The sequence below is a fragment of the Streptomyces sp. NPDC007971 genome (assembly GCF_042958635.1).
In the GTDB taxonomy this organism is placed as follows: domain Bacteria; phylum Actinomycetota; class Actinomycetes; order Streptomycetales; family Streptomycetaceae; genus Streptomyces.
Genome location: NZ_JBIBJK010000001.1, coordinates 364633 through 422303, shown reverse-complemented (window position 1 = coordinate 422303; position 57671 = coordinate 364633). Strand labels below are relative to the sequence as shown.

The window sequence follows — 57671 nt, the reverse complement described above, 5'->3', positions numbered from 1 at the left end:
TGCGGCCGCCGAAGTAGCCGCCGATCAGGCCGACCACGACCCCCGTGACCATGACCAGGACGGTGATGCCGAGTGCCATGTACAGCGAGGTCCGCATGCCGTACAGCAGCATGGCGTACAGGTCGCGGCCGTACTGCGGCTCGACGCCGAACCAGTGGTCGCCCGAGACTCCGCCCAAGTAGCCGAGCGGCAGGCCGAATTGGTCCAGGACGGGCTTGTCGGCGTAGGTGGGATCCTGCCCGTACAGCGTGTACGGATTCGTACCCGGCAGCTTGACCAGCAGCGGTGCGAGCAGGGCGACGACGAAGTAGCCGATGACCACGACGGCGCAGATGACGCCGGTACGGTCACGTTTGAAGCGGATCCACATCAGCTGGCCGGGGGACCGGCCCTGGAGCCTCCTGGCCTCGGGTTGCGTCTCCGGCCCTGGTTCGCCGTCGACGACGACCGAAGTCCCGCCGCCCTCGATGTCGATAGGACTTGTCACGGTTCGTCCGTTTCACAGATATGGGTGTGAGAGGTGTCCGGGTACTCCGAGGACGCGCGTGGCCGCAGCCGGACGCGCGTAGTCCTAAAGCCGAATCACACCGCTGGAAGTGACGAACTGACCCATCTGGCGCTTGTGACACCGCGCATGGGGGTTCCTCCTCATGACTTCACGCGTTCACCGACAGGAGAGGGCTTCCGTCTTCCCTCCGACACCCCTGACGGAGGGTCAGACACCCCCTGGTGCTCGTGAGTCGGCGCTGTCCCCACAGCGCGAGACCCATTGACCCGAGCGCTACGCGGCTAACTATCTGCCATGAGCCAGGTGGCGACCACCGTCTTTAAATCTCAATTCAGTCACAGCTGGAGCGAACAACTTCCAAAAACTGGACAAACTGTTCGCCGGGAGAAGGCCGCGAAACGGACGTGTTACATGGGTATCGGTCCGGGATCTCCGCATTACGGACACATCCCGCCGAAAAATGGGTTGCACAAAGCCCGGGTGCCCCCCAGCAGGGGGCACCCGGGCTCAAGTGAAGTGCTATAGGGCCTCGTCCGGCCGTGTTATGGGGCCGGACCCGGCCCTCGATCAGCCGTGCTTGGCGCGGCTCGCGGCGCGGGCGCGCTCACGGGCGTCCAGGTTCACCTTGCGGATGCGAACCGCCTCCGGGGTCACCTCGACGCACTCGTCGTCGCGGCAGAACTCCAGCGACTGCTCCAGCGAGAGCTTGCGCGGCGGCACGATCGCCTCGAACGAGTCGGCCGAGGACGACCGCATGTTCGTGAGCTTCTTCTCCTTGGTGATGTTGACGTCCATGTCGTCGGAGCGCGAGTTCTCGCCGACGATCATGCCCTCGTACACCTCGGTGCCCGGCTCGGTGAAGAGCACACCGCGCTCCTGGAGGTTCGTCATCGCGAAGGCGGTGACGGCACCGGAGCGGTCGGCGACCAGCGAGCCGTTGTTACGCGTCTGCAGGGGGCCGAACCAGGGCTCGAAGCCCTCGTGGATCGAGTGGCCGATGCCGGTGCCGCGGGTCTGGGTCAGGAACTCGGTCCGGAAGCCGATCAGACCGCGGGACGGCACGACGAACTCCATGCGGACCCAGCCGGAGCCGTGGTTCGACATGTTGTCCATCCGGCCCTTGCGGACACCCATGAGCTGCGTGACCGCGCCCATGTGCTCCTCGGGCACGTCGACCGTCATGCGCTCGACGGGCTCGTACGTCTTGCCGTCGACGACCTTGGTGACCACCTGGGGCTTGCCGATGGTCAGCTCGAAGCCCTCGCGGCGCATCTGCTCGACCAGGATGGCCAGCGCCAGCTCACCGCGGCCCTGCACCTCCCAGGCGTCGGGGCGCTCGGTGTCCATGACCCGGAGGCTGACGTTACCGATCAGCTCGCGGTCGAGGCGGTCCTTGACCTGGCGGGCGGTGACCTTGCGGTCCTTGACGGCCGCCTTGTTGTCGGCGCCCTTGCCGGTGCCGCCACGGCCGACCAGCGGCGAGGTGTTGGTGCCGATGGTCATGGAGATCGCGGGCTCGTCGACCGTGATCAGCGGCAGCGCGACCGGGTTCTCGGTGTCGGCGAGGGTCTCGCCGATCATGATGTCCGCGATACCGGCGACGGCGCAGATGTCACCCGGGCCGGCCTTCTCGGCGGGCTTGCGGGTCAGCGCCTCGGTCATCATCAGCTCGGAGATGCGCACGTTGCTGATGGACCCGTCGCGCTTGATCCAGGCCACCGTCTGGCCCTTGCGCAGCTCGCCCTGCTCGACACGGAGCAGCGCGATACGGCCGAGGAAGTTGTCGGCGTCGAGGTTGGTGACGTGCGCCTGGAGCGGGGCCTCCTCGTCGTAGGTCGGGGCCGGGATGTGCTCCAGGATCGTGGAGAAGAACGGCTCCAGGCTGGTGGAGTCGGCCGGGACCGTGCCGTTGTCCGGCTTGGTCAGCGAGGCGATGCCGTCACGGCCGCAGGCGTAGACGATCGGGAACTCGATCTGCTCCTCGTCCGCGTCCAGGTCCAGGAAGAGGTCGTAGGTCTCGTTGACGACCTCGTCGATCCGGGAGTCCGGGCGGTCCGTCTTGTTGATGCACAGGATGACGGGCAGGCGCTGCTGGAGGGCCTTGCGCAGCACGAAGCGGGTCTGCGGCAGCGGGCCCTCGGAGGCGTCGACGAGGAGCACCACACCGTCCACCATCGACAGACCACGCTCGACCTCGCCGCCGAAGTCGGCGTGGCCGGGGGTGTCGATGATGTTGATGGTGATCGGGTCCCCGCCGTCCTTCGGGTGGTACTTGACCGCCGTGTTCTTGGCGAGGATCGTGATGCCCTTCTCACGCTCCAGGTCGTTCGAGTCCATCATGCGGTCGTCGACGCCTTCGAGCTGGTGGGCGGCAAAGGCACCGGCCTGCTTCAGCATGCCGTCGACGATGGTGGTCTTGCCGTGGTCGACGTGGGCGACGATGGCGACGTTGCGGATGTCGTGGCGCGTGGCCATAGTGCGGCGAACTCCCAGAGTGGTGAGAAGGCCCTGGTGCGTACGTCCGTGTGACGCGGGCCTGCCGGGCTTGACACGCCACGGCCTCACCCCATGGTACGGGGCCGCTGAGGATGCGGCTCGCCGGGATAGGTCTGCGCAGGTCAGGCAGCTCATCATCGGCCGGACGGGCAGCCGGCCGGCACGAGGGGAGCGCCCCTGCAGCGTCCCCTACCCCTTGCTCGGGCTCGGCGAGATCTTCGCCCCCTTCTTCAGGAAGCCCATGTCCTCGTAGACCGGTGTCTGGAACCCGAACGCCCCGGCGTTGACGAGATCCTTGCGCACGCCCACCAGCTGGGGCCGCTGGTAGAGCGGGATCGATCCCGCCTCCGCCCAGATCCGCGAGTCCGCCTTGCGGATCAGGTCGTGCTCCTCGCCCTCGTCCAGCTCCCCGGCGGCCTGGTCGAAGAGCTGGTCGACCTGATCGGTACCGACCCGCGTGTAGTTCTGCTCGACGCTCACCGACCCGTCCGCCGCCGGCACCGGCTTGGCGTAGATCGGGCGCGCGTCGGTCGCGGGGAAGGCGGTGGAGGGCCAGGAGTACAGGGCGAGGTCGTAGTCGCCGGCGGCGATGTGGTCCTTGAAGTAGCTCTCGTCGGAGACCTTGGTGATCGTCGTGCGGATCCCGACCTTCTCCAGCATCCCGGAGATCTGCTCGGCCACCGTGTTCAGCGTCTCGGCCCCGGGTCCCGACGGCAGGACGAAGCGCAGCGCGAGCGCCTTGCCGTCCTTGGCGAGCTGCCCGTTGACGGCGCCGGCCGGGGCCGCCGTGCCCTGCGGCGCGTACGCGCCCGGCGCGCTGCCGCGCTTGAGGTCCTGCCGGCCGTCCTGCGCGAGGTGCTTGCCGCCCTCGTCGCTCTTCTCCCGCTTCTCCTCGGCCGACTCGTGGTGTTTGCCCTTGCTGTCGTCCTCGCCGACGATGTACTCGCCGTCCTGGCCGCCCTCGGACTCCTCCTCCTTGTCCTTGTCCCGCTTGCCGCTCTGCGGGCCGGCCGCCTTCTCGCCCTTCTTCTTCTCCTCCTTCACCGGTCCCCCGGCCACCCAGCCGGCGTCCGCGAGCAGCGAGGCCGCCTCCTGGGTGTCCTGGCCGCCCAGCGCTCCGCTGCCGTCGCCGTAGGCGGCCTGCCCGGACAGGGCCAGGTGGCTGCCGACCGGGGCTGCGGGCAGGCCCAGCGGGGTCAGCACGATCCTGGCCAGCTCCTCGCGGTTCAGGGCGCGGGCGACGGCCCGGCGGACCCGGTCGTCGGCGAGGGGGCCGGCGGCGCCGTTGAGGGCCAGCTGGGTGTAGGCGGGCTCCAGCGACTTGCGGACGTCGAAGGCACGCAGCTCCTGCTGCTGCTCCAGGTACCGGGTGATGGCCTTGCGCAGCTTCTTCTTGCTCGCATGCACCGCGTCGGAGTCGAAGCCGTGCGCGAGGGCCCAGCTGCGCAGCCTCTTGGCGGAGGTCTTCCCGGCGCCCTGCAGCGGGCTGCCGGCGCCCTTCTGGCTGGTGGCCAGGGTGATCCGCTCGGCGTCGGAGGCGTCCACCTCGGCCAGGTCCAGGCTCCCGTCGGCGAGCGCCGCCACCCGGTCCTCGCGGGGTACGGCATGCAGCACGATCTGGTCGAGCTTGGCGGGCCTGCCCCACCAGCGCGGGTTGCGGGCGAGGACGACGTCCTTCGCGGCGGTGTCGACCTTCTGGAGGTTGAAGGGGCCCGCGGTGACCTTCAGCTTGCGGCGGGCGCCGTCGTTGAAGGCGTCCGGGGTGCCCATGACGTCCTTGGGGTACAGCGGCGAGAACAGCGACTTCCAGTCGGCGTAGGGGCGGGAGAAGGTGACCCGGACCTGGAGGTCGTTCGCGCCGCGCTCGATCTTCTCGATGCGGTCGTAGCCGGCGTTGCGGGCGGTCCAGTAGGCGCTGTCCCGGCCGGACAGGGCGCGCCACTGGGCGACGAAGTCGGCGGCACCGATCTCCCGGCCGTCGCTCCAGACGGCCTGCTGGTTCAGCTTGTACTGCACCACCTGGCGCGGTTCGGTCTCGATGACCTCGGCGGACTCCAGGTAGGCGGGGTTGGCCACCGGGCGTCCCGAGGCGTCCTCGCGGAACATCGACGGCAGTACGGCCTGGGCGACGCGGGTGGTGCCCGCGTCGGCGTCCGCCTGGAAGGTGTTCAGGGTCTCCGGTACGGCGTCCACGGCCCACTTCAGGGTGCCGCCCGCGGCGACCTGGTCGCGGGCGACGGGGGCGATGTCCTGCTTGGCCAGGGGCTGTCCCGCTGCGTCGTCGTCGGAGCCGCACCCCGCGAGGAGGGGCACCACGAGGGCCCCCGCGGTCAGGAAGGCGACCGAGCGCATCACCGCGCGCAGTCCGACGCCGTCGTGGGACATCTCTGCTACCTCCGGGAAGCCTCGGGCGTTATGATCACTTTTGGCGGTATATGGAGCTGATCAGATCTATGCGCCCACTGAAGAGGAAAGGATCCGGCGAGAGCGGGAGACACGGCGACGACGGACGGCAAGCCACCCGTGCGGCGCAATACACACCAATGTGCATCCGTACGCCTCGGCCAATCGGTGCACATCTCTTCACAGCAGCAGGTGTGAGGCGCAACACTCCAAGGCGCATGAACGTTGCCGCCCAGGGCCCGCAAGACCCGTGGAAGTGAGGGCAAGTCATGTCCGTGCACGACGAACTGACATCGGTCCAGCGTTGTCTCGACGACCTCCACCGGTCGCTGGGGCGCCTGGAGAGCCAGCTGGGCAGCGGCACCCTGGAGATGCGCCGGGTCCGGACGGACTCCGACCATCTGCGCGAGAGCGTGGCGCTGCTGCGTCAGGCGGCTGCCACCGGGGCCGCCCCGAGCCGGCCCGACCTCGTCACCATCTCCGACACGCCCTACGACATCAGCCTGTGGACGGACTCGGACGACGAGGGACTGGGCGCCCGCGACCGGCACGCCCCCTGAAGGGCGCGTGCGACCGGCACGCCCCGAACCCTGAACCGACCGGAGTGCTCCCTTGGCGACTGGTACGGAACATCAACAGAACAGCGGCGGCGTACACAGCCGTAGGCGCGCCGCGATCGCCGCCCCGCATCTGCGGACCGACCGCTGGTGGCTGGCGCCCGCCGTCACCGCGGCCGGTCTGTTCGCCTTCGTCGTCTACTCGACCTGGCGGGCCTTCGCGAACACGCACTACTACGCGGCGCCGTACGTCTCCCCGTTCTACTCGCCGTGCCTGGCCCAGAACTGCCGGACCATGCACGGCGGGCCGAACGCCGACCTCTTCGGCAGCTGGTGGGGCATCTCCCCCGCGATCATCATCCTGATCTTCCCGCTCGGCTTCCGTCTGACCTGCTACTACTACCGCAAGGCGTACTACCGCAGCTTCTGGGCCTCCCCGCCGGCCTGCGCGGTCGCCGAGCCGCACAGCACCTACACCGGCGAGACCCGCTTCCCGCTGATCCTCCAGAACGTCCACCGGTACTTCTTCTACGCCGCCCTGCTGGTCGCCGGCGTGCTGACCTACGACACCGTGCTGTCCTTCCGCGACACGCACTACCGCTGGGGCCACATGGGCCTCGGCACGGTCGTCTTCCTCGTCAACATCACCCTGATCTGGGCGTACACGATCTCCTGCCACTCCTGCCGGCACATCGTCGGCGGCAAGATCAAACACTTCTCGAAGCACCCCGTGCGCTACCGGGCGTGGCAGTACGTGGGGCGGCTGAACGCCCGCCACATGCAGCTGGCCTGGGCGTCCCTGCTGAGCGTGGCGCTCGCGGACTTCTACGTCTATCTCGTCGCGTCCGGGGTCTTCGACGATCCGCGCTTCTTCTAGTGAGGAACTGATTGATGTCCGTGGTGGACCGGCAGGAGTGGGACGTCGTCGTGGTCGGTGCGGGCGGCGCCGGACTGCGGGCCGCGATCGAGGCACGGGAGCGGGGCGCCCGTACGGCGGTGATCTGCAAGTCGCTGTTCGGCAAGGCGCACACCGTGATGGCCGAGGGCGGCATCGCCGCGGCCATGGCCAACGCCAACGAGCACGACAACTGGCAGGTCCACTTCCGCGACACCCTGCGTGGCGGCAAGTTCCTCAACCAGTGGCGGATGGCCGAACTGCACGCCCAGGAGGCCCCCGACCGGGTGTGGGAACTGGAGACCTGGGGCGCGCTGTTCGACCGGACCAAGGACGGCCGGATCTCGCAGCGCAACTTCGGCGGCCACGAGTACCCCCGGCTGGCCCATGTCGGCGACCGCACCGGCCTGGAGCTGATCCGCACCCTCCAGCAGAAGATCGTGGCCCTCCAGCAGGAGGACAAGCGGGAGACCGGGGACTACGAGTCCCGGCTGAAGGTGTTCCAGGAGTGCACGGTCACCCGGATCCTGAAGACCGGTCCCGACGGCGGCGCGGCCGGGGGCGACCGCGTCTCGGGCGTCTTCGCCTACGACCGCGAGTCCGGCCGCTTCTTCGTCCTCGAAGCCCCCGCGGTGGTCCTCGCGACCGGCGGGATCGGCAAGTCCTTCAAGGTCACCTCGAACTCCTGGGAGTACACCGGCGACGGGCACGCCCTCGCGCTGCTGGCGGGGGCACCCCTGCTGAACATGGAGTTCGTGCAGTTCCATCCGACGGGCATGGTCTGGCCGCCGTCGGTCAAGGGCATCCTCGTCACGGAGTCGGTCCGCGGGGACGGCGGGGTGCTCAGGAACTCCGAGGGCAAGCGGTTCATGTTCGACTACGTCCCGGACGTCTTCAAGGAGAAGTACGCCGAGTCGGAGGAGGAGGGGGACCGCTGGTACGAGGACCCGGACCACAACCGGCGGCCCCCCGAACTGCTCCCCCGCGACGAGGTGGCCCGGGCGATCAACTCCGAGGTCAAGGCGGGCCGCGGCTCGCCGCACGGCGGGGTCTTCCTGGACGTGTCGACCCGCATGCCCGCGGAGGTCATCCGGCGCCGGCTGCCCTCGATGTACCACCAGTTCAAGGAGCTGGCGGACGTCGACATCACGGCGGAGGCGATGGAGGTCGGGCCGACCTGTCACTACGTGATGGGCGGCATCGCGGTCGACTCCGACACGGCGGCGGCGCGCGGGGTGCCGGGGCTGTTCGCGGCCGGTGAGGTCGCGGGCGGCATGCACGGCTCCAACCGGCTCGGCGGCAACTCGCTCTCCGACCTGCTGGTGTTCGGGCGCCGCGCGGGCTGGCACGCGGCCGAGTACGCGGCGGGCGCGGGCGAGCGCCCCCCGGTCGCCGACGCCCAGGTCGACGCCGCCGCCGCGGAGGCCCTGCGGCCCTTCTCCGCCGGGACGCAGGACGAGGCGGGCCCGCCGGAGAACCCGTACACCCTCCACCAGGAACTCCAGCAGACCATGAACGACCTGGTCGGCATCATCCGCCGCGAGGGCGAGATGGAGCAGGCCCTGCAGAAGCTGGCCGAGCTGCGGGTACGCGCCCACCGGGCCGGCATCGAGGGGCACCGCCAGTTCAACCCGGGCTGGCACCTGGCCCTGGATCTGAGGAACATGCTGCTGGTCAGCGAGTGCGTGGCCCGTGCGGCCCTGGAACGCACGGAGTCGCGCGGCGGGCACACCCGCGAGGACCACCCGACGATGGACCGCACCTGGCGCAACGTGAACCTGCTGTGCGCGCCGGCCGACCCCACCGGGGGCCTCGCGGCGACCGACCCGGCCCGCGGCCGGATCCGCCTCACCCGCGAGACAACCGATCCCATCCGCCCGGACCTGCTCGCTCTCTTCGAGAAGGAGGAGCTGGTCAAGTACCTCGCCGAAGAGGAGCTCTACGAGTGAGCAGCTACGAGGCCCGCTTCAAGGTGTGGCGGGGTGACGTCGAGGGCGGCGGCCTGGAGGACTTCTCGGTCGAGGTGAACGACGGCGAGGTGGTGCTGGACATCATCCACCGCCTCCAGGCCACCCAGGCACCCGACCTGGCGGTCCGCTGGAACTGCAAGGCGGGCAAGTGCGGTTCGTGCTCGGCGGAGATCAACGGCCGCCCGCGGCTGATGTGCATGACCCGTATGTCGGTGTTCACGCGCGAGGAGACCATCACGGTCACTCCCCTGCGCACCTTCCCGGTGATCCGCGACCTGGTGACGGACGTCGGCTTCAACTACCAGAAGGCCAGGGAGGTCCCGGCCTTCGTCCCGCCCGACGGGCTCGGTCCCGGCGAGTACCGCATGTTCCAGGAGGACGTGGACCGCTCGCAGGAGTTCCGCAAGTGCATCGAGTGCTTCCTGTGCCAGAACACCTGTCATGTGGTGCGCGACCACGAGGAGAACAAGAAGGCGTTCGCGGGCCCGCGCTTCCTCATGCGGGTGGCCGAGCTGGACATGCACCCGCTGGACGCGGCCGCCGAGAACGGCCTGGACCGCAAGAGCACGGCCCAGGACGAACACGGCCTCGGCTACTGCAACATCACCAAGTGCTGCACGGAGGTCTGTCCGGAGGACATCAAGATCACGGACAACGCGCTGATCCCTCTGAAGGAGCGCGCGGTCGACCGCAAGTACGACCCGCTGGTGTGGCTGGGTTCGAAGATCAGGAGGAGGTCTTCGTAGGGTTCCGGCCGGGGCTCTGGGACAGGACCTGGAGGATCACCCCGGCCAGGAAGACCACCCACCACGCGAAGAACCCGAACCCGCCGAACCGGGCGACGTCCAACGGCCCCGTGAGCAGCTCCAGGGCCAGCCCGAGCGTCATCAGGAGGGTGCCGTAGCCCCACAGCCGCGGCCGCATCACCCGGTGGCGCAGCCACCGCGGTACCCAGTCCGCCCGGATGCCCGCGATGCCGCCCGCCGCGAAGACCGCCGCGGCCAGCCAGGCCCCCACCACCATGAACAGGCGCATGACGGGGATGGTGCCATCGGCGCCGGAATCGCGCCAGGCGCTCACCCAGTCCTCCTGGTACGCACGCCAGTCCGCCTCCGTGGCCGCGAAGTCGACGTACAGGGCGACACCGAAGCGGGACCGGCCGGCGTCCGTGCGGGACAGTCCCAGGCGGACACCGCGCACGGCGGCCGGCACGGTCTCGGCGCGGGCCCAGTGGTCGAAGTTGTTCTCTTGGTAGAAGGGCAGGCCCATCAGGAGGTCGGTGGTGTCCGGGGTGACCTCCAGGGCGAGGCTCGTCTGCTGGGCCACATACCCGCCGTACAGGCTCTCCAGCGGCTGCATCGTGTCGTACGACATGACGGCGATCTGGTCCACGCGGCGGGCCACCTGCCCGAAGTACGCCTGGGACCACCACTTGGGGTGGCCGGTCGTTGCGCCCCAGAAGGAGTGGAACGCCGGGAGCGGGTCGATCTGGTGGGCGGCCACGGAGAGCAGGGCGTGGTGGGAGCGGGTCAGGGTGCGCAGGTCGTCCAGGAGCGAGAGGTAGTCGCGGTCGCCGGAGTGGAGCGGTTCCAGGTCGAAGTGGGTGCCCTGGAAGCCGGTGGCGAGAATGTGGCGGGCCGAGGTGACGATCGCGGCGCGGGTGGCGGCACGCTCCAGGTGCAGGCCGTCGGGGCCCTCACTGGCCAGCTTGTCGCCGAGCCAGGCCTGGACGCGGACGCGGGGCGCCGCATCGTGCAGGGCGGTAATGAGCCAACGCGCTTCGGGGTAGGACGACTTGGGCAGGGTGCCGTCGTCTTCCAGGGGGCCGGCGTGGATGTACAGGTCGCGGACACCGGTGTCGTTCAGGCGGTGGGCGAGCGCCCGGACGTCCTCGGCCGACTTACGGCCGTCCACCCAGGCGTGGCCCAGCCAGAGGGCGTCCTTGTGGCGGGTGAGGGTGCCGGGTTTCGGGGTGCCGGTGTAGTTCAGTCGCAGGGCTGCTTCGGCGGTGAGGAGGGGGAGCAGCAGCAGGAGGACCAGGGCGGTCGCGAGGAGCGTGCGGCGGCGGGGGCGTGGGCGCTTCGCCTCGGCTTCGCCATCGGCCCTCGTGCTCCCACCCGCACCACCCGTGGGGCTCTCGTGGTCACCTGCGGGTGGCCCCTGTGCGGCGTCCTCGCCGCCGGCGGCTGCGGGTCGGCAGCTCGCTGACCTGCCACTCTCCCCCTCGGACCGTGCGGGCAGGCCGTGCGAGGGCTCGTCGGCCCCGGAGGGTGCGGGACGGTCGTGCGCGGGCTCGTCGGTCGCGGGCGGCGCAGGGCGCTCGTCCCGGGACTCTTCGGTCCCGGGCGGCGGCACAGGGCGGTCGTGCGGGGACTCCTCGGTCCCCGGCGACGCAGGACGGTCGTGCGCGGGCTCCTCGGTCGCGGGCGGCGCAGGGCGCTCGTCCCGGGACTCTCCGGTCCCGGGCGGCGGCACAGGGCGGTCGTGCGGGGACTCCTCGGTCCCCGGCGGCACAGGGCGGTCGTGCGGGGACTCCTCGGTCCCCGGCGACGCAGGACGGTCGTGCGCGGGCTCGTCGGTCGCGGGCGGCGCAGGGCGGTCGTGCGCGGGCTCCTCGGTTCCGGGGGGTGCGGGACGGTCGTGGTCGGGCTCTTCGGTGTCGGGGGGTGTGGGATCCGGTTGCAGCTGGTTGGTCTTCTCGTCCATTTCTGTCCCCCTGTACGTCTCTTCCCCCACCCGCATCCACCCCGCTCGCGAAGGCGCCTACCTGCCCATACGCTCCAAAATGTGACGTCCTCCCTGATTCGGGGCCGCCCGCGGCGCGCCACGGCCCGCATACGGGTGCGGATCGCGCGTGCCGTGCTGGGTGGCCTCGTGGGAGCCGGGTGGCTGGTGTTTCCGGTGATGACGGTCGGTGACCGGGGTCCGGTTCCCGTCGACCCGGCCGGGCCGGTCGCCAGTGCCGCCGCGGCCCCGCACGACGGGACGTCCACCACCGACCTCGTCATGCCGCTCGTCGCGCTCGGCGCGGCCGGGGCACTGGCCGGATACGGGTACGTGCGACGCACCCGGCGGGCCCGGACCCGGACGACACCGGGCATGGTGTCGGCGGCGCCGCCCGTGCCCACGTCGCAGGAGACCGAGCGGCAGGCCCGTGCCGCGCTGGTGCTGGCCGACGACTGTGTGCGCGGCAGCGAGGAGGAACTCGGCTTCGTCGAGGAGCTGTTCGGGCAGGAGGCGGTCGCACCGTTCGCGCATGCGCTGCAGGCCGCCAGGACCGAGCTCTCGGCCGCGTTCGCCATCTGGCGGCGGTACGAGGAGGGGGTTCCGGGGGACGAGGGGGCACGGCGGCAGGCGCTGGTGGGGGTGATCGGGCGGTGCGCGGAGGCGGGGCGGCGGCTGGACGCCGAGGCGGCGGCACTGGACCGGCTGCGGGGGCTGGAGCAGGACGCGGGTGCGGCGCTGGAGATCGCCGAGGGGCGGTTCCGGGGGCTGACCGCGCGGACCGCGGCCGCACAGACCACGGCGGAGGAACTGCACCGGCGGTACGCGCCCGCCGCCGGGGCCCCCGTCACCGGGTATGTCGAACAGGCGAAGGACCGGCTGGTGTTCGCCACGTCACGGCTCAACGAGGCACGCCAGGCCGCCGATTCGGGAGACGGGGCAGCGGCGGCCCGGCAGCTGCGCGCGGCCGAGGGCGCCGTCGCCCAGGCCGGTGTGCTCGTCGGCGGGGTCGAGCGGCTCTCGGCACGGCTGCGGGAGGCGGCCGCACTGGTGCCGGCCGCGCTGACCGGCGGGGAGGCGGAGATCGCCGAGGCCCGCAAGGGAGGCGGGCGGACCGCTCTGACCGCCGGGGAACTGAACGCCCGGCTCGCCCGCGCCGACGGTGTGCTCGCCGCCGTACGCAGCGAGCTGACCGGAGGGCCGTACGACCCGCTGGACGCGCTGCGGCGCATCGCCGGGGCCGTGGAGCGGCTGGAGGCGGGGCGGTCCGGAGTGGTGCAGGCGGGCGCGCTGCTCGTCGCACGCAGCGCGGTGGGCGGGGCGGAGGACTTCGTCGCCGTGCACCGGGGGGCGGTGGGTGCGCAGGCACGGGCACGGCTGGCGCAGGCGGGCCGGGCGCTCGGTTCGGGCGCCGACGACGAGGCGGACGCACTGGCCCGCCAGGCCCGTGAGCTGGCCGAACAGGACGTACGGGCGCACGGGAACCCCTACGCCTCGGCGGGCGGCTTCACCGCCGGCCTCGCGGGCGCCGTCCTGGGCGGCATCCTGCTGACCGAGGAGCCCGACGGAGGCCCCCCGACAAGCTTCGGCGGCCCGTCGACCCGCGCCCGCCACCACCTCCCCTGACAGCACCCCGACACCGGCACAAGGCACACGGGCACACGGGCGCAGGGGCACAACGGCACACGGGCACGGGCACGGGCACGGGCACACGAGCAGGCGCAGCCCACCCCAACGGCACCGTCGCAGCGGACCGAGTCGGGTGGGCGGGTGGGCGGGTGGGCGGAAGAACGAAATCCACCCGCACCCGCCCCACGCCGGCAGCCACGGCCCACCCCGGACGACACCCTCACAACCGACCGGGTCGTGCGGGCGGGTGGGCAAAATGCGCGGCCGGCTCAGAAGAGGCTCAGCAACGCCTCCGCCGGATCCGCCAGCCCGCTCTCCCCGCCGGGCAGCGGCAGTTCGAACCACACCGTCTTGCCCCGCGGAGTACGCCGCGAGCCCCACGCCGCGCTGAGCAGCCCGACCAGCTGCAGCCCCCGGCCCCCCTCGTCCGTGTCCCGGGCCCGCCGCCGCCGGGGCTGCACCAGACCGGAGTCCCACACCTCGCACACCAGCGTGCGGTCCAGCAGCAGCCGGAGCCTGATCTCGCCCTCGCCGTACCGCAGCGCGTTGGTCACCAGCTCACTGACGAGCAGCTCCGTCGTGTCGACGAGCGGCTCCATGTCCCAGCTGACCAGCTGCGCCCGCGCGTACTCCCGCGCCCGCCCCACGCTGCGGGGCTCGCGCGGCAGCGTCCAGTCGCCGACGGAGTTCGCGGGCAGCCCCTGCACACGGGCCATCAGCAGGGCGATGTCGTCCTCGCCGTGATGGGTGTCGAGGGTGTTGAGGACGTGGTCGCAGACGTCCTCCAGCGGTCGGGAGGGATCCGTCAGCGCGCCCACGAAGGCCTGCAGTCCCTCGTCCAGGGGGTGGTCGCGGGATTCGACCAGGCCGTCGGTGTAGAGGGCGAGGAGCGCACCCTCCGGGAGTTCGACCTCCACCTCCTCGAAGGGCTCTCCGCCGACGCCCAGCGGCATCCCCGGCGGCACGTCGAGCATCAGGGCCGCCTCGCCGGGTTCCACCAGCACCGGGGGCAGGTGGCCGGCGTTGGCGAACGTACAGCGTCTGGTGACGGAGTCGTAGACCGCGTACACACAGGTCGCGAGGTAGACCTCGGAGAGGTCGGCGTCGCGCGGCTGGCGGGCCGCGCGGGTGGCCTGCTGGACACCGCCGGGGGTACCGAGCCCGCGGGCGATCTCGTCCAGCGCGGAGAGGACCTCGGCCGGTTCGAGGTCCAGCAGCGCGAGCGTGCGCACGGCCGTGCGGAGTTCGCCCATCGCCACGGCGGCCCGCAGTCCTCGGCCCATGACGTCGCCCACCACCAGGGCCGTGCGGTGGCCGGGGAGTTCGATGACGTCGAACCAGTCGCCGCCGACCTCGGTGGCCGCGTTGCCCGGCAGGTAGCGGCAGGCGATGTCCAGACCGGAGGCCTCGGGGTCGCCGGGCGGGAGCAGGGAGCGCTGCAGGATGAGCGCGCGCTCGTGCTCGCGCCGGTACAGGCGGGCGTTGTCGATGCAGACGGCGGCGCGTGCGGCCAGTTCGACCGCGAGGTCCCGGTCGCGGTCGCCGAAGGGCTCGCTGCCCTTGGTACGGGCGAACCGGGCGAGGCCCACGACGGTGTCGTGGGCGACCATCGGCACGGCCAGTGTGGACTGCACGAGCCCGCCGTCCTCGGCGGGTACGCGCTGCGGGCGGGCGGTGCGCAGGGCGTCCGCGCAGGGCGAGTTGAACGGGAAGTGGTGGACCGCGCCGACCGCGACGGGCTCGCCGGAACCTCCGAAGGGCACGTCGGAGACGGCGCTGGCGAAGGCGACGCGGCGCAGTTCCGCACTGCCGTCCGCGAGGCCGGGCGGGGTCTCGTCACCGACGAGCAGGCCCTGGTAGAGGTCGACGGTCGCCAGGTCGCAGAAGCCGGGGACGACGACGTCCAGCAGTTCGCGGGCGGTGGTCTCCAGGTCGAGGGAGTTCCCTATGCGGGCGCCGGCCTCGTTGAGCAGGGCGAGGTTGCGGCGGGCGGCGGCCGCCTCGCGGGCGGCGGCGCGGCGTGCGGTGATGTCGGTGCCGAGCCAGGCGATGCCGATGGGCCGGCCGGTGCCGCCGTGCACGCGGTAGAGGTTGACGGACCAGTGGCGTCGTTCCTCGGAGCCGGGGACGAAGCCCGTCACATGCATGTCGGTGATGGAGTCACCGCTCTCCAAGACCCGGCGCAGGGTGGCCGAAATCCGCTCGGCCTCGCCCCGGGCCAGATAGTCGTGAACTCCCTTGCCGCGGTGGTCGTCCGGGGTTCCGCCGAAGATGGAGGCGAATCGCATGTTGGCTCGGCGGACCCGCAGATCAGGGTCGATCAGCAGGAAGCCGAACGGCGATTGGCCGAAAATTGCCTGCGAGGCAGCGAGGTCGGTCTCGATGCTGCGCAGGGTGCGGACGTCCACGACGATGCAGACGGCGGCCTTGTCGCCCTCCGCGGTCCGGGTGGGCATGACGTAGACCTCGGCGATCCCCTCCTCCCCGCGGGTCCCGTCCGGCCTGTCCGGCATCCGGAAGGGGACCGCCCCCGTCCACTCCCGCCCGTCGAGGATTTCGGCCATCTTGCGCTGGCCGCGCTCGCGCAGGTCGGGATCGATGAAGGCCTCTATGGGGTCCATGCCGACGGCGCGTTCGGCGGGGATGCCGAAGAGCTGCTCGGCGCGCAGGCTCCACTGGTCGACCAGTCCGCCGGGGTTGATGGAGAAGGACGCGACCTTGATGTAGTCGTAGATCGAGCCGGGCGGACTGCTCTGCCACATGGCGTCACCGGGCGCGTCTGCGGCCGGTACTGCCTGGTCCCTCGCGCCGTCCGACGGGTCCTCGGACTCCGTGGCCTTCGCTGGTATCTCGCTCACGCGAACCGTCCCCTCCAGCTCACCGCGCCCGGCACCGGTCACCGGGGGCGGCTGCCCGCAGTATCCAGCACTACGGCGCCGCACGACACGGTGTTCACGATCACAGCTCGGTCCAGGCGTTTTTCGGACCGGCCGTGAGAACACATCCAGTCTTCTAACCAGGGAACACGCCCGCGAATCACACACCCTCGCCCCGGTCGGCGGCCGGGGGCGCACGCTGGACGCCGCAGGGCCGGATGTACAGCGCGCTCAGCCGGGTACGGCGAGTTCGAACCAGACGGTCTTTCCGTTGCTCCCGGGCCGGGTGCCCCAGCGGCGCGAGGAGTCGGCGACCAGTTGCAGGCCACGGCCGCTCTCGTCCTCGGGGTGCGCGACGCGTTCGTGCGGCGGGTCGGGCAGCGGGTCCGACACCTCGACCAGCAGAACGTCGTCGAGTCCTGCGGGGCGTACCAGCCGCAGGCCGATGGGACCGGTGGCGTGCCGCAGGGAGTTGGTCACCAACTCGCTGACCAGCAAGGCCGCGAGATCGCAGAGAGAGTCGAGGTCCCAGCCGCGCAACTGCTCCCGGACCGCGGTGCGGGCCGTGCGCACGGCGTCGGGTTCCGCTGGAAAAGTCCACTCGGCACAGTCGCCCTCTGTGTCGATCACGCCGATCACTTCCCGGGTCAGCGAGCCCACCCATGTCCGGTTTCATGGGGTTAATGGGGACATACCCGGTATCGGGGGTGCATTACCGTAAACGACGGCGCACTGTGGCACGAACGGCGTACGGACGTTTCGATACGCTCCATCTCCGCACCGATGAGCCCGCTCAGTGCGCCCCGGCCGCCAGGCGCGCGGCGAGTTCGCGAACCGCCGGGACGTCCTGGTCGAGCCAGGGCACCTCCCAGAGCCGGTCGGGGGTGAGCCAGCGCAGGTCGTCATGGTCCTGAAGAGGGCGGGGAGCGGCGGAACCGGGGCGCAGGCGGGCGGTCCACACCTGCAGGACGTACGGGGACCTCAGGGGCCACTCCCCCGGGACGCGCTCGACCGCCTCGGCGTCGACGCCGAGCTCCTCGTGCAGTTCACGCACCAGGGCATCCTCGGGCCGCTCTCCGGTCTCCACCTTGCCGCCGGGCAGCTCCCAGCGTCCGGCCAGTTCGGGGGGCGCGCTGCGACGGGCGGCGAGCAGCCGGCCGGCGTCGAGCAGGGCGGCTCCCACCACCACGATCCGTTCGGTCATGGAGCGGAGCCTACGGGAGCGCACGAGGGGTCAGTTCCGGGCGCTGCCGTCCCCGTTTGGGTCTGCTGCGGGTCGACTCCGGTTCAGTTCTGGGAGCCGTCCCCGTTCTGGCCGATGCGTTCGACCCAGTAGAGCTGCTTGTGGCCGCGGTCGTCGAGGCTGTCGGCGATCTTCTGCGCCTCGGCCCGGGTCGCGTACCGCCCCACACGGTAGCGATTGCCGTTGTCGTCCTGCCGTATCACGATCCAGGGCAGGGAGACCGTGCCCTCACTCATCGCCCCCACCGTTCCTTCTTGCACTGCCCCGCCCTCCCCCACTCCCGGTCGCTCCCCCGCGCTCGACTGCTCCCGCACTCCCGGTAGCTCCTCCGCGCTCGACTGCTCCCCCACGCTCGACCGCTCGCGCGCGGGAGACATCCCCACCGCGGGAGGGAATCCCGCCGCAGGGGGACCTCCGTCCCGTCCCGGGCCCCGGCCGTGCCCCGCCTAAGGAAACCGCAATCCGCATATGCCCGAGCGTACGCCCTACCTTCACGGAGCGAATACGCCTTTTCACAAAGAGGTACGCAACCAGCCAGAACACAGGGGGCGCACGATGACGAACGCGCCGTCCACCAGGCCGGTGCCGTGCACGGGGGCATAACGGACGGACCCGCGATCACCTGCGAAAACGGCCGGATTGCCGCGGACGGCCGGGAGCCGGGACAGGCGCGACACCGCGCGAGCACCCCCCGAGGAGCGTGCCGGGATGTGCGCTACTTCACGGGGAGGTGGTACGCGACCCGGTAGCGGTCGGCCGGGATCACTACGTCAGCGGTCTCCACGGGGCGCCCCGAGGCGAAGTAGGTGCGCTGGACGACCACGACCACATGGCCGGGGACGCCGCCCAGGACGTGCAACTCCTCCGCGAGGCCGGGGCGGGCGCCGACCTCCTCGGTGACGTTGTCCACGATGACGTCGATGGCCCGCATGCGCTCGACGACCCCCATGCCGCCGAGCGGGCCTTCCTCGGGCAGCATCACCGGAGTGCGCCCGGTGACGGCGAGGGGCTCCCAAGAGGTGGAGAGCATCATCGGCTCCCCCGCCTCCCGGAACAGGTACTTGGTGCGCATGACCCGGTCGCCGAGCTCGATCTCGAGCCGCTCGGCGATGGTGGCACCGGCCTCGGCCTGCTCACTGCTCGACTCCCAGGTGCCGCGCACCGAGGCGTCGGCCTGCTCCTGCCGGAAGGGCGTGGCGCCCGCGGGCGGGCGGAACCCGGAACGGGACACGCGCCGGGGCACCGGCCGCTCGCGCACGTACGTCCCCGAACCGGAGCGGCCCTCGACCAGGCCTTCGGCCATCAGCACCTTGCGGGCCTCCAGCGCGACCGTGTCCGAGACGCCGTACTCCTCGCGGATACGGGCCTGGGAGGGGAGCCGGGTGTGCGGAGGCAGTGAACCGTCGACGATCTTCTTGCGGAGATCACCCGCGACGCGCAGGTACGCCGGCTGCTCACCGAAAGTCACTGGCCGCTCCCATCAGGTTGTACAGACAGCAACAGCCTGGCAACCGTGGGTTGTGCCATGCAAGCAGAGGCCAGGGAATCACTCGATGTGATGACAAGTGCCGGGGGAGGGCTTTACCAGGCGCTTTCTCCCCGCTATAGCCGCGATCACACCTCCCGACGGTCGCCGCCGCTGCCGCCCCCGGCTCCGCCGTCACCACCGTCCCCGCCGTCACTGCCGTCGCGCGAGGGCGGGGTGGTCTCCAGACCCAGCGCCTTGCGCACGGGCACCGCCTGCTTCGGGTCCAGCAGCCGCAGACCCGCGCCGTAGGACAGGTAGAAGTCGTCGGCGCCCTTCGCCTTCGCGGCCTTCGCCCACGGGGCCCGCGCCCGGTCCAGATCGGCCTCCAGCACGGCGACCGGCCCGCGGACGCCGGCCGGCCACTGCCGCCCGCGCAGCATCCGGGCCTGCTCGGCCAGCGCGGCCGACACCCGGCCCGCCCACGCCTTGTGCCCGGGCAGGTCGTCCTCGACGTCCTGCCCGTCGGGGGCGGACTCCAGGGCCGCGTTGAGGACGTGCGCGGCCTTCAGATAGGCGACCTGGTCGGCGTCCAGGACGGTTTCGTCGTTGCGCAGCGAACCGGTCAGGTTCCCGCCCTCGGACACACTGCCGAACACACAGGTGACCTCCCGGTCGCCCGCCGCCCAACTGCCCTCGGTGGGCGTGAGGTAGTACACGTCGACGTCGTCGGGGACGGCCCAGCCGTCCATGGCGTAGTCGTCCCGGAGGCCGTAACAGCGCTCGTCCGCGGCGGCGGTCACCGGGCCGTGGCCGGGGTAGGCCCCGCCCCCGAGCCGGAACGAGGCGAACACCTCGCCGTCGTGCTCACCGGAACAGGGCACCTTGTCGATGCCGTACGTCGTGCCGCTCAGCGAACCGCCGGGTGTGTCGAAGCACTCCCCCTTGGCCGGTGAGATGCTCGCGCCGTCGTGCGCGCCCTCCTTGACCCCCTGCCAGAAGTCGGACACGCCGCCCGTGGCGAGCAGCAGCGCCCACAGCGCGAGCCCGATCCCGGACAGCACCGAGCCGCCGACCGCGAGCCCCGTCCCGCGCTCGCCCCGCCGGCGGATCCGGTGCAGCGCCACCAGCCCGAGCACCAGCCCCACGCCCGGCACGCAGCACAGGACGCCCAGCACGAGGGAGGCGATGGCGAGACCGTTGACCGGTGCCGGCCGGTTGTAGGGGCTGTAGCCCTGCGCCCAGGGCTGGTACGCGGGCGGCCCGTAAGGGTTCTGTCCGCCCTGCGGGTGGCCCGGCGGCACGAAAGGCCCCTGCGGATACGGCACCCGAGGTGGCCGATACGGGTCTTCTGGCTGGTGGGGGCCGGGGGGCGGGGGTATGGACACCGGTACCGTGCTCCTGGGTAGGGCGGCGGCAGCACAGGACGGGCGAGGGCCCGGCGGCCGACTGACGTACGACTGGCCGCATGGTAAGCGGGGCACGAGTGGGGGCGGAATGAGGGTGGAACACCGGGCCGGAAGCGGGGTGGACGGCGCCACCGTACGCGTGGTGAACGGACTCACGGCGCGATGGGCGGCCCACGCGGCCGATGAGGGCACGGCCTTCTCGGCCACCGGGGTCTGGCCCCTGCTGGCCTTCCTCGCCGACGGCGCGACGGGGGCCGCGCGGGCGGAGCTGGCCGGGGCGCTCGGCGTGCCCGCGGAACATGCGGCCGCCGCCGCGCGGCACCTGCTGTCCGCGCTGGACGCGGTCGTGGGCCTGGACTCGGCCCTCGGCCTGTGGACGCACCACACGCTGCAGTTGCGGGAGGAATGGCGGGCCGGGCTGCCGGCCCGGACGCACGGGGTGTTCGGCGACGACCTCGTCACCGCACAGGAGCGGATGGACTCCTGGGCGGCCGAGCGGACCGGCGGGCTCGTGGAGCGCATGCCGGTGACGCTGAGCCGGGACACGCGCATGGTGCTGGCCGGCGCCCTCGCCCTGCGCACGGACTGGCGGCAGCCGTTCACCGAGACGGTGCTGCGCCCGGAATCCGGTCCCTGGCAGGGCCGTTCGCTGCTCGGGCTGCACCGCAGGAGCATACGGCCGGACCGGGTCGGCGTGGCGGGCACGCCGGACGGCTTCGTCACCGCGCTGACGGTGCCCGGCGACAGCGGCGTGGACGTCCATCTGGTCCTGGGCGAGGAGCGGATGACGCCCGGTCAGGTGCTCGGCGCCGGGGTCGGGGTCGTGGAGCGCGCGCTCGCCGTCACCGCGGGCGGCCTGCTGCCGCTCGGGCACGTCGGCCCCGGGGTGCACGTGGAACAGCAGCCCGCCACCGCGCCGGAGCCGATCGCGCTGGACGTGCGGACGGTGGCGTACGAGGTGCGGGCCGACCACGACCTGCTGGCGCTGCCCGGCCTCTTCGGGCTCGGCGCGGCCCAGGACCTGAGGCAGGCCCACTTCCCCGGCGTCAGCAGCTTCCCGCTGGGCCTCGGCACGGCCCGCCAGTCCGTCCTCGCCCGGTTCGGCGCGCTCGGCTTCAAGGCGGCGGCGGTGACGGCGTTCGAGCCGTACGGGGCCGGCGCCGCGCCGCAGTACCGCTACGAGACGACGGTCGTCCGCGTGGCCTTCGACCGCCCCTTCGGCTTCCTCGCGGTCGACCGCGAGTCACGGCTGGTGCTGATGGCGGGCTGGGTGACGGACCCTGCGCCGTATCCCGCCATGGGCCTGGGCAGAGCCTGAACCCTCTCGCGAGGAACATGACCGGCCGGCGAGGGGCCCGGGGATCTGCCCCGAGGTAGGCGCCCGGCCGGTCAGGGGCCCGAAGGGTCCGTCCCGGGGTACGCGACCGGTCCGTCAGGGGAACGGGGAATCTGTCCCGGCGTACGTGACCGGTGGGTCAGGGAACGGGGGATCCGCCCCGACCTACGCGACCGGTCCGTCAGGGGCCCGAGGGGCGTTGTTCCTCCAGCACGTCGACGCAGCGGGCGAGCAGGCCGGTCAGGGCGTCCCGCTCCTCGTCGGTGAACGCGGCGGCCAGTGCCCGCTCGACGCGTACGGCACGGGCGTCGGCGTCGGCGAGGACCGCGCGCCCCTCCTCCGTGAGGCGGGTCTCCAGGACGTTCCTGTGCCACTCGTGCGGGGTGCGGGCGATGTAGTCGTGGTCCTGGAGGTTCTTCAGGACCGTGTTCATCGTGGGCGGGGTGACCCCGCACAGCCGGGCCAGGGCGGCGGCCGAGATGCCGGGGTTGCCGGCGAGGTGGAGCAGGGCTCCGTACTGCGCGACCGTCACGCCCGCCGGTTTCAGGACCGCGGTCTTGGTCGCGTTGAGGGCCTGCTCGGCCCGCTTGAGGTGGGAGCCGAGGCGCTCGGGGACGGGCATGGAGGTCACCCGGGACAGATTAATCCGTTGCCGATGATTAGAGGTCTAACTTAGATTCGTACTCGTCATACAGTGAGCACCCGAACCGAGAGGCACATCCGTGTCCCGTTCGATCCACCGCCGCACCTTCCTGACCGGCACGGCCGCCCTGGCCGTCGCCACCGTCGCCGCCACCGCCCCCACGGCCGTCGCGGCCACCGCGCCCCGCATCTCCACGGCCTTCACCCTCCCCGGCGACCGGGCCTACCCGGAGGGCATCGCCCTCGACGCGCGCACCGGGGACGTGTACGTCGGCTCGTACACCACCGGCGCCGTCTACCGCGCAGCCGCCGGACACCGCAGGGCAGAGGTCTTCCTCCCGGCGGGCACCGACGGCCGTACGACGGCCAACGGGCTGAAGGCCGACCGGGCGGGCCGCCTGTGGGTCATCGACTCGACCGCCGGGATCGACGTCTACGACCTGCGCGACCGCTCGCTCCTCGCCCGCTTCGAGGTCCCGGCCGGCGACGCACGCTTCGTGAACGACCTCGTGATCACCGCGGACGGCACGGCCTACGCCACCGACAGTGCGCGGCCGGTGATCTACCGCGTCACCCCGGACGAGGTGACCCGCGCCCGCGGCGGCCGCGCACCGCTCACCACGCACTACGACCTGAGCGGCGCCCTGCCCCCGCACCCGTCCGGCACCTACGCCCTCAACGGCATCGCCGCCGACCCCACCGGACGGCTGCTGTTCGCCGTCGACATGACGGGCGGCGGACTCTACCGCGTGCACACCGCCACCGGTGCGGTGCGTCAAGTCACCCTAGATGGAGGTGACTTGGTCAACGGCGACGGCCTGGACCTGCACCACCGCACGCTGTGGGCCGCACACAACGCCACCAACACCCTCACCCGCTGGGAGCTGTCCCCGGACGGCACCACGGCCCGCCTGCGCCGCCGCCTGACCGACCCCGCGCTCCAGATCCCGACCACCCTGGCCCACACCCGCCAGGGCCTGCTGGTCGTCCGCTCCCAGTTCGACAAGGGCGGCCCGATGGGCCCGGGGGTGCCTCGAACGCCGTTCACGGTGGCACGGGTGACGGGGCTCTGACGGAGGCCCGCACCCTGAAGAGAGGAACCCTGAAGAGCGTCGCTCCGGCGGACGGGCGGAGGGCAGCGCCCCCGCCGGGAGCCGCGGTTGGCCGCCCGTCGGCGCCACGGGGCGGACGGAGCGCGTCACTGACGCGAACCGGCACGAGTGGCGAGTTCCGCCAGCTTCTCCAGTAGGAGGCCGGCATGGAGGTCCGGCTCGGGAACCGGGTGGATCAGGGACCGCACACAGCCGGTGCGGTCGAGGACGACGGCCGCTCGGGCGAACAGGGTCCGCCCCTCGGCCTGCACCTCGGGGACACCGAGCTCGCGGCCCAGAGCGAGGTCCGCGTCACCGATCAGCGGGTAGCCGAGGGCGCGGCTCTCGGCGAACTCCGCCAGGTGGCCGGGGGCGTGGGCGCTGACACCGAGCACCCGGGCGCCGGCACGGGCGAAGGCCACCGCCGCGTCGCGTGCGGAGCACAGTCCCGTGGTGCATCCGCCCAGTTCGGGCAGCCGCTCGCCGATGCCGGGCTCGGTGATGAAGAACAGCACGGTCCACTCGTGGTCGGGAGAGGGGATGGACACGGGTCCGTCGGTCGTCGGGACGGTGCGGCGCATGATGGTCCTCCTGGACGCGGTACGGGCGTGAGGCCGACGTGGACGACCACACGGATTCCACGCACGCCGGTTCCGCTGACCAGCACGGAACCACCACGGTGACGACCTGCCCGGCGCCTCCGAGCAACCATGAGCCGCCCGTCTCCCGGCCCGGCGCTCAGGCCGAGCTCCGCAAGGTCCCGTGAGACACGGCCCTGCCCATCCTGGCCGAGCCGACCGAGCCGGAGACCGACCCGCGGCCCGACTGCCGCCTACGGGCGGGCGACCATCGCCTGATCCACACGATCGACAACGCCGAGCCGGTGGGCGTGGGCGGTACACGTCGGGCGCCGCTCCACCGTCCCCGCCATCCGAACGCTCCCGATGTCGGACCGGAACATCCAGCACCGCCCCGGCACGGGATCGAAGAAGGGGTCGACCCCTGAAGAGGCCGCCCCCTCTCCCATCACCCCGCACGAGACCGGCAATGCAAAACGGACGCCCTGCGTTCAGTAGTGATAGCGAGCCGCGAGGATCACGATCTCCTTGTCCGTGACCAGGTAAACAAGGCGGTGCTCATCGTCGATCCGTCTCGACCACGCCCCGGGCAAGTGGTACTTCAACGGCTCGGGCTTGCCGATCCCCGTGAAGGGGTCACGCTTGACGTCCTCGATGAGCTTGTTGATCCGAGCGAGCATCTTGCGGTCGCTCTTGAGCCAGGACGTGTAGTCCTCCCGGCCCTGATCCTCGAAGACAAGCCTCACGCGTCACCCGCAGCAGGATCCGCCACATCCGGATCGATCAGCTCGCGCTCCGACACGTCGACGTTGCTCAGGGCATTCTCGTACGCCTTGAGCAGTCGCCGTGCGTTCACAGGCGAGCGCAGCAGGTACGAGCCCTCGCGCAGCGCCGCGTAGTCCTCGGCCGAGACAAGCACGGCGTTGCCATGCTTGGAGACGATCTCGATGGCCTCGTGGTCGTCGTTCACCTTCTTGATCAGCGGAAAGAGAGCCTTGCGGGCTTCGCTCGCAGTTATCGACATAAGCTGACTCCCTACCTCAAGTGGTACCGAATAACGTACCACTCACGGCCGCCTCAAACAGAGCCGATCAGGTGACGGACCACCAGAAAACCAGGCACCATCCCAGCACGGGAAACAGCAAGGGGCCGGCACCCGGAGGAGCCGACCCCACTTGCCCTGCATGCTTGCCGGGTCGCCAACGTGGTGTTACTTCATCCGCTCACACGTTGAAGCGGAACTCCACCACATCCCCGTCCTGCATCACGTACTCCTTGCCCTCCATGCGGGCCTTGCCCTTGGCGCGGGCCTCGGTGACCGAGCCGGACTCGACGAGGTCGGCGAAGGAGATGACCTCGGCCTTGATGAAGCCCTTCTGGAAGTCGGTGTGGATCACACCGGCCGCCTCGGGGGCCGTGGCGCCCTTCTTGATCGTCCAGGCGCGGGACTCCTTGGGGCCGGCCGTGAGGTAGGTCTGCAGGCCGAGGGTGTCGAAGCCGACGCGGGCGAGGGTGGCCAGGCCGGGCTCGTGCTGGCCGACGGACTCCAGCAGCTCCAGGGCCTCCTCCTCGTCCAGCTCGGCGAGGTCGGACTCCAGCTTGGCGTTCAGGAAGATCGCCTCGGCGGGGGCCACCAGGGCGCGCTGCTCGTTCTTGAAGTCCTCGTCGATCAGTTCGTCCTCGTCGACGTTGAAGACGTAGAGGAACGGCTTGGTGGTGAGCAGGTGCAGGTCGTGCAGCAGCTCGTTGCGCTCGGTGCCCTGGACGATGCCGTGCGCGAAGAGCGTGTCGCCCTTCTCCAGGATCTCCTTGGCTTCCTCGACCGCCTTGACCTTCGGCGCGATGTCCTTCTTGATCCGCGACTCCTTCTGGAGGCGCGGCAGGACCTTCTCGATCGTCTGGAGGTCGGCCAGGATCAGCTCGGTGTTGATCGTCTCGATGTCGTCCTTCGGCGAGACCTTGCCGTCGACGTGCACGACGTTCTCGTCCTTGAAGGCGCGGATGACCTGGCAGATCGCATCGGACTCACGGATGTTCGCGAGGAACTTGTTGCCCAGGCCCTCGCCCTCGGAGGCGCCGCGGACGATGCCCGCGATGTCGACGAAGTCGACCGTGGCCGGGAGGGTCCGCTGCGAGGAGAAGATCTCGGCCAGCTTGGTCAGGCGCGCGTCGGGGACGCCGACCACGCCGACGTTCGGCTCGATCGTGGCGAACGGGTAGTTGGCCGCCAGCACGTCGTTCTTGGTCAGGGCGTTGAACAGGGTCGACTTGCCGACATTCGGCAGGCCGACGATTCCGATCGTGAGCGACACGTTGCGACTTCCCGTAGATGAGTGGGCCAGGGGCTGCCAGGGGCCAGAGACACTGGCCGATCCACCAGTCTACGGCGTCCGTGGCAGGGGCTCGCGGGAGCGTCGAACGCCTGGCCAAGCTCTTCCCGTCGGCGTGTCTGGGGACCGATCAAGCACATAAGCAGACCTAAGTTGGTCCAATGGAGCAACACGGATCGCGACCCCCGAATGGCGGACGGCGACGCGGCGTGCCGGGCGCGCCGCTGCCGGCGCAGTCACGGCGGCAGCACGCCGGACACCGGCCGGGGGCGGGGAGGGGCGCGGGCCCGGTCCGGGAGGCCAGGCCGGCACCGCGGGGCGGGATGCCGGGTCCCCGGCTCACCGGGCTCGGCGGGGGGCTGTTCTGCGTGACCGTGATGGTCGTGCTCGGTGTCCTGGACCAGTTGCTGTTCGGGGGGTCCCTGACGCTGTACGGGGTGCTGTTCGTGCCGGTGTGCGTGCTGACCGCGCTGTGGGTGCGCGGGGGCGACCTGCTGACCGCACCCGTGGTCGTGCCGATCGGCTTCGCCGCGGGGCTCTTCCCCGTCGCCGACGGCAGCGGGGGGCTCGTCGGCCGGCTGATGGGCCTGGTCACCGGGCTCGCCACGCAGGCGGGCTGGCTGTACGGGGGGACGCTGGTCGCGGGGGTGATCGTGCTCGTACGCCGGGTGCGGTGGGTACGGAGCCGCCGTCGCCGCGGCTGACCGGCGGCCCTACACCCCGCGTCCAATACCCGGACTGACCAGCGACTCCAGTCCCCGCGCCCTACGCCCGGGACCGACCGGCAACTCCACGCCCCGAGTCGTACAGCCGGGACCGACCAGCAATTCCAGGCCCCGCTCGCTACACCCGGGACCGACCAGCGACTCCACGCCCCGCGCCCTGCACCCGGGACCGACCAGCGACTCCGCGCCCCGCGTCCTACGCCTGGCTCTGCGCGGCGCGCATCGCCGCTCCGACGATGCCGGCGTTGTTCTGCAGCTGGGCCGGCACGATCTCGGCCCTGATGCCCTTGACGAGGTGCAGGAACTTGTCCGCCTTGCGGCTCACCCCGCCGCCGATGATGAACAGCTCGGGCGAGAACAGCATCTCGACGTGGGCGAGGTACTTCTGGACGCGGCGTGCCCAGTGCTCCCAGGTCAGCTCGCCGTCCTCCTTGGCCTTGCTGGAGGCCCGCTTCTCCGCGTCGTGGCCGTTCAGCTCCAGGTGGCCCAGCTCGGTGTTGGGCACGAGGGTGCCGTCGACGAAGAGGGCACTGCCGATGCCGGTGCCGAAGGTGAGCAGGATGACCGTGCCGCGCCGGTCCCGGCCGGCGCCGAACTGCATCTCGGCGACGCCCGCCGCGTCCGCGTCGTTGACCACGGTCACCGGCAGGCCGCCCAGCCGCCCGCCGAACAACGCGCGCGCGTCCGTGTCGATCCAGCTCTTGTCCACATTGGCCGCCGTACGGACCGTGGCGCCGTCGGTGACCACTCCGGGGAAGGTCAGGCCCACCGGGCCCGACCAGCCGAAGTGCTCGACGACCTGCTGCACGCCGTCGGCCACGCCCTCGGGCGTCGCCGGGTGCGGCGTGAGCACCTTGCAGCGCTCCTGGGCCAGGTCGCCCTTGTCCAGGTCCACAGGGGCGCCCTTGATCCCGGATCCACCGATGTCCACGCCGAAGATCTGCATGGCTCCACGTTACGACGGACGACTGACGGTCACGCCCCGGGCGGAAGCGCGCTCACGCGTGAGACGTACCCGATCCACCGCGCTCGGCGACCAGGGCCGCCGCCTCGTCGCGCAGGTCGCGGCGGAGTTCCTTGGGCAGCGAGAAGGTGATGGACTCCTCGGCCGTCTTGACGATCTCGACGTCCCCGTAGCCGCGCTCGGCGAGCCACTGGAGGACCTGCTCGACCAGGACCTCGGGCACGGAGGCACCGGAGGTGACGCCGACCGTGGTGACGCCCTCCAGCCAGGCCTCGTCGATCTCGTCCGCGAAGTCCACCAGGTAGGCCTCGCGGGAGCCGGCCAGCTTGGCGACCTCGACGAGCCGCTTGGAGTTGGAGGAGTTGCGCGAGCCGACCACGATGACCAGCTCGGCCTCGGCACCCATCTCCTTCACGGCCAGCTGGCGGTTCTGGGTGGCGTAGCAGATGTCGTCGCTGGGCGGGGAGACGAGCCCGGGGAACTTCGTCTTCAGGGCGTCGACGGTCTCCATGGTCTCGTCCACGGAGAGGGTCGTCTGGGACAGCCAGACCACCTTCGACTCGTCGCGGACCTCGACCTTGGCGACGTCCTCGGGGCCGTCGACCAGCTGGATGTGGTCGGGGGCCTCGCCGGAGGTGCCGATGACCTCCTCGTGGCCCTCGTGCCCGATCAGGAGGATGTCGTAGTCCTCGCCCGCGTACCGGACGGCCTCCTTGTGGACCTTGGTGACCAGGGGGCAGGTCGCGTCGATGGTGGCGAGGCGGCCCTGCCTGGCCTCCTCGTGCACGACCGGGGCGACGCCGTGCGCGGAGAACATCACGATGTTGCCCGGCGGCACCTCCTCCGTCCGCTCGACGAAGATCGCGCCCTTCTTCTCCAGGGTCTGCACGACGTACTTGTTGTGGACGATCTCGTGCCGGACGTAGATCGGGGCGCCGTACTGTTCCAGCGCCTTCTCGACGGCGATCACGGCGCGGTCGACACCGGCGCAGTAACCCCGGGGGGCGGCGAGCAGGACACGGCGGCCAGGCGAAGCGGTCATGGGACCCATCGTAAGGCCGCGTTCGGCGGGCCCGGGATCGCGTGCCCCTTCCGCCGCGGGGAAGACTGGTCCTCATGTCCGACACCGGGACGGCGGTGCCCTCGGCCGACGCGCGCCACCGGCTGCGCCGCGGCCTCGGCCTGCGGGGTCTGGTGGTCTACGGGCTGCTGTTCATCGCCCCCATGGCACCGGTCGGGGTGTTCGGCGCGCTGGACGCCAGGTCGCACGGGGCGGTGGCGCTGGTGTACGTCGTCGCCACCGTCGCCATGGCGTTCACCGGGTTCGGTTACGCGCAGATGGTGCGGGTGGTGCCGCAGGCGGGATCGGTGTTCGCCTACGCGCGCGGGGCTCGGCCGGGGAGCCGGGTTCGTCGCGGGCTGGATGGCGCTGCTGGACTACGCGCTGGTCCCTCAGGTGCCGCCGACCCGGCCCGGCAGGGGTCGGCCTTCTACGACGCCCTCGACGCGTCGGTAGGGACGTGGCTGCACGGTCTGGTGGCTGCGAGCAAGGCGGTCAGGGCGGCGTTCGCCGCGCTGGCCGGGCAGGCGGCGGGACTACGGCGCGTAGCCGCACTGTCGGTGGCGCCCACTACGCTCGGCGCATGGCCGTGAACACATCGCCCGAAGCCCCCCTCCCCGTCGGTGAGGTCTCCCGGATGATCGGGGGGTGGATCGACCGGCTCGGTGCGGTGTGGGTCGAAGGGCAGATCACGCAGTTGTCGCGGCGGCCCGGGGCCGGAGTCGTGTTTCTGACCCTGCGGGATCCCTCGCACGACATCTCCGTCAGCGTGACCTGTTACCGGCAGGTGTTCGACGCCGTGGCCGATGTCGTCGGCGAGGGCGCGCGGGTCGTCGTGCTCGCCAAGCCGGAGTGGTACGCGCCGCGCGGGCAGCTCTCGCTCAGGGCGGCCGAGATAAGGCCCGTCGGCGTCGGTGAGCTGCTGGCCCGCCTGGAGCAGCTGAAGAAGGCGCTCGCGGCCGAGGGGCTCTTCGCGCCGGAGCGCAAGAAGCCACTGCCGTTCCTGCCCCAGCTCATCGGGCTGGTCTGCGGCCGTGCCTCCGCCGCCGAGCGGGACGTGCTGGAGAACGCCCGGCACCGCTGGCCCGCCGTCCGCTTCGAGGTGCGCAATGTCGCGGTGCAGGGCGTGCACGCCGTCCCGCAGGTCGTGCAGGCCGTCAAGGAGCTGGACGCGATGGAGGACGTGGACGTCATCGTCGTGGCGCGGGGCGGCGGCAGCGTGGAGGATCTGCTGCCGTTCTCCGACGAGCAGCTGGTGCGGGCGGTGGCCCAGTGCCGTACGCCGGTCGTCTCCGCCATCGGGCACGAGCCGGACAATCCGCTGCTCGACCACGTCGCCGACCTGCGCGCCTCCACCCCGACCGACGCGGCCAAGAAGGTCGTGCCGGACGTGGGCGAGGAGGTCGAGCGGGTGCGGATGCTGCGGGACCGGGCCCGGCGGTGCGTCGGCGCGTTCGTGGAGCGCGAGGAGCGGGGGCTGGCGCATGCGCTGGCCCGGCCCTCGATGGAGGATCCGCACCGGATGGTCGACGAGCGTGCCGATCACCTGGCGTCCCTGCTGGACCGCAGCCGGCGCACGGTGGGCCATCTGCTGGACCGCGCCGACTCGGAGCTGACGCACACGCACGCGCGCGTGGTGGCCCTCTCGCCCGCTGCCACGCTCAAGCGCGGGTACGCGGTGCTGCAGCGGGCCGACGGACACGTGGTGCGGGATCCGGACGAGGTCGCGGGGGGCGAGGCACTGCGGGCGCGGGTCGCCGAGGGCGAGTTCACGGTTCGAGTCGATGTCCAGGCCGATGTCTAGGGTGGGTGGATGACCAGCAAGGTGGATGAGGCGCTCTCGTACGAGCAGGCGCGGGACGAGTTGATCGAGGTCGTGCGGCGGCTGGAGGCCGGCGGTACGACGCTGGAGGAGTCCCTGGCGCTGTGGGAGCGCGGTGAGGAGCTGGCCAAGGTGTGCCGGCGCTGGCTGGAGGGCGCCCGGGCGCGGCTGGACGCGGCGCTGGCCGAGGAGGAAGAGGCCGGGGAAGAGGGCCGCGAGTAGCGCGGGTGGTTCCGTCCGCTGTGAAGCGGATCACCACACCCCCATCTTCGTTGAACCTTGAACTTCCCTGGCGTACTGTCGGTGTCGTCAGCCGATCCGGACCGTGGTCCGGATCGGACGCCACCCTGAGGAAGTTCACTCAATGTCTCTCGTTCTTGACCCCGCAGCCCAGGACCTGCTGTTCCGCGAGGCCCGCACGGCGAACAACTTCACCGACGAGCCGGTGACCGAGGAGCACGTCCAGGCGATCTACGACCTGGTCAAGTACGGCCCCACCGCCTTCAACCAGTCCCCGCTGCGCATCACGCTGGTCCGCTCCCCCGAGGCCCGCGAGCGCCTGGTGAAGCACATGGCCGAGGGCAACCAGCCCAAGACCGCCGCCGCCCCGCTGGTCGCGATCCTCTCCGCGGACAACGAGTTCCACGAGGAGCTGCCGACCCTGTTCCCGCACTTCCCGCAGGCCAAGGACGTGTTCTTCAGCGAGCGTCCGGCCCGTGAGGGTGCCGCCGCGCTGAACGCCGCCCTGCAGGCCGCGTACTTCATCATCGGCGTCCGCGCCGCCGGCCTGGCCGCCGGCCCGATGACCGGCCTCGACTTCGAGGGCGTCCGCAAGGAGTTCCTGGACGACGACCACACCCCGCTGATGGTCGTCAACATCGGCCGCCCGGGCCCGGACGCCTGGTTCCCGCGCTCCCCGCGCCTGGCCTACGACGACGTCGTCACGACCGTCTGAGCCACCCCGCACACGCAGGAGGCCCCCAGCAGCGTCGCTGGGGGCCTCCTGCGTGTGTGCGTGCAGGCGCGGGAGAACTCACCGCGTCCTGAGCGCCTCCGCCATTTCGGTCAGCCGGCCGAAGGAGGCGGTGCCGGCCACCACCGTCGTGGAGCCGGGGGTGCCCTCCAGGACCAGGGCGTCGTAGCGGCCGCCGGTGTAGCGGGTCCAGGTATGGCCGCCGATCTTCTCGGTCCGCTTGGTCGCCGAGGCGCCCTGGCTGGCCTGGTCGATGAAGTCGGCGCGCTTCTGAGTGGACTGCTCGACCTGCACGTACTGACCGCCGGGGGCCTGGAAGCCGAGGTGCCAGCGGTCGGAATTCTCGCCCTGGTAGCGCACCGAGGTCGCCTTCCAGGCCGCGGGCAGGCCCTCCGGAGCGGCCACCGGATAGCTCGCCGCACGGCGTGCCGTCGACAGCTCGACCTGGTAGTCGACCCGCTTGAGGTCGGGAGCGTGATCGTTGTGCGGGACGAGGAGATAGATGAACCCCGCCGCCACCCCGATGAGGGCCAGGGAGAGGATCATGTCCCGGACCGTCTTCTGCTTGCCGTTCGAACCTGCCACGCCCTCTATCGTCGCAGGTGCCCGGGGCGCTCATCCGTGGGGTCCCCTGCTCATTTTGTCAGCCTAACGATAGAGTCGGAGGCACACCCTCATCCGGCCGTCGTCGTATCAGAAAGGTGCGCTCCGATGACCGAACATCATCACCTCCCGTCCGAGCTGGACGTCCCCTCCGAGGCCCCCGACCGGAACCTCGCCCTGGAACTCGTCCGGGTGACCGAGGCCGCGGCGATGGCCGCCGGCCGCTGGGTCGGGCGCGGCGACAAGAACGGCGCCGACGGCGCCGCGGTGCGTGCCATGCGGACCCTCGTCTCCACCGTCTCCATGAACGGCATCGTCGTCATCGGAGAGGGCGAGAAGGACGAGGCGCCGATGCTCTTCAACGGGGAGCGCGTGGGCGACGGCACCGGGCCCGAGGTCGACATCGCCGTCGACCCCATCGACGGCACCACGCTGACGGCCAAGGGCATGCCCAACGCGATCGCCGTCCTCGCGGCCACCGAGCGCGGCGCCATGTTCGACCCGTCCGCCGTCTTCTACATGGACAAGCTGGTCACCGGCCCCGAGGCCGCCGACTTCGTCGACATCGACGCGCCCGTGTCGGTGAACATCCGGCGGATCGCCAAGGCCAAGCGGTCCTCGCCCGAGGACGTCACGGTCGTCATCCTGGACCGGCCCCGGCACGAGGGCATCATCAAGGAGGTCCGGGAGGCCGGCGCCCGCATCAAGCTGATCTCCGACGGCGACGTGGCCGGCTCGATCCTGGCGCTGCGCGAGGGCACGGGCATCGACCTGCTGCTCGGCATCGGCGGCACCCCGGAGGGCATCATCTCGGCCTGTGCGGTGAAGTGCCTGGGCGGCACCATCCAGGGCAAGCTGTGGCCGAAGGACGACGCGGAGCGTGCGCGGGCCATCGACGCCGGGCACGACCTGGACCGAGTACTGACCACCGAGGACCTGGTGACCGGGGAGAACGTGTTCTTCGTCGCCACCGGCATCACCGACGGTGAGCTGCTGCGCGGGGTCCGGTACCGGTCGGAGACCGCGACCACCGACTCGATCGTGATGCGGTCGAAGTCGGGGACGGTGCGGCGGATCGACTCCGAGCACCGGCTGCGCAAGCTGCGGGCCTACAGCGCGATCGACTTCGACCGGGCCAAGTAGCGCCCGGTCACGGGGGGGCTGCGCGTCTGTCGGCGAGTGCAAGTTCGTCGTGGTTGTTCGCGCAGTTCCCCGCGCCCCGGGGACAGGGATGCACCCTCTGTGCGGAGAGGGCGCATCCCCCCTTTTTTTGCCTAGCCCGCTATGCGGTTGGCCGTCGCCCTGGCCGCCTTCTTCAGTTCCATCTCGCGCCGGCGGCGCCTCGCCAGGACCACACGGCGCTCCGCCGCGGTCAGGCCGCCCCAGACGCCGTAGGGCTCGGGCTGGAGGAGCGCATGCTCGCGGCACTCGACCATCACGGGGCAGCGCGCACAGACGCGCTTGGCCGCCTCCTCACGGGACAGACGCGCGGCCGTCGGTTCCTTCGAGGGAGCGAAGAACAGGCCGGCCTCATCGCGCCGGCACACCGCCTCGGTGTGCCAGGGTGCGTCTTGGTCCCTGGCACCCGCTGGCACCCGCTGGGCCGGAACGGCAGCTACCTGCAGGGACGAATGCGGCGGTTGCAGCACGGTCTACTCCTGACGACGGCTTCGCGAGTGAGCGACGATGCAGCAAGGCCTACCCGCTGTGCGCGTGCCTATGCACTGCGTTTCCAACCACAGGCGCGCGGCGGCTTGTTCACGCCCCCCGGAGTCCGCGGCGTCCGGCGTGCGTCCCCGCGATCACCGGCGGATTCGCGACCGTCAACGGTCCAGGTGTTTGCGCAACTTCCTGTCGACCTTGTCCTGCACACGCTGGACGATGTCCGCCACGAGCTTGCCGCGCCTGGGTCGCGCCTCGACGTTGCCGAGCACGGCCCACCCGTCGACGTAGACCACGGGAGCCTGGGCGTCGGCCGAATCCAGCGTGTCCACCTCGAAGTTGCCGAGGACGCCGCCGCCGGTGCCGCGCAGCGACACGTTCTCCGGGACGCGGATCTGGATGTCGCCGAAGACCGAGACGGCCTTGATGACGACCTGCTGGTACTCGAAGATCGCCTCGCTGAGGTCGATCTCGATGCTGCCGAAGATCGAGTAGGCGTGCAGCCTGCGCCCCGCGCGCCAGCGGCCCCGGCGCACCGCGGCGCTGAAGACGGCCACCACGTTGGCATCGGCCTGGGCAGGGACCGCGCCGGGTGCGGGCCAGGACGGGACGGCCGCGTAGGCGGGGGCCTGCGTCCGGGCGGCGGGCAGGTCCCGGATGAAGACATCCAGCTCGCCCACGGTCTTGGCGCTCAGCACCCCCTCCACCCGCTCGGCGTGCTCGTCGGCGGTCAGCCGGCCCTCGGCCAGGGCCTCCCGGAGGATCTCGGCGACACGGTCACGGTCGGCGTCGGAGGCACGCAGCTCGGCCACCTGCGGCGCGCCGTCCTGCGGCTGGGGGTGCTTGTGAAGGTCCACGACAGCAGCGTACCGAAACGCGATAGATCGCGACTAGGGGTCCGGGCGACCTGCGTGTTGGGCGACTGAGCCTTACCTCACAGGTTTTCCGTCGGCGGCAGGTCCTACGCTGGTGAGGCTCGCCAGCGTCGGCGGGCGGCCGTCCGTCAGAGTGAGGAATGGGCTGAGATGCCTGAGTTCGCATACACCGATCTGCTCCCCCAGGGTGAGGACACCACCCCGTACCGGCTGGTGACGTCCGAGGGCGTCTCGACCGTGGAGGGGCCCGACGGGCGGACGTTCCTCAAGGTGGAGCCGGAGGCGCTGCGCAAGCTCGCCGAGGAGGCCATCCACGACATCCAGCACTACCTGCGCCCGGCCCACCTCGCGCAGCTGCGCCGCATCATCGACGACCCGGAGGCGTCGGCCAACGACAAGTTCGTGGCCCTCGACCTGCTGAAGAACGCCAACATCGCGGCGGCCGGCGTGCTGCCGATGTGCCAGGACACCGGCACGGCGATCGTCATGGGCAAGCGCGGGCAGAACGTCCTCACCGAGGGCACGGACGAGAAGCACCTCTCGCACGGCATCCACGACGCCTACACCAGGCTCAACCTGCGCTACTCACAGATGGCTCCGCTCACCATGTGGGAGGAGAAGAACACCGGCTCCAACCTCCCGGCGCAGATCGAGCTGTATGCGACCGACGGCGGCGCCTACAAGTTCCTCTTCATGGCCAAGGGCGGCGGCTCGGCCAACAAGTCGTTCCTGTACCAGGAGACGAAGGCCGTCCTGAACGAGGCCTCCATGATGAAGTTCCTGGAGGAGAAGATCCGCTCGCTCGGTACGGCCGCCTGCCCGCCGTACCACCTGGCGATCGTCGTCGGCGGCACGAGCGCCGAGTACGCGCTCAAGACCGCGAAGTACGCCTCCGCGCACTACCTGGACAACGCGCCCACCGAGGGCTCGCCGCTCGGCCACGGCTTCCGGGACACGGAGCTGGAGGAGAAGGTCTTCGAGCTGACGCAGAAGATCGGCATCGGCGCGCAGTTCGGCGGCAAGTACTTCTGCCACGACGTGCGGGTCGTCCGCCTGCCGCGGCACGGCGCGTCCTGCCCGGTCGCGATCGCCGTGTCCTGCTCGGCCGACCGCCAGGCCGTCGCCAAGATCACCGCCGAGGGCGTCTTCCTGGAGCAGCTGGAGACGGACCCGGCGCGCTTCCTGCCGGAGACCACGGACGAGCATCTCGACGAGTCCGACGTCGTCCGTATCGACCTCAACCAGCCGATGGACACGATCCTCGCCGAGCTGACGAAGTACCCGGTCAAGACCCGTCTGTCGCTGACCGGCCCGCTGGTCGTGGCCCGTGACATCGCCCACGCCAAGATCAAGGAGCGGCTGGACGCGGGCGAGGAGATGCCGCAGTACCTGAAGGACCACCCGGTGTACTACGCGGGCCCGGCCAAGACCCCCGAGGGCTACGCCTCCGGCTCCTTCGGTCCGACCACGGCCGGTCGCATGGACTCCTACGTGGAGCAGTTCCAGGCGGCGGGCGGCTCCAAGGTGATGCTCGCCAAGGGCAACCGCAGCAAGCAGGTCACCGATGCCTGCGACGCCCACGGCGGCTTCTACCTCGGCTCCATCGGCGGTCCGGCCGCCCGCCTCGCCCAGGACTGCATCAAGAAGGTCGAGGTCCTGGAGTACGAGGAGCTGGGCATGGAGGCGGTCTGGAAGATCGAGGTCGAGGACTTCCCGGCGTTCGTCGTCGTGGACGACAAGGGCAACGACTTCTTCCAGGACCCGGCGCCGCAGCCGACGTTCACGTCGATTCCGGTGCGGGGCCCGGGTCTGGCCTGACCTGCCTGACGCCGTGACGGTCGCCGCCCCCGCCGGGTGCGGGGGCGGCGGCGGTGACCGGTGCAGCGATCACCGGTCCCCCGGCGCGCGGGCCGTCACACGCCCCCGGCGGCCGTACCGGTGACGCCGGTGCACCCGTGCGGCCCACGGCCCGGAACAACCCCGCCCCCGCGATCGCTATGACCGGCATGAGCGAATACCGGATCGAGCACGACTCCATGGGCGAGGTGCGTGTCCCCGCCGACGCCAAGTGGCGGGCGCAGACGCAGCGTGCCGTGGAGAACTTCCCCGTCTCGGGCCAGCGCCTGGAGCGGGCGCACATCGAGGCGCTGGCGCGGATCAAGTCGGCCGCGGCGAAGGTGAACGCCCGGCTGGGCGTCCTGGACGAGGACGTGGCCGGCGCGATCCAGGACGCGGCCGCGGAGGTCGCCGAGGGCAAGTGGGACGAGCACTTCCCCGTGGACGTGTTCCAGACGGGGTCCGGCACCTCGTCCAACATGAACACCAACGAGGTCATCGCCACCCTCGCCAGTGAGCGGCTCGGCCGGGACGTACACCCCAACGACCACGTCAACGCCTCGCAGTCGTCCAACGACGTGTTCCCCTCGTCCCTCCACATCGCCGCCACCGCCGCGGTGACCCGCGACCTGATTCCGGCCCTGGAGCACCTCGCCGCGTCCCTCACCCGCAAGTCCGAGGAGTTCGCGGACGTGGTGAAGTCCGGGCGGACGCATCTGATGGACGCGACGCCGGTGACGCTGGGGCAGGAGTTCGGCGGGTACGCCGCCCAGGTGCGGTACGGCGTCGAGCGGCTGCAGGCCTCGCTGCCCCGGCTGGCCGAGCTGCCGCTGGGCGGTACGGCGGTCGGGACCGGGATCAACACACCGCCCGGGTTCTCCGCCGCGGTGATCGAGGAGGTCGCGCGGGCCACCGGGCTGCCGCTCACCGAGGCCCGCGACCACTTCGAGGCGCAGGGCGCCCGGGACGGGATCGTGGAGACCAGCGGGCAGCTGCGCACCATCGCGGTCGGGCTGACGAAGATCGCCAACGATCTGCGCTGGATGGCGTCCGGGCCGCGCACCGGGCTCGCCGAGATCCGGCTGCCCGACCTGCAGCCGGGGTCGTCGATCATGCCGGGGAAGGTCAACCCGGTGATCCCGGAGGCCGTGCTCATGGTGGCGGCCCAGGTGATCGGGAACGACGCGACCATCGCCACGGCCGGTGCCTCCGGGAACTTCGAACTGAACGTGATGCTCCCGGTCATCGCCAAGAACGTGCTGGAGTCCGTCCGGCTGCTCGCCCGTGTCTCGCGGCTGCTGGCCGACCGGACCGTCGACGGCATCGAGGCCGACCGGGAGCGGACCCGCGAGTACGCGGAGTCGTCCCCCTCCGTGGTGACCCCGCTGAACAAGTACATCGGCTACGAGGAGGCCGCGAAGGTCGCCAAGAAGTCCCTGGCCGAGCGGAAGACCATCCGTCAGGTCGTGCTGGAGGGCGGGTACGTGGAGCGCGGCCTGCTCACCCTGGAGCAGCTGGACGAGGCGCTGGACGTCCTGCGGATGACCCGTCCGTAGCAGGAATCCCGGCCGGGCCGAACCGTGACGGGCGCCGCAGCGTCGTATGCCTACGGCACCTAATATCTGTCCATGACGGACGACGGAGCGGTGAGGCGAGTGGCAGGTGGACCTGCGACCTACTGGGCCCCCGGGACACAGATCCTGTGGCGGTACCGCGAGAACGCCGGTGAGGGCTTCCACATCGCGCGTCCCGTCACCGTCGTCCAGGACGACGAGGACCTCCTCGCGGTGTGGATGGCGCCCGGCACCGAGTGCATGAGGCCGGTGCTGGCCGACGGGACGCCCGTGCACCTGGAGCCGCTGGAGACCCGCTACACCAAGCCGCGCACGGTGCAGCGGGACCGGTGGTTCGGCACGGGCGTGCTGAAGCTGGCCCGGCCCGGCGAGCCCTGGTCGGTGTGGCTGTTCTGGGATCCGGGCTGGCGGTTCAAGAACTGGTACGTCAACCTGGAAATGCCGCTGGCCCGTTGGGAGGGCGGGGTGGACTCCGTGGACTACTTCCTGGACATCTCCGTCAACCCGGACCGCAGTTGGCACTGGCGGGACGAGGACGAGTTCGCACAGGCCCAGCGGGACGGGCTGATGGACGCCCGGACCGCCGAGCGGGTCCGGGAGGCCGGGCGGTCCGCGCTGGCGGCCGTCGACGCCTGGGGCCCGCCGTTTCGGGACGGCTGGCAGCACTGGCGCCCGGATCCGTCCTGGACGGTACCGTCTCTCCCCGAGGACTGGGACCGTACGCCCGCGCACGTGTCCTCATGAGACCCTTGATGCGCCCCCGGTGCACAACCGTAGGATCGTCCTCCGCAAGGGTGCATCAGTGCAACTTCCGGAACATGCGCAGGGCTTGACCGAACGTCACCGAGGGGCGGCAGGACGTGAGCGAGGGGTACGAGGGCAACACCACCGCGGACCCGGCAGGGTTCGCCGGTGGCACAGGAACAACCTCTGACCACGCGGGAATTCCGTTCCTGGGGCACGTATTCCGGGTATCGGCATTTCGGCGGGACCACCTGCGCGCCCGGCGCGCAGCCCCGGACGGACGGATGCGACACGCGTGACGGAGCAGCCCACCTCCTTCGAACGCCCCCAGCCGGGCGTCGACCCCGCGGAGGCCCGCGGGGCGCTCCTGCGTACCCCGAATCCGCTCGGCAGCCCCGCCTTACCGGCCCAGGCCCGGGCCGAGGGGACGCCGTCGGGCCCGGCGACCAACATGCCCTGCGGCAAGGGGAACAAGGGGAAGGAGCCCCCAGTCGACGGCCCCGAGCACTCCCAGCCCGCCACCGCCGAGCCCGACACCCATCGGCCGCGCCCCGCGCCGGAGAGCATTCCGCCGCAGCCGGGCACCGAGGAGGAGAAGGCGCCGGGCGGCCAGGAGCGCCGCAGCGGGCGCGGACTGCCGCCGGGACGGCCGATGCCGATGCGACGCGACGGGGACCGGCTCAGGTTCGTGGGCGCGGCGACCCGGCGGATCGCCCGCGGCATCGACCTGGACGAGATCGTGATGGGGCTGTGCCGCGCCACCGTGCCGACGTTCTCCGACGCGATCCTGGTCTATCTGCGCGATCCGCTGCCGGTCGGCGACGAGCGTCCCACCGGCCCGGTGGTGCTGCGGCTGCGCCGCACCGACCGGATACCGGACGAACGGGACACCGAGGGCCTGCTGCTCCCGCCGTTCCCGGAGCCGGAGCCGGATCCGTCGCCGCTGTCCGAGCTGTCGTCGTTGACGACCGAGCTGTGCGAGGTGCGCCCGGGCGGGGCCCTGAACGAGGTCCTGCGCGGAGTCCGGCCGGTCTTCGCGGACGCGCCCGCCGCCCGTGCCGCGCTGCCCGAGCTGCTCGGCGAGGGCGGCGAGGCGCTCGTACCGGACGGGCAGCACGCGATCCTCGCGCCGCTGCGCGGCCGGCGCCGGGTGATCGGCGCGGCGCTGTTCCTGCGCCGTCCCGAGCGCCTCGCGTTCGAGGCGGACGACCTGCTGGTGGCCGCGCAGCTCGCCACGCACAGCGCGCTCGGCATCGACAAGGCGGTGCTGTACGGCCGGGAGGCCTACATCGCCGACGAGCTGCAGCGCACCATGCTGCCCGAGACCCTGCCCCGCCCGACCGGGGTGCGGCTGGCCTCGCGCTACCTGCCGGCCGCGGAGACCGCACGGGTGGGCGGCGACTGGTACGACGCGATCCCGCTGCCCGGCAGCCGGGTCGCACTGGTCGTCGGTGACGTCATGGGGCACTCCATGACCTCGGCGGCGATCATGGGCCAGCTGCGCACGACCGCGCAGACCCTGGCCGGGCTCGACCTGCCCCCGCAGGAGGTGCTGCACCACCTGGACGAGCAGGCGCAGCGCCTGGGCACCGACCGCATGGCCACCTGCCTGTACGCCGTCTACGACCCGGTCACGCACCGGATCACGATCGCCAACGCGGGCCATCCGCCGCCCGTTCTGCTGCACCTGGGCGGCCGTGCGGAGGTGCTGCGGGTGCCGCCGGGCGCGCCCATCGGGGTCGGCGGGGTGGACTTCGAGGCGGTCGAGCTGGACGCGCCCGCCGGGGCCACGCTGCTCCTGTACACCGACGGCCTGGTGGAGTCCCGGCTGCGGGACGTGTGGACCGGCATAGAGCAGCTGCGCGAGAAGCTCGCCGCGACGGCCCAGTTGACCGGCCCCGATCATCCGCCGCCGCTGGAAGCCCTGTGCGACGAGGTCCTGGACATGCTCGGCCCGGGCGACCGGGACGACGACATCGCGCTGCTCGCCGCCCGCTTCGACGGGATCGCGCCGAGCGATGTGGCGTACTGGTCCCTGGAGCCGGAGGAGACGGCGCCCGGCCAGGCCCGCCGGCTGGCCCGGCGCGCGCTGGCCCGCTGGGACCTGGAGGATCTGACGGACTCGGTGGAGCTGCTGGTCAGCGAGGTGGTCACGAACGCCGTGCGGTACACCTCACGCCCGGTCACGCTGCGGCTGCTGCGCACGGACGTGCTGCGCTGCGAGGTCGGTGACGACGTGCCGCAGCTGCCGCGGCTCAGGCAGGCCCGTGCCACGGACGAGGGCGGCCGCGGCCTGTACCTGGTCAACCGGCTGGCCCGGCGCTGGGGCGCGACCCGGCTGAGCACCGGCAAGGTCGTCTGGTTCGAGCTGAACCGGGCCTGAACGGGCCTGGAGCACGCCGAAGGGCGCCCGGGGAGTCCCCGGGCGCCCTTTTCGTGCGCCGACGGCCGCTGCCTACTGGCCCAGGGCCGGACTGTCGTCGGGATTGAGCGGATCGCCCGCGGTGCCGCCGTCCGCCGGGTCCCCGGTGGTCGGGGTCCCCGTGGGCGGCGTCTGCGTCGGCGTGGTCGGCGTGCTCGGTGGTGTCGTGGACGGCGTCTGCGACGGCGACCGGGACGGGGGCGCGGACGACGTCGGCGGCTTGCTGCTCGGCGTCTGCGACGGAGTGCTGGACGGGCTGTGGCTGAAGGTCGGGGTCGGCGTCGGAGCGACGGCCGCGCCCTGGGTGGTGTTCAGGTCGAACTTGGTCCCGTGGCTCACACCGAAGGTGTAGGCGGCCCAGATCTTCGCCGGGTAGCCACCGCCGTTGACGCGCGGTGGGATCAAGCCCCCGGCGCCCGTCAGGGACACATGGGCCTTGGTCTTGACGTCCTCGCCGAACAGCCCCACCGAGGTGACCAGGTCGGGCGTGTAGCCGGTGAACCAGGCGGACTTGTCCTCGTCGGAGGTACCGGTCTTGCCGGCCACCTGACGGCCGTCGCGCAGCGGGTTGCTCGCCACGCTCCCGCTGGCCGTACCGTCGTCGACCACACCGGTCAGCACGGAGGTCACCGTGTCGGCGGCCGTGCGGCTGATGACCGATCCGCCGATCGGGTCGGGCATCTGGGGCGAGCGGGTCTTCTGCTGCGCGGACTTGATGATGGACGGCGTCACCTGGTTGCCGTGGTTGGCGAGCGTGGCGTAGATCCCCGCCATCTCCAGCGGGCTGGCGCCCATCGAGCCGAGCGTCTGGGCGGGCACCGCCTGCATGCCGTCGGTGTCCATGCCGAGCTTCTTGGCCGTGTCCATGACCTTGCGCATGCCGACGTCGACGCCCATCTGGGCGAAGACCGAGTTCACCGACTGGTTCATCGCCGTCTGGACGGTGATCGGACCGTAGTTGTGGTGGTCCTCGTTGGGCGGGCCGAATCCGACCTTGCTTCCGTGGTCCAGGACCTGGCGGCCGCTGGTGCCGTCGTAGACCGTGTCGGCGTTGATCGGCTTGCCGTCCTGCGTGGTGGCGTTCTGCTGCAGTGCGGCGGCGAGAATGACCGGCTTGAACGTGGAAGCGGGCTGGTAGTCCCGGCGGGTGGCGTTGTTGTAGAAGTGCTTGAGGTAGTCCTGGCCGCCGTACATGGCGACGATCTTGCCCGTCTTGGGGTCCACCGAGGCGGCGCCGGCCTGGACGTTGGCGTCGACCTTGCGCTTCTTCGGCTCCAGCCTGCCGGTCAGTTCGGCCTTGACCGCCTTCTCCAGCGCGGCCTGCTTCTTCTTGTCGATGTTGAGGGTGATGGTCCAGCCGCGCTTGACCACCTGCTGTGCGGCGTCCGTGCGGCTGATGCCCTCCTGCTTCATCAGCTGGTCCTCCAGCTGCTGGTTGGCGAGCTCGACCAGATAGCCCTTCTGCCCCTCTTCACCGGGAGCGCCCTTGGGCTCCTTGGGGACGGGGAACTTCATGGCCTGCCGCTTGGCCGGGTCCAGCCAGTGCTGCTTGACCATGTTGTCCAGGACGTAGTTCCAGCGGTTCAGCACCAGTTTCTTGAGCGTGGCGTTGGAGGACGCGACCGTCCAGTCGTACTGGCTCGGCGCCTGGAGCAGCGCGGCGAGGTAGGCGCCCTGCTCGACGCTGAGCTTCCTGGCGTCGGTCTGGTAGTAGGCCTGGGCCGCGGCCTGGATGCCGTAGGCGTTGCGACCGTAGTAGCTCGTGTTGATGTAGCCCGCGAGGATGTAGTCCTTGGATTCCTTCTGGTCGACCTTCAAGGAGATGACCATCTCCTTGAGCTTGCGGGTGGCCGTCTGATCCTGGTTCAGGTAGTAGTTCTTGACGTACTGCTGAGTGATCGTCGAGCCGCCCTGGGTGCCCCGGCCGGTCACCGTGTTGAACAGACCGCGGGCGAGGCCCTTCAGGTCGATGCCCGAGTCCCCGTAGAAGCTCTTGTTCTCCGCGGCGACGAAGGTGTGCTGGACGTCCTTGGGCACGTTGGCCAGGTCCACGCTCTCCCGGTTGGTCTCGCCGACCCGGGCGAGGAGCGTGCCGTCGCTGTACTTGTAGATGTTGCTCTCCTGCCGGGCGGCGGCGTTGCCCTCGGGGATGTCCACGTACAGGTAGAGCGCGGCGAAACCGGCGATGCCGAGCAGGCAGAAGCCGAAGAACGTGCCGAGGATCTTCTTCCAGGTGAAGAGCCTGCGTATTCGGCCCTTGGGGGGCTTGGCCGTCTTGGCGGACCTGGAGGCCGCCCTGCCGCCGGGCGCCGTCGCCCCGTCGGCCGCGTGGGTACCACCGGCCGTCTGCGGGGCACCGGCCGTGGACTCCGGACTGCGGCGCTTGGGCGCCGCGCGGCGGCCACCGCGCTGTCGCGCTCGTCTCTCTTCCGCTCGTCCCATGAGTCCCTACACTCCGCTTCCGTCTCGGGGCTTCCGTCTCGGGGTCAGCTCCGAAAACTAACACCCGTCTATATGACAAAGGGCGTCCGATCCGCTCTTTTACGGACGTGACAATCAGCACCCGCCCCAAGGGAACCGACGAATATCCATAGCCATGGGTTGCCTGCGAGCGTAAAGTGATATCACTTAGCTAGAACGAAGCTAGGACCACGGAAACGGGGGGACCCACCATGTCCGCACACGACGCGTCCGCGGCCGCCGACGCACCCGAGATGCCCGCGCCACGCGTGCGGGAGTTCCAGGCGCACAGCATCGGCGGCGGGCTCGCCCTTCTTCTCGGCCTGCTCGGCCTCGCCGTCGCCGCCGCCCTGTTCGCCGCCTCCTCGGCGGTCTCCGCCTCCGGCGCCAAGGGCGGGCTCGCCGCAGCCGGCGTCCTCGTCCTCCTCGCCGCCCTGCTCGCGATGCGCGGCCTGAACACGGTCGCGCCCGGCGAGGCGCGGGTCGTCCAGCTCTTCGGGCGCTACCGGGGCACGATCCGGCAGGACGGACTGCGCTGGGTGAACCCCTTCACCTCCCGGACCCGGATCTCCACCCGGGTGCGCAACCACGAGACCGCCGTACTGAAGGTCAACGACGCCTACGGCAACCCGATCGAGCTGGCCGCGGTCGTGGTCTGGAAGGTGCAGGACACCGCGCAGTCGGTGTTCGAGGTGGACGACTACACCGAGTTCGTCGCCACCCAGACCGAGACGGCCGTCCGGCACATCGCCATCGAATACCCCTACGACGCCCACGAGGAGGACGGCCTCTCGCTGCGCGGCAACGCCGAGGAGATCACCGAGACGCTGGCCGTCGAGCTGCAGGCCCGGGTCGAGACGGCCGGTGTGCGGATCATCGAGTCGCGCTTCACGCATCTCGCGTACGCTCCCGAGATCGCCTCGGCGATGCTCCAGCGCCAGCAGGCGGGCGCGGTCGTCGCGGCGCGCCGGCAGATAGTCGACGGCGCGGTCGGCATGGTGGAGGCGGCGCTCGCCCGGATCGCCGAGCGGGACATCGTGGAACTGGACGACGAGCGGAAGGCGGCGATGGTGTCCAACCTGATGGTGGTGCTGTGCGGGGACCGCGCACCGCAGCCCGTCCTCAACACCGGGACCCTCTACCAGTGACGGCACCCTCCGGGGACTCGACCCCCCAGCGTCGGCCCCAGCAGCGCAAGCAGGTGCTGCTGAGGCTGGACCCGTCGGTGTACGAGGCGCTGGCGCGGTGGGCCGGGGACGAGCTGCGGTCCGCCAACGCGCAGATCGAGTTCCTGCTCCGCAAGGCCCTGGCCGATGCCGGCCGGCTGCCGAAGGAGACAGGTCCGCTGCCGCGACGCGGGCGGCCGCCCGGGGGCTCCGCCCCCGGATCCCCGCAGGCCTGAAGGGCTTCCCGCCTCCCCCGCCCGCGAGGCTGATCACCGCAGGCCGAGGCCGTTTCGGAACCGTGACAATCGGCCTCCACCTGCGTCGCCGTACACCCCGCCATGATCTAGACACACCGCGTATACATGCCGCGTATACACAGTGTGTAGAGTGCTCGCATGTCCATCGGTCACACCCTCCTAGGACTCCTGGAGTCCGGCCCCCGACACGGCTACGACCTGAAGCGGGCCTTCGACGAGAAGTTCGGTCACGACCGGCCGCTGCACTACGGCCAGGTCTACTCGACGATGTCCCGGCTGCTGAAGAACGGGCTCGTGGAAGTCGACGGGATAGAGGCGGGCGGCGGTCCCGAGCGCAAGCGGTACGCCATCACCGACGCCGGCATCACCGACGTCGAGCGGTGGCTCGCGACCCCGGAGAAGCCGGAGGAGTACCTCCAGTCGACCCTGTACACCAAGGTCGTCCTCGCGCTGCTCACCCACCGCGACGCGGCCGACATCCTCGACAGCCAGCGCTCCGAGCACCTGCGCAGCATGCGGATCCTGACCGACCGCAAGCGCAAGGGGGACCTCGCGGACCAGCTGATCTGCGACCACGCCCTGTTCCACCTGGAGGCCGACCTGCGCTGGCTCGAACTGACCGCGGCGCGCCTCGACAAGCTCCGCACAGAGGTGACCAAGTGACCAATCCCCCCGGCTCCCTGCTCGCCGCCGAGAACCTGCGCAAGGCCTACGGTCCCACGCTCGCGCTCGACGACGCCCAGTTCTCCATCCACCCCGGTGAGGTCGTCGCCGTGATGGGCCCCTCCGGGTCCGGCAAGTCGACGCTGCTGCACTGTCTCGCCGGGATCGTGACGCCCGACTCGGGCTCCATCACCTACGCCGGGCGTGAGATGGCCACGATGTCCGACGCCGAGCGCAGCGCGCTCAGGCGCAGCGAATTCGGGTTCGTCTTCCAGTTCGGCCAGCTCGTACCGGAACTGACCTGCGTGGAGAACGTGGCGCTTCCGCTGCGGCTGAACGGCACCTCCCGCAAGCAGGCCGAGAAGGCCGCCCTGGGCTGGATGGAGCGTCTGGAGGTCGACGACCTCAAGGCCAAGCGGCCCGGCGAGGTCTCCGGCGGTCAGGGTCAGCGGGTGGCCGTGGCGCGGGCGCTGGTCACCGGGCCCCGGGTGCTCTTCGCCGACGAGCCGACCGGCGCGCTGGACTCCCTCAACGGCGAGCGCGTGATGGAGCTGCTGACCGAAGCGGCCCGCTCGACCAACGCCGCCGTCGTCCTCGTCACGCACGAGGCCCGGGTGGCGGCCTACTCCGACCGCGAGATCGTCGTGCGCGACGGGAAGTCCCGGGACATGGAGCGCGCCGTATGAAGGTGCGGCAGTGGGCCAGGGATCTGGCCATGGGAGCCCGGTTCGCCTTCACGGGCGGGCGCGAGGGCTGGGTCAGGGTGCTGCTGACGGCGGTCGGCGTGGGCCTCGGCGTGGCTCTGCTGCTGCTGACGACCGCGATCCCGAACGCGCTGGCGGTACGGCACGACCGCGACCAGGCCCGCGCCGACTACACCTACCACTCGCTCGGGAAAAAGGGCGCCAACACCCTGATCATCGCCGACGCCGACTCGACGTACCACGGCGAGGACGTGCGCGGCCGGCTGGTCGAACCCGAGGGGCCGCGGGCACCGATCGCCCCGGGCCTGACGAAGTATCCGGCACCGGGCGAGATGATCGTCTCCCCCGCGCTCGGGAAACTGCTCGGCTCCGCTGACGGCAGGCTGCTGCGCCAGCGGCTGCCGTACCGGATCGTCGGGACGATCGCCGAGCCCGGCCTCGTGGGCTCGCAGGAGCTCTCCTACTACGCCGGCGCGACGAACCTCGCCCAGCGCATCAACGGCTGGCAGACCGCCCGGATCGCCAAGTTCGGGCCGGGGCATGCGACGTCGGCGAACCAGCTGGACCCGGTGCTGATCCTGCTGATCATGGTCGTCTTCGTGGTGCTGCTGATGCCGGTCGCCGTGTTCATCGCCGCGGCCGTACGGTTCGGCGGCGAGCGGCGCGACCGCAGGCTGGCCGCGCTGCGGCTGGTGGGCTCCGACAGCCGGATGACCCGGCGGATCGCGGCGGGCGAGGCCCTCGCGGGTTCGCTGGTCGGGCTGGTCTTCGGCACGGTCTTCTTCCTGCTCGGCCGTCAGCTCGCGGGCTCGGTCGAGATCCTGGGCACCAGCTTCTTCCCCAGCTACCTCAACCCCTCGCCCGTGCTGGCCGCTCTGGTCGCCGTCACCGTCCCGGCGGCAGCGGTGCTGGTCACCCTCTTCGCGATGCGCAGGGTGGTCATCGAACCGCTGGGCGTGGTCCGCACGGCCAAGACCGCCAGGCGCCGGCTGTGGTGGCGGCTGCTGCTGCCGCTGGGCGGCCTCGGACTGCTCGTACCGATGATCGGCCAGGGCCGGTCGAACGGCGACTTCAACGAGTACCAGGTGATCGGCGGCGTCGTGCTGCTGCTGATCGGAGTGACCGCACTGCTGCCGTGGGTCGTCGAGGCGGTGGTGGCCCGGCTCGGCTCGGGCGGTGTCGCCTGGCAACTGGCGGTACGGCGGCTGCAGTTGAGCACTGGTACGGCGGCCCGCATGGTGAACGGCGTCGCGGTCGCGGTGGCCGGGGCGATCGCGCTGCAGATGCTGCTCGCGGGCATCCAGGGCGACTACACCAAGCAGACCGGGAAGGACGTCACCCGGGCGCAGATGCAGGTCAATCTGTCACGGGGCGTCGACTTCCTGCCGGTCGGCGAGAAGTTCTCCGCGACCAAGGGGGTACGGAAGGCCACCTCGCTGGGCAATATCGAGCTGGGTGACCGGGACTGGAAGCGCGGTCCCAACACCACAGCGCTGCTGACCGTCGGCACCTGCGACTCCCTGCGGGAGGTGGCCAGGCTGACGTCCTGCCACGACGGCGACGTCTTCATGGCCAGGGGCGGGGACGGCGACTCCGACGTGGCGAAGCTCGTCCGGCCGGGCCGCACCCTCCACCTCGAGACCGCCGACGGCAGGGGACCGGGTCCGGATGTCCGCTGGACCGTGCCGGGCGCCCTGAAGCCGGCCCACGCGATCGCCGGCCCAAACGAGACCAGGAACAGCGGCGTGCTGATGACACCGGCCGCCGCGCCCGAGCGGATCAGCCGCGAGCTGCAGGGATCGGTGTTCGTCACGCTCGACCAGTCGGTGCCGGACGTGCAGGAGTACGTCCGCAACACCTCGGCCGCGGTCGACCCGCTGGCGGACACGATGGTGTGGTCGACCACCGAGCGGTCCCGGCAGCTCACCTCCATCCGCACCGGCCTGTTCGTCGGCGCCGCCTGTGTGCTGGCGCTGATCGGCGCGAGCCTGCTGGTGTCCCAGCTGGAGCAGCTGCGCGAGCGCAAGAAGCTGCTGTCGGCGCTGGTGGCCTTCGGCACCCGGCGGCGCACCCTGAGCCTGTCGGTGCTGTGGCAGACGGCGATACCGATCGCCCTCGGCCTGCTGCTCGCCATGACCGTGGGGCTGACGCTGGGCGCGGTGCTGCTGAAGATGGTGGGCGCGACGGTGGGCGTCGACTGGCCGGGCGTGCTGGCGATGACCGGCATCGGCGGTGCGGTCGTCCTCGCGGTCACCCTGCTCAGCCTGCCCCCGCTGGTGCGGCTGATGCGTCCGGAGGGTCTGCGCACCGAGTAGCGGACCGGCCGTGATGCGCCGCATGGGCCCTTCCCGCCGGGAAGGGCCCATGTCCCGTTCCTCACAGGCTGTGCTCGCGCACCACCCTGCGGGCCTGGGCCAGCAGCATGCCGACGTTCACCGACTTACGGCAGACGACGACCGCGACGACGTCCTGCTGCTCGTTCATCCGCAGGAACAGGTGAGTGAGGTTCTCGCTGTTGACGAGGATCTCCTGGAAGAGGTGGGAGTCGTCGCTGACCCCGCGGCGCTCCTTGAAGATGTCCTCGATCATGACGACCGTACGTCCCTGGAACAGGTCGAGGGTGGCTCCGGCCAGCAGGTCCAGGACCTCGGGCGGGTGGTTGTCGACGGTCTCGTACGACAGCAGCATGCCGGTGGACATGTCCACCGCGCCGGCCGCGACGCAGTCGGGTGCATTCGATCGCAGTGATTTGACCAGGCTCATCACCTGGTCGGAAAAACCCGGGGTCATGCGTTTCGTCGCCATCCCTTCACACTCCTTCAGTGGTCTTTCCAGTGAGGATCGAGCCGATGCGGTCGAGGGCCGGCCGGGTCGCCCGGTGCAGGCTCTCCAGGTCGAGTCCCTCGTCGCCGAGCACGACCATCAACGCCGTGTCGCCCACGGCGTAGAACGCGGCGCAGCCGTGGCTGCCGTACGCCACCGTCTGCCGCAGCGCTCCGCGGGCGGTGGCCTGGGTGGTGCGGCGAGCGAGGCCGAGTCCGGCCGCGGCGAGGGCGGCGAGCCCCTCCGGGTCGATCGATTCGGCGGTGTCGGAGGCTATGAGCAGTCCGTCGGCCGCCGCGAGGGCGGTGTCGGTGATGCCGGTCACCTGCTCCCGCAGCCCGCGCATCTCCAGCGCGAGCGCTTCGCGATTCATCTGGTGGAACTCCCTCTTTCTCTGTTCGGGTCCGGCCGGTGCGGAGGGCCGGACGCCCTTCTCACTCGGCGGCCTGGTGCCGCAGCCGGAAGAACCCCTTCCAGCTCGCCCCGTGCCTGGACGGGGCGAGGGCGGCGATGCCACTGGAGCCGGGCTCGCGGCGCGGCAGGACGGTGGGCGCCGCAGGCGGCACCGGCGGGGACTCGGGCGGCGGTTCGCGGTGCTCCACGGCCCGTAGGTGCGGTGGCAGCCGGACAGGGATCGGGGCCGGCGTGCCGGGGCACTCCAGGAATCCCTCGGCCAGCATCCGCGCGACCTCCACCGTGACCGTGTAGACGCCACGGCCGACGCGGAAGGCCAGGTCCCGCGCCGTGCGGCGGCCGTCGGCGTGGGTGAGCAGGTCCTGTTGCAGGGGCGTGAGCCGGCGGCCCGTCGGCGGGGCGGGCCGCGGGCGCTGGCCCTCGGGGCTCACCGGGCAGGGCAGCGTGGCGAGGGAGGCGAGCTTGCGGGCCGTGTCCTGCATCAGCCGGGCGGGCGCCTCGCCGACGGGGACCGGGGCGTGCGGCTCGGTTCCGGCGATGTGTTCGCAGGCGTCCACCCGGCCGGCGGCGATGGCGAAGGCGGCGTCCTGGAGCGCCATCACGCACACCACCCTGAGCTGAGTGGCTCCCGCATAGCCTCGGGCGACCAGCGCGGCGGCCGGCCAGCGGGCCCCGCCGGACTCCTGTACGAGATCGGCCCACCGTTCGGCGTCGATACGGTCGCTGCGCAGCAGCAGTACGTCGGGGCCGGGGGCGCCTGGGCTCCGGGCCGCGACCACGAGTCCGTCCCTGAGGTGGAAGGCGCCGCCGGGCCGGCCGGACACCCGCAGCTCCCCGGTGAACTCCGCCCGACCGCAGGCCGCGAGGGCGCTGGCCAGCCGGTCGTGGCCGACGCGGCCCAGGGCGTCCCGAACGTCCGACATCACTCCCCTTGACAGGTCGCACACACGCTTGACGCGTCGCACTGAGGGGGCATGTGTATCAGTTCTAAGGCCTGATTCGGCCAGGCCTTTCCGACCTGTCCCCGGCTGACGGAAGTTGCCGGTTCATGCCTTTCAACTCGCTTTGCCGGTAGCTCATTTGAACGTTTTCGGCAGGGGTCCGCGGCGTCAGCCGGCGCCGTCGCACACCCGGACCGGCAGCGGGCGCATCGCCTCGCGCAGGGCGGTCGCCAGTTCCTCGTACTCCGCGCCGCGGGCCGCGCCGGTGCGCATGGCGAGGGCGATGCGGCGGCTCGGGGCGGGCTCGGCGAAGGAGCCGGTGAGGAGCTGGTTGCTGCGGGTCGTCTCCAGCTTGAGGGCGGTGCGCGGGAGCAGGGTGCAGCCGAGGCCCCCCGCGACGAGCTGGACCAGGGTGGAGAGCCCGGCGGCCGTGGTGGTGACCGGCGCGTCCTCCCGCCCGGCCTCCCGGCAGATGTCGAGGGCCTGGTCGCGCAGGCAGTGGCCCTCGTCCAGGAGCAGCAGGTTGAGCTCCTTGAGGGCCTCGCGCGGGATCCCCTCACGGCCGCCGAGCCAGTGGTCGAGCGGGGTGACGAGCATGAAGTCCTCGTCGAAGAGCGGGAGTTCCACGACGCCGGGGACGCCGAGCGGGACGGCCAGCAGCAGCAAGTCGAGCCGCCCCGAGTTCAGGCCGTCGATGAGGCTCGCGGTCTGCTCCTCGTGCACCTGGAGGTCGAGCTGCGGATACCGCTCGTGGACCAGCCGCAGCACGGTGGGCAGCAGGTACGGCGCGACGGTCGGGATCACCCCGAGCCGCAGGGCCCCGGTGAACGGCGCCCGGACCGCCTCGGCCTCCTCCAGCAGCGCCTGGACCTCGGCCAGCACCGCCTGCGCCCGCACGGCCAGGCGCTCACCGGCGGGCGAGAGCAGCACCTTGCGGGTCGTACGCTCGAGGAGGGTGACGCCCAGGGTCTCCTCCAGGGCCGACACCGCTCCGGACAGGGCGGGCTGGCTCATCCCGATGGCGGCGGCCGCGTCCCTGAAGTGCAGATGGTCGGCGACGGCGGCGAAGGCCCGCAGCTGCGCGAGGCTCGGCTGCCTCCGCTTGCCGTTACTGATGGTCACTGATAACTACCTCCGATCAACACGACCGAGTGTAGCTATTTCCCTAATCAATGCACCCTGTGCCAACATCAGCAGCGTCCAACCCACACGGGAAATACCCTCAAAAGGGGTGTTTCTTCGCTGCAAGGAGAGCACGTGCTCACTGTCGGTGACAAGTTCCCCGAGTTCGAACTGACCGCCTGCGTCTCGCTGGAGAAGGGCCAGGAGTTCGAGACGATCAACCACAAGACCTACGAGGGCAAGTGGAAGGTCGTCTTCGCGTGGCCCAAGGACTTCACCTTCGTGTGCCCGACCGAGATCGCGGCCTTCGGCAAGCTGAACGACGAGTTCGCCGACCGTGACGCCCAGGTCCTCGGTTTCTCCGGTGACTCCGAGTTCGTGCACCACGCCTGGCGCAAGGACCACGACGACCTGCGCGACCTGCCGTTCCCGATGATGGCCGACTCCAAGCACGAGCTCATGCGCGACCTGGGCATCGAGGGCGAGGACGGCTTCGCCAAGCGCGCCGTCTTCATCGTCGACCAGAACAACGAGATCCAGTTCTCCATGGTGACCGCCGGTTCCGTCGGCCGTAACCCCAAGGAGGTCCTGCGGGTCCTGGACGCCCTGCAGACCGACGAGCTGTGCCCGTGCAACTGGAGCAAGGGCGACGAGACCCTCGACCCGGTCGCGCTGCTGGCCGGTGAGTGACCCATGTCGCTCGACTCGCTGAAGTCCCGCGTTCCGGACTACGCCAAGGACCTGAAGCTCAACCTGGGTTCGGTCATCGGCAACTCCGACCTGCCGGCGCAGCAGCTGTGGGGCACGGTGCTGGCGACCGCCATCGCCTCCCGTTCCCCGATCGTGCTGCGCGAGCTGGAGCCGGAGGCGAAGGCGAACCTCACGCCCGAGGCGTACACCGCGGCCAAGTCCGCGGCGGCCATCATGGCGATGAACAACGTCTTCTACCGCACCCGGCACCTGCTGTCGGACCACGAGTACGGCACGCTGCGTGCGGGTCTGCGGATGAACGTCATCGGCAACCCGGGCGTGGAGAAGGTCGACTTCGAGCTGTGGTCGTTCGCGGTCTCCGCGATCAACGGCTGCGGTCTGTGCCTGGACTCCCACGAGCAGGTGCTGCGCAAGGCCGGGGTCGACCGTGAGGTGATCCAGGAGGCGTTCAAGATCGCCTCTGTGGTTCAGGCGGTCGGCGTCACCCTCGACACCGAGGCGGTGCTGGCCGAGTCGGCCGAGTAACCCGCCCCAGCACAGCGAAGGCCCCTGCCCACCCCGTGGGAAGGGGCCTTCGTCCGTCCACCCCGCAGGCAGGGGTTGCTGTCCACCCACCCATCAGGCAGGGGCCTTCGTCCGTCCACCTGTGGGCAAGCGGCGACACCCGCCCACCGATGTGACATGTACTACTCACTCCCCGGGGGTCGAGAACCACGAGTGAACAAGGGGTCGAACGATTATCCGATTCCTCCCCTTCGGGCGCGGATGGTCCCCGCGCGCAGAGTCATAGCGGAATACAACTCCCCCACTTCGCCGCCGAATTGTCGATCGACAGCCGCTGAGGCGATCTGGTTGGCTCCTGGCGACCACACTCACGCCGCCGAATGGCCTGTTCCGGCGGTTGCTTGCATACTTTCCAGGGGGATCCCATGTCCATACGCAGCCATGTTCCGAAGAGAGCCGCGCTGGCCGCAGTAGCAGCCGGCCTGGGCATCCTCGGCCTGACCGCTCCGCAGGTCGCCGCCGCCGACCGGCCGGTTCCCAGCATCTCGGTCAAGGCCGACACGCACACGAAGGCGATCGCGGCGGCACACCCCACCGCCGCCGCGGCGGGCGCGACGGTCTGCGGCGCCGGATACGCCCTCTACAAGGCGGACATGCTGCCGCCCGGCTCGGCGCGCAAGGCGACTCTCTTCGTCTACGTCAAGGGAAGCAACCCCGCCAGCAACGACGCCCCCACGTGCGCCATCCTCGACAACAACACGGCCGGCGCGAAGTGGATGAAGATCAAGCTCTGCTCGAACTACATCGCAGAGGGCTGCGCGAGCGACGCGGGCGTCTACTCCGAGTACGCCGGCCCCGTCTACCGCAACCACGGCGGCTGCGGTGAGGTCACGTCGCTGATGAGCAGCAACACCTCCAGCTCGGGCACGCTCATCGTCAACAACAAGACGGACAGCACGAACTGCAACTAGCAGGTACTGCACGAACCGTGAACCGGGACTCCACGCGCCTCAGGCGTGGGGTCCCTCCTTGTTGATTCCACCCGGCTCCCGACCGCCCGGACCCCTTCTGCCCGGCGCTGCGCGGTACGGCCGTGCCCTGAAACGGCCGGAGAGCCACTCATCCGAAGACGGGGACAGCTCCTTTGCGTTTCAAGAGACGAACTCGCGCGCCCCTGGTGGCTCTTGTGGCCTGCACCGCCGTGACCGGCGCTCTGCTCCAGGCGGCACCGGCGAGCGCCACGCCCGCATCCCGCCCCTCCGCCCACCCGACCACGCCCCCGCCGTCTCCCGGCCGGGTGCCCGACCCGGGCAAGAAGCTCGGCAAGGGCTGGCAGAACAGTCCCGACCGCGCGGTCACCGCCGCCGCCGACGCGGACGGTCTGCGCATCCTCGTCGCCGACAGCAGCAAGGCGTACGCGTGGAAGACCGTCGCGCTGCTGTCGGAGCCCGGCCTGCCGGCGGACTCGTGGATCGGCAACCAGTGCCTGATGGACCGCGCGCACGCGGCCGTCGTCTACGCGCCGCGCAGTTTCACCAACAAGCCCGACCTGATGCAGGGCGGCGCCTTCGCCGCCGTCGTCGACCTGACGACCGGCAAGGTGAAGAAGCTGCCGTTCACCGCGTCGCTGGCCTACTTCGATCCCTCCTGCAACACGACCACGCACCAGGCCGCGTTCACCGGCTTTCGGGACATGAACGACCCCGCGAGCACACGGACGCGTGTGATCACCGTGAACGTGTCCGGGAAGACCACGGGCACGGCAGCGGCCAAGGGGGAGATCACCAGCGCCGTTCCGGTGAAGGACGGCACGGTCGCCGCGCTCGGCAGCCGCCTGGTCCACCTCGGCCGCTCCGGCACAGTGACGAACCTCGCGGACGCGGACAGCGCCCCGTTCGACATCCGGCCCGCCGCCGACGGGCAGATCGCCTTCGTCGACCGCAAGGACGGCTCCACGGCGCACGCCAAGCTGTTCACCGGCCGCGGCAGGCCGAAGGCCATCGCCTCGGGCAGGCTCGGCGATCTCGCCCTCGTGCAGGGCGATGCGGGCAGGGTCTTCCTCACCGGCCACCCCAAGGGCACCCCGGCCACCGCGGGCACCGGCGTCACCCGCCTCGACGCCCCGGCCGGCACCGACGTGTCCTCGCACGGCCGTCTCGCGACCGAGCCGGTCCTCACGCCCGGCGTGCGCGCCGGCCTGACGCGCATCAAGGACGCGGGCAAGGGCTTCACGAGGTCCGGGGAACCCGCCTCGCAGACGGCGACGCCCGCCGACGACGGCGACAGGCCCGTGACGGTCACCAGCATCGCCACCACCACCGGGACCAAGCTGACGCAGAGCGTCGAGCAGACGGCCGGGGACGGCTCGGGGAACAATCCCTCCCCGGTCCTCCCCACGGCCACCGGGACACACCGGCCGAAGGGCACCTCCTCGAAGGCGGGCCTGACCGCGAGCTCCCCGACCGACGACGACCGCTGGTGCGCCGTGTCCCGCAACGACGTCAAGGCACAGGCGCTGCAGCCGACCTCCAACCAGGTCGAGTGGGCCGTCGACATGGCCGTGCGCGGCAATCTGCGCGCCAACTACATCCGTCAGGGCGGATACCGCGACCAGGCCGGCCTGGGCACCATCGACCCGCAGGCGCTGTTCCCCCCGCCGACGCTGACGGGTGGCGGCAGGATCCCCGCCAACGTGCTCCTCGGCATCATGGCGCAGGAGTCCAACCTGTGGCAGGCCGAGGGCGGGTCGATCCCCGGACAGATGGGCAACCCCCTGGCCGCCGTCGACGGCTACTACGGCCACAAGGCCGACGACAATGACCCGGCCGCCTACTGGCAGATCAACTGGGACAAGTCCGACTGCGGCTACGGCGTCGGCCAGGTCACCGACGGCATGCGGCTGGCCGGCCACGAGAAGACGGGCGAGAGAAGCCTGTCCCCGGCCCTGCAGAAGCTCATCGCGGTCGACTACGCGACCAACGTGGCCGCCTCCATGAAGATCCTCGCCGACAAGTGGAACGAGGTCCACAAGGACGGCCAGAAGATCACCGTCAACAACGACGATCCGTCCAAGGTCGAGAACTGGTTCACCGCCGTCTGGAACTACAACCTCGGCTTCAACCCTCCCTCGGAGGCCTCGAAGCACGCCGGGCACTGGGGCCTGGGCTGGTACAACAACCCGGCCAACCCCATCTACGCCAAGGGCTGGGGCCGGCCGTTCATGGACACCGACGTCGACCCGTACGCCGCCAAGGACGCCGCGCATCCGCAGGACTGGCCGTACGAGCTGAAGGTGATGGGCTGGTCCGCCTGGTCCATCGACACCGGCTTCTCCTACGCCACCTCCGGACGGCAGGACTGGCCCGGCGAGTCCGGCTTCTCCTCGGCCGGCTTCCGCCCCGCCTACTGGAACGGAAACGACCAGCCCTACCTGTACGAAGGCAGCGCGCGATACAACCGGGTGCACGTCGCGCCGCCGCTCGACACGTTCTGCAACTCCAAGAACAACTGCGACCCCAACACGCCGCCCAACTGCCCGGACGCCGAGTGCTACGCGCAGTACTGGTGGAACCAGCCCAACGCGACCTGGAAGGACAACTGCGCCAGCACCTGCGGAAACGAGAACATCAAGTACCAGTCGCTGGTGTCGGAACCAGGGCGCGGCTCCCGTCTGCAGACCGGTACGCCGGTGTGCTCCGGTGCCCCGGGCGGGTCCAAGGTCGTCGCCTCCGTCCCGGACGGAACGCCGACCTGGAGCGATCAGAGCGACTGCGCGACGATCCACTCCGCGGGAAGCTTCCAGTTCTCGTTCAACCCCGGCACGGAAGGCCGCTACGAGGCGAAGGCCGACCTGCACTCGGTGGGCGGCGGCTACGGCGGCCACTACTGGTACACCCGCACCCGCGACGCCGGCCACTTCGGTGGCCCAGCCGGCTACATGACCATCGACGGCACCTGGACACTCGGCCAGAGCCTCAACTGGGCGCGCGTCCTGGTGCACCTGCCCGACACCGGCGCCCAGACCCGGCAGGCCACGTACGACGTGCAGGGCACGGACAGCCTGAGCCACAAGCGGGTCGTGCTCCAGCGCGCGGGCGGCTGGGTCAGCCTGGGCGTGTTCCACTTCACCGGCACCCCGCGGGTCGAGCTGTCGAACACGACCAAGGACGGGACCGCCGACGAGGACATCGCCTGGGGTGCGGTCGCCTTCCAGCCGCTTGCGGGCAAGCCGGCCAACTTCGTCGTCGCGATGGGCGACTCCTACTCCTCGGGTGAGGCCGTCACCGGGCCGAACGGTTCCGACCTGTACCCGGAGACCGACCACCCCGACAAGCAGAACGACAAGGAAATCGACAAGTGCCACCGCTCCAAGCTGGCATGGTCGAGGCAGGCGACCCTTCCGGGCTACTCCACATCCATCGGAGCCATGGCCGACGGCCTCGACCCGCAGATGGACTACCACTTCGTGGCCTGCTCCGGGGCCCGCACCTACAA

49 protein-coding genes and 2 pseudogenes (2 of these 51 only partly in view) are annotated in these 57671 nt (G+C 71.0%); 26 read left to right on the top strand and 25 right to left on the bottom strand.

Going from position 1 to position 57671, the window contains the following annotated elements:
- The 3 genes from ACFZCP_RS01885 to ACFZCP_RS01875 all read right to left on the bottom strand — a co-directional run.
- A protein-coding gene (locus ACFZCP_RS01885; RefSeq protein WP_391423166.1) for an ABC transporter permease subunit crosses the window boundary here: on the bottom strand, positions 1-487 show its 5' portion. The gene continues 554 nt to the left of window position 1, outside the view; 487 of the gene's 1041 nt are visible here — the first part of the coding sequence; the start codon lies at positions 485-487; its stop codon lies off the left edge, out of view.
- A 588-nt stretch (positions 488-1075) separates the two neighbouring features.
- On the bottom strand, positions 1076-2983 hold the full coding sequence (gene typA / locus ACFZCP_RS01880) for a translational GTPase TypA (RefSeq protein WP_391423164.1): 1908 nt from the start codon (positions 2981-2983) through the stop codon (positions 1076-1078).
- A gap of 210 nt (positions 2984-3193) precedes the next feature.
- Positions 3194-5389: an ABC transporter substrate-binding protein gene (locus tag ACFZCP_RS01875; RefSeq protein ID WP_391423162.1), complete on the bottom strand. Its 2196-nt coding sequence runs from the start codon at positions 5387-5389 to the stop codon at positions 3194-3196.
- Between the two features lie 287 nt (positions 5390-5676).
- Between ACFZCP_RS01875 and ACFZCP_RS01870 the strand changes: the two genes are divergently transcribed.
- From ACFZCP_RS01870 to ACFZCP_RS01855, 4 genes are read left to right on the top strand one after another with little or no spacing between them, the layout of a single operon-like run.
- Complete coding sequence (locus tag ACFZCP_RS01870) at positions 5677-5967, top strand: hypothetical protein (protein WP_362688030.1); 291 nt, start codon at positions 5677-5679, stop codon at positions 5965-5967.
- 52 nt (positions 5968-6019) lie between these two features.
- Positions 6020-6841 carry a hypothetical protein gene (locus tag ACFZCP_RS01865; protein ID WP_391423160.1) on the top strand — a complete coding sequence of 274 codons (822 nt, stop codon included), beginning with the start codon at positions 6020-6022 and terminating at the stop codon, positions 6839-6841.
- A 14-nt stretch (positions 6842-6855) separates the two neighbouring features.
- Entirely contained in the window at positions 6856-8808 is a 1953-nt protein-coding gene (locus tag ACFZCP_RS01860) for a fumarate reductase/succinate dehydrogenase flavoprotein subunit (protein ID WP_362688036.1), read from the top strand.
- The gene (locus ACFZCP_RS01855; RefSeq protein WP_391423158.1) at positions 8805-9575 is read left to right on the top strand and encodes a succinate dehydrogenase/fumarate reductase iron-sulfur subunit; all 771 of its coding nucleotides are present in this window, start codon (positions 8805-8807) and stop codon (positions 9573-9575) included. Before ACFZCP_RS01860 ends, ACFZCP_RS01855 begins: the two co-directional genes overlap by 4 nt.
- 331 nt (positions 9576-9906) lie before the next feature.
- On the opposite strand, the pseudogene ACFZCP_RS01850 reads toward ACFZCP_RS01855, so the two are convergent.
- A pseudogene (locus ACFZCP_RS01850) lies at positions 9907-11070 on the bottom strand (hypothetical protein); the annotation flags it as partial.
- Positions 11071-11616: 546 nt separating this feature from the next.
- Here ACFZCP_RS01850 and ACFZCP_RS01845 point away from each other — a divergent pair.
- Positions 11617-13179 carry a hypothetical protein gene (locus ACFZCP_RS01845; RefSeq protein ID WP_391423156.1) on the top strand — a complete coding sequence of 521 codons (1563 nt, stop codon included), beginning with the start codon at positions 11617-11619 and terminating at the stop codon, positions 13177-13179.
- Positions 13180-13451: 272 nt separating this feature from the next.
- On the opposite strand, the gene ACFZCP_RS01840 is transcribed toward ACFZCP_RS01845, so the two are convergent.
- The 6 genes from ACFZCP_RS01840 to ACFZCP_RS01815 all read right to left on the bottom strand — a co-directional run bounded on the left by ACFZCP_RS01840 (position 13452) and on the right by ACFZCP_RS01815 (position 20070).
- Entirely contained in the window at positions 13452-16040 is a 2589-nt protein-coding gene (locus ACFZCP_RS01840; protein ID WP_391423154.1) for a SpoIIE family protein phosphatase, read from the bottom strand.
- A 249-nt stretch (positions 16041-16289) separates the two neighbouring features.
- Positions 16290-16718 (bottom strand): ATP-binding protein, encoded by a 429-nt coding sequence (locus ACFZCP_RS01835; RefSeq protein ID WP_391423152.1) that lies wholly within the window; start codon positions 16716-16718, stop codon positions 16290-16292.
- A gap of 133 nt (positions 16719-16851) precedes the next feature.
- Positions 16852-17262 (bottom strand): NUDIX domain-containing protein, encoded by a 411-nt coding sequence (locus ACFZCP_RS01830; protein ID WP_391423150.1) that lies wholly within the window; start codon positions 17260-17262, stop codon positions 16852-16854.
- Positions 17263-17345: 83 nt separating this feature from the next.
- On the bottom strand, positions 17346-17537 hold the full coding sequence (locus ACFZCP_RS01825) for an SPOR domain-containing protein (protein WP_362688054.1): 192 nt from the start codon (positions 17535-17537) through the stop codon (positions 17346-17348).
- Between the two features lie 479 nt (positions 17538-18016).
- Positions 18017-18769, bottom strand: coding sequence for a GntR family transcriptional regulator (locus ACFZCP_RS01820; protein ID WP_362688057.1), 753 nt, complete (start codon positions 18767-18769; stop codon positions 18017-18019).
- A gap of 146 nt (positions 18770-18915) precedes the next feature.
- Entirely contained in the window at positions 18916-20070 is a 1155-nt protein-coding gene (locus ACFZCP_RS01815) for a DUF4190 domain-containing protein (protein ID WP_391423147.1), read from the bottom strand.
- Between the two features lie 193 nt (positions 20071-20263).
- Between ACFZCP_RS01815 and ACFZCP_RS01810 the strand changes: the two genes are divergently transcribed.
- Positions 20264-21493, top strand: a complete 1230-nt coding sequence (locus ACFZCP_RS01810) for a serpin family protein (protein WP_391423145.1) — start codon at positions 20264-20266, stop codon at positions 21491-21493.
- 199 nt (positions 21494-21692) lie between these two features.
- Here the strand turns inward: ACFZCP_RS01810 and ACFZCP_RS01805 are convergent, their stop codons facing one another.
- On the bottom strand, positions 21693-22133 hold the full coding sequence (locus tag ACFZCP_RS01805; protein WP_362688569.1) for a MarR family transcriptional regulator: 441 nt from the start codon (positions 22131-22133) through the stop codon (positions 21693-21695).
- Between the two features lie 100 nt (positions 22134-22233).
- Between ACFZCP_RS01805 and ACFZCP_RS01800 the strand changes: the two genes are divergently transcribed.
- A complete protein-coding gene (locus ACFZCP_RS01800; protein ID WP_391423144.1) occupies positions 22234-23226 on the top strand; it encodes an SMP-30/gluconolactonase/LRE family protein in 993 nt (330 codons plus the stop codon).
- Positions 23227-23351: 125 nt separating this feature from the next.
- Here ACFZCP_RS01800 and ACFZCP_RS01795 read toward each other — a convergent pair whose 3' ends face one another.
- The 4 genes from ACFZCP_RS01795 to ychF form a co-directional block, all read right to left on the bottom strand.
- The gene (locus ACFZCP_RS01795) at positions 23352-23825 is read right to left on the bottom strand and encodes a redoxin domain-containing protein (RefSeq protein WP_391423142.1); all 474 of its coding nucleotides are present in this window, start codon (positions 23823-23825) and stop codon (positions 23352-23354) included.
- 488 nt (positions 23826-24313) lie between these two features.
- Positions 24314-24568 carry a Txe/YoeB family addiction module toxin gene (locus ACFZCP_RS01790; protein ID WP_391423140.1) on the bottom strand — a complete coding sequence of 85 codons (255 nt, stop codon included), beginning with the start codon at positions 24566-24568 and terminating at the stop codon, positions 24314-24316.
- Positions 24565-24846, bottom strand: a complete 282-nt coding sequence (locus tag ACFZCP_RS01785; RefSeq protein WP_391423137.1) for a type II toxin-antitoxin system prevent-host-death family antitoxin — start codon at positions 24844-24846, stop codon at positions 24565-24567. Before ACFZCP_RS01785 ends, ACFZCP_RS01790 begins: the two co-directional genes overlap by 4 nt.
- A 199-nt stretch (positions 24847-25045) precedes the next feature.
- Complete coding sequence (gene ychF / locus ACFZCP_RS01780) at positions 25046-26134, bottom strand: redox-regulated ATPase YchF (protein WP_391423136.1); 1089 nt, start codon at positions 26132-26134, stop codon at positions 25046-25048.
- A 341-nt stretch (positions 26135-26475) separates the two neighbouring features.
- Between ychF and ACFZCP_RS01775 the strand changes: the two genes are divergently transcribed.
- A complete protein-coding gene (locus tag ACFZCP_RS01775) occupies positions 26476-26856 on the top strand; it encodes a DUF6542 domain-containing protein (protein ID WP_391423135.1) in 381 nt (126 codons plus the stop codon).
- Between the two features lie 217 nt (positions 26857-27073).
- On the opposite strand, the gene ppgK is transcribed toward ACFZCP_RS01775, so the two are convergent.
- Positions 27074-27823 (bottom strand): polyphosphate--glucose phosphotransferase, encoded by a 750-nt coding sequence (gene ppgK / locus ACFZCP_RS01770; RefSeq protein WP_391423133.1) that lies wholly within the window; start codon positions 27821-27823, stop codon positions 27074-27076.
- A gap of 52 nt (positions 27824-27875) precedes the next feature.
- Positions 27876-28892 (bottom strand): 4-hydroxy-3-methylbut-2-enyl diphosphate reductase, encoded by a 1017-nt coding sequence (locus ACFZCP_RS01765; protein ID WP_362688083.1) that lies wholly within the window; start codon positions 28890-28892, stop codon positions 27876-27878.
- A 65-nt stretch (positions 28893-28957) separates the two neighbouring features.
- Here ACFZCP_RS01765 and ACFZCP_RS01760 point away from each other — a divergent pair.
- From ACFZCP_RS01760 to ACFZCP_RS01745, 4 genes and pseudogenes are all read left to right on the top strand, one after another.
- A pseudogene (locus tag ACFZCP_RS01760) lies at positions 28958-29354 on the top strand (amino acid permease); the annotation flags it as partial.
- 130 nt (positions 29355-29484) lie between these two features.
- Positions 29485-30705 carry an exodeoxyribonuclease VII large subunit gene (xseA, locus tag ACFZCP_RS01755; RefSeq protein ID WP_391423132.1) on the top strand — a complete coding sequence of 407 codons (1221 nt, stop codon included), beginning with the start codon at positions 29485-29487 and terminating at the stop codon, positions 30703-30705.
- Between the two features lie 9 nt (positions 30706-30714).
- Complete coding sequence (locus ACFZCP_RS01750; RefSeq protein WP_362688091.1) at positions 30715-30945, top strand: exodeoxyribonuclease VII small subunit; 231 nt, start codon at positions 30715-30717, stop codon at positions 30943-30945.
- Between the two features lie 142 nt (positions 30946-31087).
- On the top strand, positions 31088-31678 hold the full coding sequence (locus ACFZCP_RS01745) for a malonic semialdehyde reductase (RefSeq protein ID WP_391423130.1): 591 nt from the start codon (positions 31088-31090) through the stop codon (positions 31676-31678).
- Positions 31679-31756: 78 nt separating this feature from the next.
- Here the strand turns inward: ACFZCP_RS01745 and ACFZCP_RS01740 are convergent, their stop codons facing one another.
- Positions 31757-32281: a DUF4245 family protein gene (locus ACFZCP_RS01740; RefSeq protein ID WP_391423128.1), complete on the bottom strand. Its 525-nt coding sequence runs from the start codon at positions 32279-32281 to the stop codon at positions 31757-31759.
- 126 nt (positions 32282-32407) lie between these two features.
- Between ACFZCP_RS01740 and glpX the strand changes: the two genes are divergently transcribed.
- Positions 32408-33442 (top strand): class II fructose-bisphosphatase, encoded by a 1035-nt coding sequence (gene glpX, locus ACFZCP_RS01735; protein ID WP_362688100.1) that lies wholly within the window; start codon positions 32408-32410, stop codon positions 33440-33442.
- Positions 33443-33573: 131 nt separating this feature from the next.
- Here glpX and ACFZCP_RS01730 read toward each other — a convergent pair whose 3' ends face one another.
- Together ACFZCP_RS01730 and ACFZCP_RS01725 are read right to left on the bottom strand one after the other, a co-directional pair.
- A complete protein-coding gene (locus ACFZCP_RS01730; RefSeq protein ID WP_362688103.1) occupies positions 33574-33948 on the bottom strand; it encodes a WhiB family transcriptional regulator in 375 nt (124 codons plus the stop codon).
- A gap of 174 nt (positions 33949-34122) precedes the next feature.
- Complete coding sequence (locus ACFZCP_RS01725) at positions 34123-34818, bottom strand: DUF1707 domain-containing protein (protein WP_391423125.1); 696 nt, start codon at positions 34816-34818, stop codon at positions 34123-34125.
- Positions 34819-34986: 168 nt separating this feature from the next.
- Between ACFZCP_RS01725 and ACFZCP_RS01720 the strand changes: the two genes are divergently transcribed.
- From ACFZCP_RS01720 to ACFZCP_RS01705, 4 genes are all read left to right on the top strand, one after another.
- A complete protein-coding gene (locus ACFZCP_RS01720) occupies positions 34987-36654 on the top strand; it encodes a FumA C-terminus/TtdB family hydratase beta subunit (protein ID WP_391423123.1) in 1668 nt (555 codons plus the stop codon).
- 188 nt (positions 36655-36842) lie between these two features.
- The gene (locus tag ACFZCP_RS01715) at positions 36843-38228 is read left to right on the top strand and encodes an aspartate ammonia-lyase (RefSeq protein WP_391423121.1); all 1386 of its coding nucleotides are present in this window, start codon (positions 36843-36845) and stop codon (positions 38226-38228) included.
- 72 nt (positions 38229-38300) lie between these two features.
- On the top strand, positions 38301-38990 hold the full coding sequence (locus ACFZCP_RS01710; protein ID WP_391423118.1) for a DUF402 domain-containing protein: 690 nt from the start codon (positions 38301-38303) through the stop codon (positions 38988-38990).
- A gap of 295 nt (positions 38991-39285) precedes the next feature.
- Positions 39286-41373 carry a SpoIIE family protein phosphatase gene (locus tag ACFZCP_RS01705; RefSeq protein WP_391423117.1) on the top strand — a complete coding sequence of 696 codons (2088 nt, stop codon included), beginning with the start codon at positions 39286-39288 and terminating at the stop codon, positions 41371-41373.
- Positions 41374-41445: 72 nt separating this feature from the next.
- Here ACFZCP_RS01705 and ACFZCP_RS01700 read toward each other — a convergent pair whose 3' ends face one another.
- Positions 41446-43854: a transglycosylase domain-containing protein gene (locus ACFZCP_RS01700; RefSeq protein WP_391423115.1), complete on the bottom strand. Its 2409-nt coding sequence runs from the start codon at positions 43852-43854 to the stop codon at positions 41446-41448.
- A 230-nt stretch (positions 43855-44084) separates the two neighbouring features.
- Here ACFZCP_RS01700 and ACFZCP_RS01695 point away from each other — a divergent pair, with 230 nt between their 5' ends.
- From ACFZCP_RS01695 to ACFZCP_RS01675, 5 genes are all read left to right on the top strand, one after another.
- A complete protein-coding gene (locus ACFZCP_RS01695; RefSeq protein WP_391423113.1) occupies positions 44085-45020 on the top strand; it encodes an SPFH domain-containing protein in 936 nt (311 codons plus the stop codon).
- The gene (locus ACFZCP_RS01690; RefSeq protein WP_362688141.1) at positions 45017-45274 is read left to right on the top strand and encodes a hypothetical protein; all 258 of its coding nucleotides are present in this window, start codon (positions 45017-45019) and stop codon (positions 45272-45274) included. Before ACFZCP_RS01695 ends, ACFZCP_RS01690 begins: the two co-directional genes overlap by 4 nt.
- A gap of 159 nt (positions 45275-45433) precedes the next feature.
- Positions 45434-45958 (top strand): PadR family transcriptional regulator, encoded by a 525-nt coding sequence (locus tag ACFZCP_RS01685; protein ID WP_362688144.1) that lies wholly within the window; start codon positions 45434-45436, stop codon positions 45956-45958.
- Complete coding sequence (locus ACFZCP_RS01680) at positions 45955-46644, top strand: ATP-binding cassette domain-containing protein (protein WP_391423111.1); 690 nt, start codon at positions 45955-45957, stop codon at positions 46642-46644. The genes ACFZCP_RS01685 and ACFZCP_RS01680 overlap by 4 nt, the downstream gene beginning before the upstream one ends.
- Positions 46641-48977 (top strand): FtsX-like permease family protein, encoded by a 2337-nt coding sequence (locus ACFZCP_RS01675; RefSeq protein ID WP_391423109.1) that lies wholly within the window; start codon positions 46641-46643, stop codon positions 48975-48977. Before ACFZCP_RS01680 ends, ACFZCP_RS01675 begins: the two co-directional genes overlap by 4 nt.
- Before the next feature lie 61 nt (positions 48978-49038).
- Here the strand turns inward: ACFZCP_RS01675 and ACFZCP_RS01670 are convergent, their stop codons facing one another.
- From ACFZCP_RS01670 to ACFZCP_RS01655, 4 genes are all read right to left on the bottom strand, one after another.
- On the bottom strand, positions 49039-49467 hold the full coding sequence (locus ACFZCP_RS01670; RefSeq protein WP_391423107.1) for a hypothetical protein: 429 nt from the start codon (positions 49465-49467) through the stop codon (positions 49039-49041).
- Positions 49468-49471: 4 nt separating this feature from the next.
- Complete coding sequence (locus ACFZCP_RS01665) at positions 49472-49858, bottom strand: roadblock/LC7 domain-containing protein (protein WP_362688156.1); 387 nt, start codon at positions 49856-49858, stop codon at positions 49472-49474.
- A 61-nt stretch (positions 49859-49919) separates the two neighbouring features.
- Positions 49920-50822 carry a MarR family transcriptional regulator gene (locus tag ACFZCP_RS01660; protein WP_391423104.1) on the bottom strand — a complete coding sequence of 301 codons (903 nt, stop codon included), beginning with the start codon at positions 50820-50822 and terminating at the stop codon, positions 49920-49922.
- Positions 50823-51008: 186 nt separating this feature from the next.
- Positions 51009-51962, bottom strand: coding sequence for a LysR substrate-binding domain-containing protein (locus tag ACFZCP_RS01655; protein WP_391423102.1), 954 nt, complete (start codon positions 51960-51962; stop codon positions 51009-51011).
- Between the two features lie 135 nt (positions 51963-52097).
- Here ACFZCP_RS01655 and ACFZCP_RS01650 point away from each other — a divergent pair, with 135 nt between their 5' ends.
- The 4 genes from ACFZCP_RS01650 to ACFZCP_RS01635 all read left to right on the top strand — a co-directional run.
- Positions 52098-52652, top strand: a complete 555-nt coding sequence (locus ACFZCP_RS01650) for a redoxin domain-containing protein (RefSeq protein WP_391423100.1) — start codon at positions 52098-52100, stop codon at positions 52650-52652.
- A 3-nt stretch (positions 52653-52655) separates the two neighbouring features.
- Positions 52656-53198: a carboxymuconolactone decarboxylase family protein gene (locus ACFZCP_RS01645; RefSeq protein WP_391423098.1), complete on the top strand. Its 543-nt coding sequence runs from the start codon at positions 52656-52658 to the stop codon at positions 53196-53198.
- A gap of 404 nt (positions 53199-53602) precedes the next feature.
- Entirely contained in the window at positions 53603-54148 is a 546-nt protein-coding gene (locus tag ACFZCP_RS01640) for a hypothetical protein (RefSeq protein ID WP_362688171.1), read from the top strand.
- A gap of 215 nt (positions 54149-54363) precedes the next feature.
- A protein-coding gene (locus tag ACFZCP_RS01635; protein WP_391423096.1) for a hypothetical protein crosses the window boundary here: on the top strand, positions 54364-57671 show its 5' portion. 679 nt of this gene lie beyond the right edge of the window; only the first 3308 of its 3987 coding nucleotides appear in the window; the start codon lies at positions 54364-54366; its stop codon lies beyond the right edge, outside the window.

Bases quoted from the DNA above. Each gene is read 5' to 3' on its own strand.
- typA (WP_391423164.1), bottom strand. From the start codon at position 2,983: ATGGCCACGCGCCACGACATCCGCAACGTCGCCATCGTCGCCCACGTC.
- ACFZCP_RS01875 (WP_391423162.1), bottom strand. From the start codon at position 5,389: ATGTCCCACGACGGCGTCGGACTGCGCGCGGTGATGCGCTCGGTCGCC.
- ACFZCP_RS01870 (WP_362688030.1), top strand. From the start codon at position 5,677: ATGTCCGTGCACGACGAACTGACATCGGTCCAGCGTTGTCTCGACGAC.
- ACFZCP_RS01860 (WP_362688036.1), top strand. From the start codon at position 6,856: ATGTCCGTGGTGGACCGGCAGGAGTGGGACGTCGTCGTGGTCGGTGCG.
- ACFZCP_RS01830 (WP_391423150.1), bottom strand. From the start codon at position 17,262: ATGACCGAACGGATCGTGGTGGTGGGAGCCGCCCTGCTCGACGCCGGC.
- ACFZCP_RS01825 (WP_362688054.1), bottom strand. From the start codon at position 17,537: ATGAGTGAGGGCACGGTCTCCCTGCCCTGGATCGTGATACGGCAGGAC.
- ACFZCP_RS01810 (WP_391423145.1), top strand. From the start codon at position 20,264: ATGAGGGTGGAACACCGGGCCGGAAGCGGGGTGGACGGCGCCACCGTA.
- ACFZCP_RS01805 (WP_362688569.1), bottom strand. From the start codon at position 22,133: ATGCCCGTCCCCGAGCGCCTCGGCTCCCACCTCAAGCGGGCCGAGCAG.
- ACFZCP_RS01795 (WP_391423142.1), bottom strand. From the start codon at position 23,825: ATGCGCCGCACCGTCCCGACGACCGACGGACCCGTGTCCATCCCCTCT.
- ACFZCP_RS01785 (WP_391423137.1), bottom strand. From the start codon at position 24,846: ATGTCGATAACTGCGAGCGAAGCCCGCAAGGCTCTCTTTCCGCTGATC.
- ACFZCP_RS01775 (WP_391423135.1), top strand. From the start codon at position 26,476: ATGCCGGGTCCCCGGCTCACCGGGCTCGGCGGGGGGCTGTTCTGCGTG.
- ppgK (WP_391423133.1), bottom strand. From the start codon at position 27,823: ATGCAGATCTTCGGCGTGGACATCGGTGGATCCGGGATCAAGGGCGCC.
- ACFZCP_RS01765 (WP_362688083.1), bottom strand. From the start codon at position 28,892: ATGGGTCCCATGACCGCTTCGCCTGGCCGCCGTGTCCTGCTCGCCGCC.
- xseA (WP_391423132.1), top strand. From the start codon at position 29,485: ATGGCCGTGAACACATCGCCCGAAGCCCCCCTCCCCGTCGGTGAGGTC.
- ACFZCP_RS01750 (WP_362688091.1), top strand. From the start codon at position 30,715: ATGACCAGCAAGGTGGATGAGGCGCTCTCGTACGAGCAGGCGCGGGAC.
- ACFZCP_RS01745 (WP_391423130.1), top strand. From the start codon at position 31,088: ATGTCTCTCGTTCTTGACCCCGCAGCCCAGGACCTGCTGTTCCGCGAG.
- glpX (WP_362688100.1), top strand. From the start codon at position 32,408: ATGACCGAACATCATCACCTCCCGTCCGAGCTGGACGTCCCCTCCGAG.
- ACFZCP_RS01720 (WP_391423123.1), top strand. From the start codon at position 34,987: ATGCCTGAGTTCGCATACACCGATCTGCTCCCCCAGGGTGAGGACACC.
- ACFZCP_RS01715 (WP_391423121.1), top strand. From the start codon at position 36,843: ATGAGCGAATACCGGATCGAGCACGACTCCATGGGCGAGGTGCGTGTC.
- ACFZCP_RS01710 (WP_391423118.1), top strand. From the start codon at position 38,301: ATGACGGACGACGGAGCGGTGAGGCGAGTGGCAGGTGGACCTGCGACC.
- ACFZCP_RS01700 (WP_391423115.1), bottom strand. From the start codon at position 43,854: ATGGGACGAGCGGAAGAGAGACGAGCGCGACAGCGCGGTGGCCGCCGC.
- ACFZCP_RS01695 (WP_391423113.1), top strand. From the start codon at position 44,085: ATGTCCGCACACGACGCGTCCGCGGCCGCCGACGCACCCGAGATGCCC.
- ACFZCP_RS01685 (WP_362688144.1), top strand. From the start codon at position 45,434: ATGTCCATCGGTCACACCCTCCTAGGACTCCTGGAGTCCGGCCCCCGA.
- ACFZCP_RS01675 (WP_391423109.1), top strand. From the start codon at position 46,641: ATGAAGGTGCGGCAGTGGGCCAGGGATCTGGCCATGGGAGCCCGGTTC.
- ACFZCP_RS01670 (WP_391423107.1), bottom strand. From the start codon at position 49,467: ATGGCGACGAAACGCATGACCCCGGGTTTTTCCGACCAGGTGATGAGC.
- ACFZCP_RS01665 (WP_362688156.1), bottom strand. From the start codon at position 49,858: ATGAATCGCGAAGCGCTCGCGCTGGAGATGCGCGGGCTGCGGGAGCAG.
- ACFZCP_RS01660 (WP_391423104.1), bottom strand. From the start codon at position 50,822: ATGTCGGACGTTCGGGACGCCCTGGGCCGCGTCGGCCACGACCGGCTG.
- ACFZCP_RS01645 (WP_391423098.1), top strand. From the start codon at position 52,656: ATGTCGCTCGACTCGCTGAAGTCCCGCGTTCCGGACTACGCCAAGGAC.
- ACFZCP_RS01640 (WP_362688171.1), top strand. From the start codon at position 53,603: ATGTCCATACGCAGCCATGTTCCGAAGAGAGCCGCGCTGGCCGCAGTA.